Source organism: Neomelitea salexigens DSM 19753, assembly GCF_000422345.1.
GTDB classification, from domain to species: domain Bacteria; phylum Pseudomonadota; class Gammaproteobacteria; order Pseudomonadales; family Spongiibacteraceae; genus Spongiibacter; species Spongiibacter marinus_A.
This window is the reverse complement of the sequence record NZ_KE383819.1, coordinates 13,517-69,585: the sequence shown is the minus strand read 5'-3', so window position 1 is coordinate 69,585 and position 56,069 is coordinate 13,517. Positions and strand designations below refer to the sequence as shown.

The 56,069-nt window shown below is 55.9% G+C and carries 55 protein-coding genes (1 of these 55 cut by a window edge); 34 read left to right on the top strand and 21 right to left on the bottom strand.

Annotation, left to right across the window (positions count from 1 at the left end; all coding sequences use genetic code 11):
* The 3 genes from H573_RS0116015 to H573_RS18640 form a co-directional block, all read left to right on the top strand.
* Positions 1 to 543, top strand: partial view of a phosphoglycerate kinase gene (locus tag H573_RS0116015; protein ID WP_027875147.1) — the 3' end only. Its footprint begins 618 nt before the window's first position; 543 of the gene's 1,161 nt are visible here — the last part of the coding sequence; its start codon lies off the left edge, out of view; it ends in the stop codon at positions 541 to 543.
* A gap of 52 nt (positions 544 to 595) precedes the next feature.
* The gene (fba, locus tag H573_RS0116010; protein WP_027875146.1) at positions 596 to 1,660 is read left to right on the top strand and encodes a class II fructose-bisphosphate aldolase; all 1,065 of its coding nucleotides are present in this window, start codon (positions 596 to 598) and stop codon (positions 1,658 to 1,660) included.
* 129 nt (positions 1,661 to 1,789) lie between these two features.
* Positions 1,790 to 2,767, top strand: coding sequence for an alpha/beta hydrolase (locus tag H573_RS18640; protein ID WP_051171385.1), 978 nt, complete (start codon positions 1,790 to 1,792; stop codon positions 2,765 to 2,767).
* Positions 2,768 to 2,832: 65 nt separating this feature from the next.
* Here the strand turns inward: H573_RS18640 and H573_RS0116000 are convergent, their stop codons facing one another.
* From H573_RS0116000 to H573_RS0115990, 3 genes are all read right to left on the bottom strand, one after another.
* A complete protein-coding gene (locus tag H573_RS0116000; protein ID WP_027875145.1) occupies positions 2,833 to 3,414 on the bottom strand; it encodes a YceI family protein in 582 nt (193 codons plus the stop codon).
* A 41-nt stretch (positions 3,415 to 3,455) separates the two neighbouring features.
* Positions 3,456 to 4,031, bottom strand: a complete 576-nt coding sequence (locus H573_RS0115995; RefSeq protein ID WP_027875144.1) for a cytochrome b — start codon at positions 4,029 to 4,031, stop codon at positions 3,456 to 3,458.
* A gap of 102 nt (positions 4,032 to 4,133) precedes the next feature.
* Complete coding sequence (locus H573_RS0115990; RefSeq protein ID WP_027875143.1) at positions 4,134 to 5,012, bottom strand: LLM class flavin-dependent oxidoreductase; 879 nt, start codon at positions 5,010 to 5,012, stop codon at positions 4,134 to 4,136.
* 136 nt (positions 5,013 to 5,148) lie between these two features.
* Between H573_RS0115990 and H573_RS0115985 the strand changes: the two genes are divergently transcribed.
* Together H573_RS0115985 and H573_RS19625 are read left to right on the top strand one after the other, a co-directional pair.
* On the top strand, positions 5,149 to 6,135 hold the full coding sequence (locus H573_RS0115985; protein ID WP_027875142.1) for a zinc transporter ZntB: 987 nt from the start codon (positions 5,149 to 5,151) through the stop codon (positions 6,133 to 6,135).
* 170 nt (positions 6,136 to 6,305) lie between these two features.
* A complete protein-coding gene (locus H573_RS19625; RefSeq protein ID WP_027875141.1) occupies positions 6,306 to 6,683 on the top strand; it encodes a hypothetical protein in 378 nt (125 codons plus the stop codon).
* Between the two features lie 68 nt (positions 6,684 to 6,751).
* On the opposite strand, the gene H573_RS0115975 is transcribed toward H573_RS19625, so the two are convergent.
* Together H573_RS0115975 and H573_RS0115970 are read right to left on the bottom strand one after the other, a co-directional pair.
* Complete coding sequence (locus tag H573_RS0115975) at positions 6,752 to 7,420, bottom strand: fumarylacetoacetate hydrolase family protein (protein ID WP_027875140.1); 669 nt, start codon at positions 7,418 to 7,420, stop codon at positions 6,752 to 6,754.
* Between the two features lie 12 nt (positions 7,421 to 7,432).
* Positions 7,433 to 8,845: an FAD-binding oxidoreductase gene (locus H573_RS0115970; RefSeq protein ID WP_027875139.1), complete on the bottom strand. Its 1,413-nt coding sequence runs from the start codon at positions 8,843 to 8,845 to the stop codon at positions 7,433 to 7,435.
* Between the two features lie 89 nt (positions 8,846 to 8,934).
* Between H573_RS0115970 and serA the strand changes: the two genes are divergently transcribed.
* From serA to H573_RS0115950, 4 genes are all read left to right on the top strand, one after another.
* Positions 8,935 to 10,161: a phosphoglycerate dehydrogenase gene (gene serA / locus H573_RS0115965; RefSeq protein ID WP_027875138.1), complete on the top strand. Its 1,227-nt coding sequence runs from the start codon at positions 8,935 to 8,937 to the stop codon at positions 10,159 to 10,161.
* A 12-nt stretch (positions 10,162 to 10,173) separates the two neighbouring features.
* Entirely contained in the window at positions 10,174 to 10,542 is a 369-nt protein-coding gene (locus H573_RS0115960) for a hypothetical protein (protein WP_027875137.1), read from the top strand.
* Positions 10,543 to 10,648: 106 nt separating this feature from the next.
* On the top strand, positions 10,649 to 11,671 hold the full coding sequence (locus H573_RS0115955; RefSeq protein WP_027875136.1) for an LLM class F420-dependent oxidoreductase: 1,023 nt from the start codon (positions 10,649 to 10,651) through the stop codon (positions 11,669 to 11,671).
* 190 nt (positions 11,672 to 11,861) lie between these two features.
* Positions 11,862 to 14,447, top strand: a complete 2,586-nt coding sequence (locus H573_RS0115950; protein WP_234701888.1) for a TonB-dependent receptor — start codon at positions 11,862 to 11,864, stop codon at positions 14,445 to 14,447.
* 45 nt (positions 14,448 to 14,492) lie between these two features.
* Here H573_RS0115950 and H573_RS0115945 read toward each other — a convergent pair whose 3' ends face one another.
* Complete coding sequence (locus H573_RS0115945) at positions 14,493 to 15,467, bottom strand: class 1 fructose-bisphosphatase (protein ID WP_027875134.1); 975 nt, start codon at positions 15,465 to 15,467, stop codon at positions 14,493 to 14,495.
* Between the two features lie 139 nt (positions 15,468 to 15,606).
* Between H573_RS0115945 and H573_RS0115940 the strand changes: the two genes are divergently transcribed.
* Positions 15,607 to 15,867 (top strand): hypothetical protein, encoded by a 261-nt coding sequence (locus tag H573_RS0115940; protein WP_027875133.1) that lies wholly within the window; start codon positions 15,607 to 15,609, stop codon positions 15,865 to 15,867.
* Positions 15,868 to 15,870: 3 nt separating this feature from the next.
* Here the strand turns inward: H573_RS0115940 and H573_RS0115935 are convergent, their stop codons facing one another.
* Positions 15,871 to 16,263, bottom strand: coding sequence for a DUF1761 family protein (locus tag H573_RS0115935; RefSeq protein ID WP_027875132.1), 393 nt, complete (start codon positions 16,261 to 16,263; stop codon positions 15,871 to 15,873).
* A gap of 131 nt (positions 16,264 to 16,394) precedes the next feature.
* On the opposite strand from H573_RS0115935, the gene H573_RS0115930 reads away from it, so the two are divergent.
* From H573_RS0115930 to trmB, 7 genes are all read left to right on the top strand, one after another.
* The gene (locus H573_RS0115930; protein WP_027875131.1) at positions 16,395 to 17,150 is read left to right on the top strand and encodes a dienelactone hydrolase family protein; all 756 of its coding nucleotides are present in this window, start codon (positions 16,395 to 16,397) and stop codon (positions 17,148 to 17,150) included.
* Positions 17,151 to 17,158: 8 nt separating this feature from the next.
* The gene (locus H573_RS0115925) at positions 17,159 to 17,464 is read left to right on the top strand and encodes an SET domain-containing protein (protein ID WP_027875130.1); all 306 of its coding nucleotides are present in this window, start codon (positions 17,159 to 17,161) and stop codon (positions 17,462 to 17,464) included.
* A gap of 41 nt (positions 17,465 to 17,505) precedes the next feature.
* Positions 17,506 to 18,861: an ABC1 kinase family protein gene (locus H573_RS0115920; protein WP_027875129.1), complete on the top strand. Its 1,356-nt coding sequence runs from the start codon at positions 17,506 to 17,508 to the stop codon at positions 18,859 to 18,861.
* Positions 18,862 to 19,015: 154 nt separating this feature from the next.
* Positions 19,016 to 19,864, top strand: coding sequence for an RNA polymerase sigma factor RpoH (rpoH, locus tag H573_RS0115915; protein WP_027875128.1), 849 nt, complete (start codon positions 19,016 to 19,018; stop codon positions 19,862 to 19,864).
* A 150-nt stretch (positions 19,865 to 20,014) separates the two neighbouring features.
* On the top strand, positions 20,015 to 20,749 hold the full coding sequence (locus H573_RS18635) for a hypothetical protein (protein ID WP_154653935.1): 735 nt from the start codon (positions 20,015 to 20,017) through the stop codon (positions 20,747 to 20,749).
* Between the two features lie 72 nt (positions 20,750 to 20,821).
* On the top strand, positions 20,822 to 21,199 hold the full coding sequence (locus H573_RS0115905; protein ID WP_027875127.1) for a DUF423 domain-containing protein: 378 nt from the start codon (positions 20,822 to 20,824) through the stop codon (positions 21,197 to 21,199).
* Positions 21,196 to 21,891, top strand: coding sequence for a tRNA (guanosine(46)-N7)-methyltransferase TrmB (gene trmB, locus H573_RS0115900; RefSeq protein ID WP_027875126.1), 696 nt, complete (start codon positions 21,196 to 21,198; stop codon positions 21,889 to 21,891). Before H573_RS0115905 ends, trmB begins: the two co-directional genes overlap by 4 nt.
* 89 nt (positions 21,892 to 21,980) lie before the next feature.
* Here trmB and fghA read toward each other — a convergent pair whose 3' ends face one another.
* Both fghA and H573_RS0115890 read right to left on the bottom strand, forming a co-directional pair.
* On the bottom strand, positions 21,981 to 22,835 hold the full coding sequence (gene fghA / locus H573_RS0115895; protein WP_027875125.1) for an S-formylglutathione hydrolase: 855 nt from the start codon (positions 22,833 to 22,835) through the stop codon (positions 21,981 to 21,983).
* Between the two features lie 13 nt (positions 22,836 to 22,848).
* Positions 22,849 to 23,955, bottom strand: a complete 1,107-nt coding sequence (locus H573_RS0115890; RefSeq protein WP_027875124.1) for an S-(hydroxymethyl)glutathione dehydrogenase/class III alcohol dehydrogenase — start codon at positions 23,953 to 23,955, stop codon at positions 22,849 to 22,851.
* Between the two features lie 111 nt (positions 23,956 to 24,066).
* Here H573_RS0115890 and H573_RS0115885 point away from each other — a divergent pair, with 111 nt between their 5' ends.
* Positions 24,067 to 24,957, top strand: coding sequence for a LysR family transcriptional regulator (locus tag H573_RS0115885; RefSeq protein WP_027875123.1), 891 nt, complete (start codon positions 24,067 to 24,069; stop codon positions 24,955 to 24,957).
* On the opposite strand, the gene H573_RS18630 is transcribed toward H573_RS0115885, so the two are convergent.
* Positions 24,950 to 25,732, bottom strand: a complete 783-nt coding sequence (locus tag H573_RS18630) for an HPP family protein (protein WP_154653934.1) — start codon at positions 25,730 to 25,732, stop codon at positions 24,950 to 24,952. The genes H573_RS0115885 and H573_RS18630 overlap by 8 nt on opposite strands.
* A gap of 146 nt (positions 25,733 to 25,878) precedes the next feature.
* Here H573_RS18630 and H573_RS0115875 point away from each other — a divergent pair, with 146 nt between their 5' ends.
* Both H573_RS0115875 and nrtS read left to right on the top strand, forming a co-directional pair.
* A complete protein-coding gene (locus tag H573_RS0115875) occupies positions 25,879 to 26,724 on the top strand; it encodes a LysR family transcriptional regulator (protein ID WP_027875122.1) in 846 nt (281 codons plus the stop codon).
* 50 nt (positions 26,725 to 26,774) lie between these two features.
* Positions 26,775 to 26,990, top strand: coding sequence for a nitrate/nitrite transporter NrtS (gene nrtS / locus H573_RS0115870; RefSeq protein WP_027875121.1), 216 nt, complete (start codon positions 26,775 to 26,777; stop codon positions 26,988 to 26,990).
* 35 nt (positions 26,991 to 27,025) lie between these two features.
* On the opposite strand, the gene purK is transcribed toward nrtS, so the two are convergent.
* Together purK and purE are read right to left on the bottom strand one after the other, a co-directional pair.
* A complete protein-coding gene (purK, locus tag H573_RS0115865) occupies positions 27,026 to 28,093 on the bottom strand; it encodes a 5-(carboxyamino)imidazole ribonucleotide synthase (protein WP_027875120.1) in 1,068 nt (355 codons plus the stop codon).
* Entirely contained in the window at positions 28,093 to 28,584 is a 492-nt protein-coding gene (gene purE, locus H573_RS0115860) for a 5-(carboxyamino)imidazole ribonucleotide mutase (RefSeq protein ID WP_027875119.1), read from the bottom strand. Before purE ends, purK begins: the two co-directional genes overlap by 1 nt.
* Positions 28,585 to 28,870: 286 nt before the next feature.
* On the opposite strand from purE, the gene arsS reads away from it, so the two are divergent.
* Genes arsS through H573_RS0115845 form a run of 3 tightly spaced genes read left to right on the top strand, consistent with a single transcriptional unit; the run spans position 28,871 to position 31,956 of the window.
* Positions 28,871 to 29,830, top strand: a complete 960-nt coding sequence (arsS, locus tag H573_RS0115855; protein WP_027875118.1) for an arsenosugar biosynthesis radical SAM (seleno)protein ArsS — start codon at positions 28,871 to 28,873, stop codon at positions 29,828 to 29,830.
* Between the two features lie 12 nt (positions 29,831 to 29,842).
* Entirely contained in the window at positions 29,843 to 30,886 is a 1,044-nt protein-coding gene (locus H573_RS0115850; protein ID WP_027875117.1) for a methyltransferase domain-containing protein, read from the top strand.
* A gap of 32 nt (positions 30,887 to 30,918) precedes the next feature.
* A complete protein-coding gene (locus H573_RS0115845) occupies positions 30,919 to 31,956 on the top strand; it encodes an NADP(H)-dependent aldo-keto reductase (RefSeq protein ID WP_027875116.1) in 1,038 nt (345 codons plus the stop codon).
* A gap of 10 nt (positions 31,957 to 31,966) precedes the next feature.
* On the opposite strand, the gene H573_RS0115840 is transcribed toward H573_RS0115845, so the two are convergent.
* Positions 31,967 to 33,157 carry a class I SAM-dependent rRNA methyltransferase gene (locus H573_RS0115840; RefSeq protein ID WP_027875115.1) on the bottom strand — a complete coding sequence of 397 codons (1,191 nt, stop codon included), beginning with the start codon at positions 33,155 to 33,157 and terminating at the stop codon, positions 31,967 to 31,969.
* A gap of 234 nt (positions 33,158 to 33,391) precedes the next feature.
* Between H573_RS0115840 and H573_RS0115835 the strand changes: the two genes are divergently transcribed.
* Positions 33,392 to 34,639, top strand: a complete 1,248-nt coding sequence (locus H573_RS0115835; protein ID WP_027875114.1) for a cytochrome P450 — start codon at positions 33,392 to 33,394, stop codon at positions 34,637 to 34,639.
* 59 nt (positions 34,640 to 34,698) lie between these two features.
* Here H573_RS0115835 and H573_RS0115830 read toward each other — a convergent pair whose 3' ends face one another.
* Genes H573_RS0115830 through H573_RS0115820 form a run of 3 tightly spaced genes read right to left on the bottom strand, consistent with a single transcriptional unit; the run spans position 34,699 to position 37,256 of the window.
* Positions 34,699 to 36,159 carry an NAD-dependent succinate-semialdehyde dehydrogenase gene (locus H573_RS0115830; protein WP_027875113.1) on the bottom strand — a complete coding sequence of 487 codons (1,461 nt, stop codon included), beginning with the start codon at positions 36,157 to 36,159 and terminating at the stop codon, positions 34,699 to 34,701.
* Between the two features lie 12 nt (positions 36,160 to 36,171).
* Positions 36,172 to 36,810: a GNAT family N-acetyltransferase gene (locus tag H573_RS18625; protein ID WP_036257043.1), complete on the bottom strand. Its 639-nt coding sequence runs from the start codon at positions 36,808 to 36,810 to the stop codon at positions 36,172 to 36,174.
* Complete coding sequence (locus tag H573_RS0115820; RefSeq protein ID WP_027875112.1) at positions 36,807 to 37,256, bottom strand: acyl-CoA thioesterase; 450 nt, start codon at positions 37,254 to 37,256, stop codon at positions 36,807 to 36,809. Before H573_RS0115820 ends, H573_RS18625 begins: the two co-directional genes overlap by 4 nt.
* Before the next feature lie 444 nt (positions 37,257 to 37,700).
* Between H573_RS0115820 and H573_RS0115815 the strand changes: the two genes are divergently transcribed.
* Positions 37,701 to 38,546: a hypothetical protein gene (locus H573_RS0115815; protein WP_027875111.1), complete on the top strand. Its 846-nt coding sequence runs from the start codon at positions 37,701 to 37,703 to the stop codon at positions 38,544 to 38,546.
* Positions 38,547 to 38,635: 89 nt separating this feature from the next.
* On the opposite strand, the gene H573_RS18620 is transcribed toward H573_RS0115815, so the two are convergent.
* The 3 genes from H573_RS18620 to H573_RS0115800 all read right to left on the bottom strand — a co-directional run bounded on the left by H573_RS18620 (position 38,636) and on the right by H573_RS0115800 (position 40,343).
* Positions 38,636 to 39,364 carry a 4'-phosphopantetheinyl transferase family protein gene (locus H573_RS18620; protein WP_051171381.1) on the bottom strand — a complete coding sequence of 243 codons (729 nt, stop codon included), beginning with the start codon at positions 39,362 to 39,364 and terminating at the stop codon, positions 38,636 to 38,638.
* 71 nt (positions 39,365 to 39,435) lie between these two features.
* A complete protein-coding gene (locus tag H573_RS0115805; protein ID WP_027875110.1) occupies positions 39,436 to 40,122 on the bottom strand; it encodes a type 1 glutamine amidotransferase domain-containing protein in 687 nt (228 codons plus the stop codon).
* On the bottom strand, positions 40,119 to 40,343 hold the full coding sequence (locus H573_RS0115800; RefSeq protein ID WP_027875109.1) for a hypothetical protein: 225 nt from the start codon (positions 40,341 to 40,343) through the stop codon (positions 40,119 to 40,121). The genes H573_RS0115805 and H573_RS0115800 overlap by 4 nt, the downstream gene beginning before the upstream one ends.
* A gap of 174 nt (positions 40,344 to 40,517) precedes the next feature.
* On the opposite strand from H573_RS0115800, the gene H573_RS0115795 reads away from it, so the two are divergent.
* Positions 40,518 to 41,534, top strand: a complete 1,017-nt coding sequence (locus tag H573_RS0115795; RefSeq protein WP_036257060.1) for a DUF2804 domain-containing protein — start codon at positions 40,518 to 40,520, stop codon at positions 41,532 to 41,534.
* A gap of 170 nt (positions 41,535 to 41,704) precedes the next feature.
* A complete protein-coding gene (locus tag H573_RS19435) occupies positions 41,705 to 43,570 on the top strand; it encodes a S8 family serine peptidase (RefSeq protein WP_154653933.1) in 1,866 nt (621 codons plus the stop codon).
* Between the two features lie 41 nt (positions 43,571 to 43,611).
* Here H573_RS19435 and H573_RS0115785 read toward each other — a convergent pair whose 3' ends face one another.
* On the bottom strand, positions 43,612 to 44,673 hold the full coding sequence (locus H573_RS0115785; RefSeq protein ID WP_027875107.1) for an AraC family transcriptional regulator: 1,062 nt from the start codon (positions 44,671 to 44,673) through the stop codon (positions 43,612 to 43,614).
* A gap of 128 nt (positions 44,674 to 44,801) precedes the next feature.
* On the opposite strand from H573_RS0115785, the gene H573_RS18610 reads away from it, so the two are divergent.
* The 6 genes from H573_RS18610 (at position 44,802) to H573_RS0115755 (ending at position 53,255) form a co-directional block, all read left to right on the top strand.
* Entirely contained in the window at positions 44,802 to 45,632 is an 831-nt protein-coding gene (locus H573_RS18610; protein ID WP_084498120.1) for a metal-dependent hydrolase, read from the top strand.
* A 323-nt stretch (positions 45,633 to 45,955) separates the two neighbouring features.
* Entirely contained in the window at positions 45,956 to 46,681 is a 726-nt protein-coding gene (locus H573_RS0115775; RefSeq protein WP_051171379.1) for a c-type cytochrome, read from the top strand.
* 2 nt (positions 46,682 to 46,683) lie between these two features.
* Complete coding sequence (locus tag H573_RS0115770) at positions 46,684 to 47,841, top strand: cytochrome-c peroxidase (protein ID WP_036257042.1); 1,158 nt, start codon at positions 46,684 to 46,686, stop codon at positions 47,839 to 47,841.
* A gap of 41 nt (positions 47,842 to 47,882) precedes the next feature.
* Positions 47,883 to 49,280, top strand: a complete 1,398-nt coding sequence (locus tag H573_RS0115765; RefSeq protein ID WP_027875104.1) for a parallel beta-helix domain-containing protein — start codon at positions 47,883 to 47,885, stop codon at positions 49,278 to 49,280.
* A gap of 108 nt (positions 49,281 to 49,388) precedes the next feature.
* Positions 49,389 to 51,659, top strand: coding sequence for a TonB-dependent receptor (locus H573_RS0115760; RefSeq protein ID WP_027875103.1), 2,271 nt, complete (start codon positions 49,389 to 49,391; stop codon positions 51,657 to 51,659).
* A 93-nt stretch (positions 51,660 to 51,752) separates the two neighbouring features.
* On the top strand, positions 51,753 to 53,255 hold the full coding sequence (locus tag H573_RS0115755) for a purple acid phosphatase family protein (RefSeq protein ID WP_234701887.1): 1,503 nt from the start codon (positions 51,753 to 51,755) through the stop codon (positions 53,253 to 53,255).
* Here the strand turns inward: H573_RS0115755 and H573_RS0115750 are convergent.
* Entirely contained in the window at positions 53,252 to 53,797 is a 546-nt protein-coding gene (locus H573_RS0115750) for a peroxiredoxin family protein (RefSeq protein ID WP_084498118.1), read from the bottom strand. The genes H573_RS0115755 and H573_RS0115750 overlap by 4 nt on opposite strands.
* 265 nt (positions 53,798 to 54,062) lie before the next feature.
* Between H573_RS0115750 and H573_RS19600 the strand changes: the two genes are divergently transcribed.
* A partial coding sequence (locus H573_RS19600) for a PKD domain-containing protein (protein WP_027875100.1) occupies positions 54,063 to 56,069 on the top strand: 2,007 nt, incomplete at its 3' end.

Below are 56,069 nucleotides of genomic sequence, written 5' to 3'. Positions count from 1 at the left end.
AAAGTGGACCAGCTGATTGTTGGTGGCGGTATCGCCAACACTTTCCTGGCGGCGGCGGGTTACAACGTCGGTAAATCGCTTTGCGAAGACGACCTGATTCCACAGGCAAAAGCGCTAATGGAGAAGTGCGATATCCCGCTGCCCAGCGATGTAATGACCGGTAAGAAGTTCGACGAGAACGAGCCGGCAACATTGCGCCCAGTGGAAAATGTCGGCGACGACGACATGATTTTTGATGTTGGCCCGGTGACCGGCTCAGTGCTGGCGGCCATTCTGCGTCAGGCCGGTACCATTATTTGGAACGGCCCGGTGGGTGTATTTGAATTCGACCAGTTTGCCGATGGCACCGAAGACATTGCCAACGCGATCGCTGAGTCAGACGCCTTCTCAATAGCGGGTGGCGGCGATACGCTGGCGGCGGTAGATAAATTTGGTATTGCCGACAAGGTGTCCTACATTTCGACCGGGGGCGGCGCCTTCCTCGAATATGTTGAGGGCAAAGTATTACCGGCAGTTGCGGTACTGGAAGAGCGCGCCAAGTAAGCGCGCTCGCCGATCAATAATTCATATTTAAAAGACTGAAAAGGGAACTCACATGGCACTTATCAGCATGCGTCAAATGCTGGATCACGCCGCAGAATACGGCTATGGCGTACCGGCATTTAATGTCAATAACCTGGAGCAAACCCGCGCCATTATGGAAGCGGCGAGAGAAACCGACAGCCCAGTGATCATGCAAGCCTCGGCTGGGGCGCGAAAGTATGCTGGCGCGCCTTTCCTGCGTCATATGATTCTTGCGGCGATTGAAGAATTCCCGGAAATTCCCGTAGTGATGCATCAGGATCACGGCACCAGCCCCGCCGTTTGTCAGCGCTCGATTCAACTGGGCTTCAGCTCCGTAATGATGGACGGCTCGCTGCGTGAAGATGGCAAAACGCCCTCCGACTACGACTACAACGTCGATGTTACCCGCACCGTTGTTGACATGGCTCACGCCTGTGGTGTTTCCGTTGAGGGTGAGTTGGGTTGTCTGGGGTCGCTGGAAACCGGGCAAGCCGGTGAAGAGGATGGCGTCGGCGCAGAGGGCACCTTGTCTCACGAGCAGATGCTTACCGACCCCGAAGAAGCCGCTGACTTCGTTGCCAAAACGGGTGTGGATGCGCTGGCTATTGCCTGTGGTACCAGCCACGGTGCCTACAAATTTACGCGTCCGCCCACTGGCGATATTCTGGCGATCGACCGTATTAAAGCTATCCATGCGCGTATTCCCGACACGCATTTGGTCATGCACGGCAGCTCCAGCGTTCCCCAGGAGTGGCTGGCGATCATTAACGAGTTCGGCGGTGACATTCCCGAGACATACGGTGTGCCCGTTGAGCAGATCGTCGAGGGCATTAAATACGGTGTGCGCAAGGTCAATATCGATACCGATTTACGCCTGGCGTCCACGGGTGCGGTGCGTCGCTTTATGGCGCAAAACCCCAGCGAGTTTGATCCGCGCAAATACCTGAAAGAAACCATCAAGGAAATGAAGGCAATTTGTGTGGCGCGCTACGAAGCCTTCGGCACGGCCGGCAATGCCTCCAAAATTAAACCTGTTAGTTTGGAAGCGATGTTTGGCGAGTATGAGTCGGGTCGCTTGAACCCAAACATTAAATAATCGCGGAGCGCATGGCGCACTGGTGATTAAAAAGCCCGGTACTGCCGGGCTTTTTTTTGCCCTTTATTTTGTCCCAGCAGACGGGGCACACTAGGGCCCGCTAAAAAGGATAAATCTAAGGACCTTGCTATGCCGTGGCCCGATAATATCGACCAAGAAAACCTTCCTTCGCTCAGCCCCTTGTCGCTGCAATCGACCGTCAACAGCCAGCCCTGGCTGCCGGAATACTGTGCTTACTATGGTATTGACCTTGAAAAGGACTACGCGGGTTTGCGCCATTACATTGGCTATTTCGAGGCGGAGGGAGAACGCATTGCCACGCAGGTATTTAAGTTGCCCAACGCGCAGCGCACCGCGTTTGTTTATCACGGCTACTACGACCATGTTGGTCTGTTCAATAATGTGATCAATTACTGCCTGAAACACGGTTGCAGTGTGGTGGCCTTCGACCTGCCGGGCCATGGTTTGTCCAGTGGTGAGCGGGCATCGATAGACAGCTTTTTTCGCTACCGTTCTGTATTGCGCGCCGCCTTCGCGGCGGTGGCCCCTTTCGAGCTGCCACAGCGACGCTTTGCCATGGCCCAAAGTACGGGTTGCGCCATTGTCGGCTCGCATATTCTGGATGGCGGTAGCGATGACTTTGAGCAGGTGATTTTAATGGCGCCGCTGGTGCGCCCACGCGCGTTTTGGTGGGGCAAGCCCGCACACAGTATCTTAAAGTATTTCCTTCACAGTCTGCCGCGGCGCTTTGCCGACAATTCTGACGACCAGGCCTTTTTGGAGTTCTTGCGTGAGCGCGATCCGCTTCAGCCGCGCATATTGCCGGTAGCCTGGGTAGGAGCGTTGAAAAAGTGGTTGCCGTGGTTTCACGCTCAGCCCGCTTGTGACTGCCCGGTATTGATCCTGCAGGGCGACGCCGATGACACGGTGGATTGGCAATACAATTTGCCGGTGTTGCGTAAAAAATATCGTCGTCTACGAGAAGTAATGATCCCGGGGGCGCGCCACCATTTGGTGAAGGAGGGCGAGCAGTATCGCGCGCAAATTTGGCAGGCCTGCGACGAGTTTTTGTTTGCCGACAGTCGCGATAAAAAAACGGAGCCGTGAGGCTCCGAAAGAGGGTATTGAGATAAGTCGATAGTAAGACCGGGTGGAAATCTAAAAAGTTCCGCTTACATCATGGTTTGTGCAATGCCTTCAATATCCAGGGTCATTTGTACCGTGCGCGACGCGGGACCCAGATCAAAGTCGATGCCAAAATCCTTCAGGGCGAATTCAGTGGTGCCGGTGAAGCCTTGGCGGTAGCCGCCCCAGGGATCTTTGCCGCCGCCAATTTCTGTCACATCAATACTAATTTCACGAGTTACGCCGTGTAACGTCAGCTGGCCTTTCAGTTCGGCTTTCCCGTTACCCTTAGGGATAAATGCAGTGCTTTCAAAGCGGGCCTGAGGATACTTCTCGACGTGAAGGAAGTCCTTGCCGCGCAAGTGCTTGTCGCGTTCGGCATGGTTGCTGTTGACGCTGGCAGTATCAATGACAACGGTCACATCGGAGTCTTCGGGCTTTTTGGGGTCGTAGCTAAAGCGGCCTTCGAAGTCGTCAAAGCGACCGTGCAACCAGCTGTAGCCCAAGTGCTTGATCTTAAATTGAATGAAGGCGTGGGCGCCGGCGGTATCGATCTTGTATTCGGTGGCGTGAAGGTTGCCGCTGAGGCTAATGAGCAGGGCGGCGGTGAGTGAGAGTAAGGTTTTCATACATACATCCTCTGTTATTGAGTGGTGAGCCAGTGCTGAAACTACTTCGACCGCAAGTCCGGTGCTTGGTTGGCAAGACCGAGCATTTTTTTCAGGGTGTTGTCGCGGTTGTAAAAATGGTGCTTGAGGGCCGCCAGTGCGTGCACACCTGCCAGCAATACAATGGCCCAGGCAAGAATCTCGTGAATCTCGCCGGCGACGTCTTCTTGGTTGGGCAGGTCCTGTACGGTAGCTGGCACACTAAACCAATTAAACACCTCGATGGCACGCCCGTCGGCGGTTGAGATCAGATAGCCAGCAAGCATCATCACAACCAGCATGGCATACAGGCCATAGTGGGTGAGGTGTGCGCTCAAACGCTCCCAGCGCGGGCTATTCGGTGGGCCCTGAGGTGTGGGGTTGGTCGCGCGCCACAGCAGGCGAAAGACCAACAGCGCCAACAGGATAAGGCCGATGCTTTTATGAATATGGGGGGCGCGCTGGTACCAGGTGTCATAGTAGCCGAGGTCACGCATCCACAAGCCGAGCCCGAACATGGCGAAGATGGCCAGGGCCATGCCCCAATGTAAGGCGATGCTTACCCAGCCGTAGCGGGTGCTGGTGTTTCTAAGGGGCATAAGGCTCGCGTCTCCATACGATAACAATACGCCCAGTATAGATAGGGTGAGCTGATAAAAAAGCGGATTTATCTGCGTTAATTTATCAGCTATTTCGATACATTAACGACCGGCGAGCAAATTGGCGAGGCGGTCTACCTCGGCCAAGTCGGCGCTGGCGGGCACCAATTGAATTTCGTCGCAACCGAGTGCTTCAATGGCGTCGAGTCCGTCGAGTATGGCCTTCGGGTCGTGCATGCGCATGGTGGCGGCGACCTTTTCCGCTTCGGCGTCGCCGAAAATTTTCAGGTAGTCGAAAACATAGTCGCGCAGCGCCTGCTCACCATTGTCGGCCAGAGAGTACCAGAAGCCACCCATGCGATAGGGTTTGTCGGGGCGCTGGCTGTTTGCCCAGGCTTGGTCGGCAGCCTTGAAAAAATAATCGATCAGCCCGGCGTCGCCGTCCATGGCAAAGCCATACAGGCCATCGGCCCACTTGGAAACGCGGTCGATACTTTTGGGGCCCATCGCGCCGGCGAGAATAGGCGGCCCACCCGCTTGCACGGGCTCGGGGCCAATCTCGTCATAGTCCTCGATTTGCTCTCCCCGCCATACCCGTTTCATCAACGCGATTTGATCGTCCATGCGTTGGAAGCGGCCTTTCATACTCGCGCCGAGTGCTTGGTAGTCTTTTTCACGACCGCCCACGCCCACGGTGAGCGTGACGCGACCCTCTGAAAGAATATCCAGAGTGGCAATTTCTTTGGCGGCTTGAACCGCGCTGTGCATGGGCAGCACATACAGTGCCGGGATAATGCGCACGCGCTCGGTACTGGCCGCTGCGAAAGCCAGGATGTTGCGCATTTCCATACTGTAGCCTGTGATGCGCTCACCGCATGACAAGCTGTGGAAGGGGCCTTGGTCGATAATGCCGCACCAGTCTTTAAAGGTTTGACGGCTCAGGCCGCGTTTCATATAGGGAAGGCAGACGCCAATTTTCATTGCTGTTCTCTTATCGTGTTTTTTTACCATTCTAGGCGGATGAAGCACTTAGCGACTCACCCAGAAAGAGGATGCTGTGAATACGCTAGTCTGCGCCTCGATGGCGTGCGATGATCCGGAAAACGGTGGAGGCTTTATGAGCGAATCAATTATCTACGCCTTTATTTTCGATGGGCGAGGCGGCGCGCGGGCAATTACGCGAGAGGAAATTGACCTCTGGAAACCCGAGCAGGGCGTGCTCTGGGTGCACGTGGACTACAGCCACAGTGACACGCGCTCGTGGTTATCAGCCTTCGCGAGCCGTGACGATATTACGTCGCTGGATGATCTGGCGGTTGCCGCGTTGCTGGCAGAGGAAACGCGGCCCCGCGCGGCGGCCCACAATGGCGGTCTGTTGATGGCGCTGCGCGGCGTTAATATGAACCCCAATGCCGACCCCGAAGATATGGTGTCGGTGCGTATATTTGCCGACGCCAATCATATTATTAGCTCGCGAAAGCGGCGCTTGCTGTCGATGGACGATGTGGTTGGTCGGTTTGCGCGTGGTGAGGGCCCGTGTTCTAGCGCGGAGTTTGTGGCATTGCTATGTGAGCGTTTGGTTAGCCGTATGGCCGGGCCAATAGAGGAAGCTGAAGATAGCGTGGACCTGTTGGAGGAGTCACTGCTGACCACGCCGCGCGCACGACTCAGAAATCAACTCAGCGACTTGCGTCGCCAGGCAATATCACTGCGCCGTTACCTGGCGCCCCAGCGAGAGGCCCTGAACTGGATATTAAGTGAGCGTGTCGCCTGGTTTGATAATGATGCCCGGGCCACGGTGCGTGAATCCGGTGATCGCTTAGCGCAGTATATTGAAACGCTCGACAGTGTTCGTGAGCGCGCGGCCGTTACACAGGAAGAATTGGTTAATCAAATTTCCGAAGAATCGAACGCGCGTATGTATGTGCTGTCCATTGTTTCCGCGATCTTTTTGCCGCTCGGTTTTGCTACCGGCTTATTAGGAGTAAATGTTGGCGGGATTCCGGGGGCGGATAATCAGCAAGCCTTTATGCTATTCGTTGGCATGCTAATAGGCGTAGCGGTTTTGATGTTGGTGTATTTTCGGTATAAACGCTGGCTTTAATCATTATTAATGGGAATTCAACACAATAATCACGCTATTGTTGGTTAGGGCATCGATATTAGGTTTATTTATTGCGAGCGCTGATTGATAATTAAGTGAAGGTTTTTGTATGACACAACTAATATTTAGTTACGTGTTTTTTTCATTCAATGATTAGTTAAGGATATCTTATGGATATTGCAAAACTTCAGAAGCAGCTCGAAGCGGAGCATAAAGCGCTTGATCAAAAGTTCAAGTTTATTTCAGATCTGCAAGCACTGATGAAAAAGCACGGCCAAACTGCCGAAGGCCTGCTGGAAATTTTGAATGAAACTGAAGCTGCCGCACCTAAAAAGCGCGGCCGTAAACCCGCTGCTGCTAAAGCCGCTCCCGCCGCTAAAAAAGCGGCTGCTAAGAAGCCTCGCAAGAAGCAAGCCGCGCGTCCACTGCGTAAGTTTAAGCATCCAAAAACCGGTGAAATTGCAGAGACCCGTGCGCCACAGGTTGATAAAAAAATCCGTGGTTGGGCAACTGAGCTGAAGACTGACTGGCGCAAGCTGGAAGTTTAAGTCCGTCGCTTAAGCAGAATTAAGCCATTTTGCTTGATAAAAAAACCGCCTTAGGGCGGTTTTTTTGTTTAGGGCGTTTGCACTTCTGTTGTCACACTGAGCAAGTTGTCGAGCTGGCATCTAAGGGTGTCGCCATTTTGCAGTGGCCCCACGCCTGCGGGGGTTCCCGTCAGCACAATATCACCGGGCTGCAATGTGAAGCTCTGGCTAATGTCGGCAAGTAATGCATCGATGGGAAAGAGCATGTCGCTGCAGTGACCCGATTGCTGCAGTTCACCGTTGCGATGCAGCTCAAAACGCAACTCTTGCCAGTTGGGGATACTGGCCGCCGGAACAAATGCCGACAGCGGGCAGGCACCGTCGAACGCTTTGGCTCTCTCCCAGGGGTGACCTTTGGCTTTTAGTTCTGACTGAAGTTCTCGCAGAGTGAGGTCGAGCGCCAAGCCGTATCCCGCTATCGCGGCCAGGCAGTCTTCAGGTTTCGCTTGGCTTAACGTTGAGCCGATCAGCAGGGCGACCTCTAGTTCGTGGTGGCATTCACCCTTGTCCTGTGGAAGCGCTATTGGCGCCTCTAGGGCAGCCAGGGCGCTGGCGGGTTTGATGAAGAGCAGTGGCTGCTCGGGTACCGGGTTATTCAATTCCTTGGCATGAGCCGCGTAGTTGCGGCCCACGCAGACGATTTTTCCCAGCGGCATTTCCAGCGGGCGACCATCGATAAAACGGTGTTGCGAATACATGATAAAGCCCTTTTAGTCGAAAATTTTTCCAGGGTTCATCACACCGTTGGGGTCAAATACCTGCTTCACGTGACGCATCAGGGCAATTTCCTCGGGGCTGCGTGAGTATTGTAGGTAGTCTTTTTTCAGCAGGCCGACACCGTGTTCGGCCGATACGCTGCCACCGAAGCGTTGCACGATATCGAACACCGCCAGGCTGACCTTGCCACATTGCTCAAAGAATTCCCTTTTATCCAGGTTGTCTGGCTTGAGAATATTCAAGTGCAGATTTCCGTCGCCAATGTGTCCAAACCAAATGATCTCAAAATCCGGGTATTCGCTATTTACGACATTCTCGACTTCGCTGAGGAAGTTGGGGACTTTTGAAATGACCGTGGAAATATCGTTTTTATAGGGGGTCCAGCGCGAAATGGTTTCGGAGATATCCTCGCGCAGACGCCACAGGTTTTTTAGTTGCTCAAGGCTTTGGCTCATTACGCCATCGAGTACCCAGCCTTCCTCTACGCAGGCTTCGAATAAGGCCATTGCCTGCTCTTCGGTTTCGTCGTTGAGTTTTTCGAATTCTAGCAGGGCGTAGTACGGGCAGGTCGACTCGAAGGGGCGCGGCAGTTTGCTGTGCTCAACGACTTTTTGTAGGGCCTGCTCAGAGAAAAATTCGAAGGCCGTCAGGTCCATTTCTGATTGAAAACGGTTGAACAGATTCATGATGCCATCGAAGTTCTCAACACCCAGTACAAAGGCGGTGAGGTTTTTCGGTTGTCGGGTTAACTGCATCGTTGCTTCGCAGATCAGTCCTAGGGTGCCCTCGGCGCCGATAAACAGCTGGCGAAGGTCATAGCCAGCATTGTTTTTAAGCAGGCCGTTGTTCAATTCCAGTATTTCGCCAGCGCCGGTGACAACGGTCAGCCCGGCAACCCAGTCGCGGGTCATGCCCCAGCGAAGAACCTTGATACCGCCAGCGTTCGTGGAAATATTACCGCCAATCTGCGAGGAGCCTGCAGAGGCGAAGTCGACGGGGTAGTAGAGGCCCTGCTCTTCGGCGAAGTGCTGCAGCTGCTCGGTAATCACGCCAGCCTGACAGCGCACGGTGCGGTCGATGGCGTTAAAGTCACTGAGCTGGTTCATATAGTCGAAGGAGATAACCACTTCGCCGTTGGCAGCCACCGCGCCGCCGCTCAGGCCGGTGCGACCGCCACTTGGCACAACTGCTAGCTGTTCGGCGTTGGCCAGTTTAACAATGGCTTGAACGTGCTCGGTACTACGCGGAAAAACGACCGCCAGTGGCGCGGGCTCCCAGGCCTTGGTCCAGTCTCGGCCATGGCTGTGAAGGGTGTCGGCGTCGCAGCGAACTTTGTCTTCGCCAACAATGGCTTGAAGCTCAGCAATTACACGCTCTGGAGAGGAATGGAGATTGGCGGAAGACATGGCAAATTGCCTCGGAAATTGACTACAGGAAAAGCGTTTTATGATACCATATTGCGCTTTCATATTTCCCCTCCGAGAGCACATCCCCGATGGCAAAAACCTCCCTAGACAAGGCCAAGATTAAATTCCTTCTCTTAGAAGGTGTTCACCAGTCCGCCGTAGACGCACTCCACGCCGCTGGCTACAGCAACATCGACTATTATCAGAAGGCCCTGCCCGACGACGAGCTAAAGCAAAAGATCGCCGACGCCCACTTTGTCGGCATTCGCTCGCGTACCCAGCTGACGGCTGACGTGTTTGATTCGGCGAAGAAATTGATCGCGGTGGGTTGCTTCTGTATCGGCACAAATCAAGTAGACCTCAAAGCGGCAACCGAGCGCGGTATTGCGGTGTTCAATGCGCCGTTCTCCAACACACGCTCGGTCGCCGAGCTGGTGATCGCCGAAGCGATCCTGCTGTTGCGCGGCATTGCTGAAAAGAACGCCGCTGCCCACCGTGGCGAGTGGATGAAAAGTGCTGTCGGCTCTTATGAAATTCGCGGTAAGCGTCTGGGGATTATCGGCTACGGCTCCATCGGCATGCAGCTTTCGGTTATCGCGGAAGGCCTGGGCATGGAGGTGTGCTTTACCGATGTTGTGAACAAGCTGCCACTGGGCAATGCCGTTCAAGTGAGCTTGGGTGAATTGCTGGCGACCTCCGATATTGTCAGCCTTCACGTGCCGGAAACGGCGTCCACGCAGGATATGATCGGGGCCAATGAGCTGGCTCAGATGAAGAGCGGCGCGATCCTGATCAACGCTTCGCGCGGTACGGTTGTCGATATTGATGCCTTGTGTAACGCGCTGAGCGATGCCCGCTTGTCAGGCGCTGCAATCGATGTATTCCCCGAGGAGCCGCGCGGCAATAACGACGAGTTTGTCTCGCCGCTGCGTGAATTCGACAACGTTTTCCTCACGCCGCATATCGGTGGTTCAACGGTAGAGGCTCAGCAAAATATTGGTCTGGAAGTGGCCGATAAGCTGGTGAAATACTCTGACAATGGCACAACAACCTCGTCGGTTAACTTCCCTGAAGTGGCGCTGCCGGCCCACCCAGGCAAACACCGTATTCTGCACGTGCACCGCAACGTGCCGGGTATTCTTAGTGCCATTAACCAAATTTTCTCTGAGAACAATATCAATATCTCTGGTCAGTACCTGCAAACCAACGACCAAGTGGGTTACGTGGTCATGGATCTAGATAAGGACTCTGGGGCGCTGGCTCAAGAGAAGCTGTCGCAGATTCCCGACACTATCCGCTGCCGCTTGTTGTTCTAAGTCAGCGCAACGATGGCTGAGCTAGAGCGGCTAGAGGCGCTGCTGGATAAAACGGCCCTGGTGGCGCTGAGCTACTTTGATGTAGACGGCGCCGCATTGCAGCAGCGGGTGTTGTCGGGCAAGGTCGTGCGGGTAACGCCCAGCGACGGCATTACCCTGCGCCCGGCTCAGGGCGAGGAATTTACCCTGCCCTCGTCCATGTCGCCGTGGTTTATTGCGCCGCCAGGTCAATACCGCGATGGCGCTGGTCACGCTGTCGACAACCCGGATTATCTGGTTACATGGAATGTGTATCGCTGCCAGGATAAGGATAAGCCCGAGGGCGAGCACCAGTGGTGGGAGTGGGTTGCCAATACCCAGCCACCCACGGTGGGCAGCTGATCTTTTTCGCCACTGCCAAAATGCCAATTGAGCTGTTTTGCCATAGGTCTGCGCAAGCCACCTTTCTATACTGAGCGCTTATTCGCACAGCTAGAAGGACGCGGCCATGAAACTCGGCTTACATTTGGGCTACTTTCAAAAGCAACCCACAGATCGCTTTATCGAACTTGCACAGGCTGCGGAAAACCTCGGCTTTGACTCTGTGTACACGGCGGAAGCCTACGGTTCTGACTGTTTTACCCCCTTGGCGGCGATCGCTGCAATGACCTCTAAGATTCGACTGTGTACTGGCGTTATGCAGATTTCTGCGCGTACCCCGGTGTGCGCGGCGATGTCGGCGTTAACCCTCGACCATATTTCCAACGGTCGCCTGTGTTTGGGCGTGGGGGTATCGGGGCCGCAGGTTGTTGAGGGCTGGTATGGCCAGCAGTTTAAGCGCCCTTTGGAGCGCACGCGCGAGTGGTTGGATATCTTCCAGCAGGTCATCGCCCGTGAGGCTCCGGTGGAGTTCAGCGGCAAGCAGTACAACCTGCCCTATAACGGGCCGGATAGCCTGGGCCTGGGCAAACCCCTGAAGAGCATTACCCACCCGCTGCGCAATAAAATTCCGGTATTTCTCGGCGCCGAAGGGCCTAAAAATATCGCCCTCGCGGCAGAGCGTTTCGACGGCTGGATGCCGATATTTGTCTCGCCTTACCGTATGGATATCTTTGAAGAAAGTCTGGCAAATAAGCCTGAGGGCTTTGAAATTAATGCCATGGTGAATTGCATCATCAACGATAACCTCGAGGAAGCGATGTTCCCGGGCAAGATGACCATGGCACTTTATCTCGGCGGCATGGGCGCCCGCAAAGATAACTTCCATAAGAACTTGATGGGGCGCATGGGCTTTGGCGATGAAGCCGAAAAAGTGCAGGACCTGTGGTATGAGGGTAAGCACGAAGAGGCGATCAAAGCCGTGCCGGATGCCCTGGTGGATGAAATTTCCCTGGTGGGTCCGAAAGCGCGAATTAAGGAGCGCTTGCAGGACTGGAAGAAATCGCCGGTAACCAGCCTAATGATCGGCCACCGCGATCACTTTGAGACATCGATTGAAACCATGGAGTTTTTAGCTGAGGCGGTTCTCTAAGGCCGCCTGTTCAACCTATCCCCCGCCACCGGCCGGGTGGTGGGGCGCTTCTTGTCCACCCCTCCTTTACAGCCGCAAAGATCCATAACGAAAGCATTGTGTTTTAGTGTTGCTGTAGTTAGGCTACATATGTGCGCCGCATGTTATGGCGCGCCATAACAATAATGAATAATGACAGATGGTACTCACTATGCGTATGTTCTCCTGCCTCGGCCGGGGCCTGTTGCCCGGCTGCGTGTTGCTGCTAGGCGCGAGCCCGGCATTTGCTCAACAGGCGCCAGTTGCCGCCAAGGAAAAAATGGGCGGTACTATCGAAGAGGTCCTGGTAACCGCCCGTAAGCGCTCGGAAAACTTGCAGGAAACACCGGTTGCGGTCACCGCGATGAGCGGTGACGACTTGCGTGCCCAGGGCATTTTGAGCACCACCGAGTTGAGTAAATCGGTGCCCAGCTTGCAGATTAACGACAGCACATCGGCGCAGATCTTTATTCGCGGAATTGGTCAGCGGGCACCGATGGCGCGCTTTGACCCCTCGGTGAGTGTTTATCTGGACGGCATATTTATCCCGCGCCCGGATGGCCAGCTGCTGGATACCATCGACGTGGACAGCGTGCAGGTATTGCGTGGCCCTCAGGGCACGCTATTTGGCAAGAATAACACCGGTGGTGCCCTTGTTTTCACGCTGAGCAAACCTGAAGATGTTGCCAGTGGTTATGTGGAGGGCGGCCTGGGTAGCTACGGTGAGAATCGGCTGCGCGCGGCGGTAAATATGCCGGTCAGTGAGGACTTCCTGACTCGCCTATCGGTGAATAGCCACCGCCGTGACGGCTTTCTCGAGGACCGCAGTATCGGCGATACTCAGTCCATTGACCGGCTCTCGGCCATCTTTCAAACCCGCTGGCTTGCCAGCGATAGCCTGACACTGGATACCCTGACCTTCCTCGGTAAAATTCGCGAGCGCTATCCCACCTACCACTGCAAAATTGTCAATGATGATGCCTTGTTTGTTGATGGCCTCGGTCTGCTGTGGCCGGGCGACACCGACCCGAGCAACCCCCGAGCGTATCGCGACAACTGCGAAGCGAATGACCGGGATAAGCTGCCCGATTTGGTCACCAATCAGGGCGATCAACAGTATCAAGTTAAAGATCAAGATGTTGTGCTGCTCGGCGCCACGGCAGACTGGGAACTGAATGCCGATCACAGTATCAAGGGCATTTTTGGCTACCGCGACGCGGTGAAAGGTGGACCCCAAAGCAATGCGGATGAAGGCGGCCCGGCGCCATTTTTGCGTGGCATTGTGTTGGGTGACAGCGACCAGGAATCGCTGACCTTAGAATTGCAATTTAACGGCCGACTATTCGATGGCGCGGTAGACTACACGGCGGGCCTGTTCTGGCAAGATGAATATAAGAACGAGCGCTTTATGGTCGGCAGTCCACTGGTCGGTGCCGATTCCACGTCCTTGGCGCAGCTGCTGGCCGGGCAAGTACCCAATCCGGCATTGGTCCCCCCGGGTGGCACTAACCCTCCGGTGCTGGGCGCGCTGGTGCCGCTGGCAACGGTTCAGGATTTTGAAATATTCGGCGAGACAGCGGCGGCTTTTGCACAAGCAACTTGGCACATCACCGAGGACTGGGAGCTAACCGTCGGCGGCCGCTATACCGAAGAGAGTCGCGACTCCGAACTGGCTACACGCGAAGCCGACCTGGCCGCGGTGTCTACCGCCTTAACCTCGGCTGACCCGCGTTTTGTGCCGGTCGAGCCGTCGATGGGTATTCATACTTTCCTGGGCACGTGGTCTCAGGACCCGCTGAGTATTGCCCAGGATATTCTGCGAGAGGCCTACCCCGATATCATTGGTGCGCCGCTAGGCGCTGCCAAAAACTACGAAACCAGCAGTACCTTCAAGGAGTTCACGCCGATGGCATCAACCTCCTGGGTGCTGCCGGAGTCGCTACTGGAAAATACTCTGGTGGACTCCGCCATGGTCTATGCCACATGGAGCAATGGCTTTAAGTCGGGCTTTCACGAGCCCAGCGGGGTCGATGGCTTGGCGGTGGTTGAGCCAGAGTTGCTGGAAAATCGCGAAATCGGCTTCAAGATAGACGCACTGGAGCGGTCGCTGCGCTTCAATGTGGCGCTGTATTCCATGACCTTCGAGAATATGCAGCTGATTACCGTGAGCGTGGACTCGGCCAATTCGCTGATCGTCACCTCGCAAAATGCCGGGGAGTCGACGATAGAGGGCGGCGAAATGGAGCTGACCTGGCTGCCGACCATGAATACACTGATTACCTTGAGCTACAGCAATAACAACTACAGCTTTGTGGAGTTTGAAGACACGGCTCTGGCACCGTTGGCAGTGGCGGGCGATAGCGTTGCAATCGATCGCAGTGATGAAGAGTTTGCGGTGTCGCCGAGGAAAACGGCGGCACTGGGTGTTCAGTACACCTTGAATACCGAGGTGGGGTTATTCACGCCGCGCATTGACCTGAGCTACAAGGGCGAAGTGTACATGGGCTTGGATGACGCCTCTTGGGATGTTGCCAAGCGCAACCCGGGGCTGGTGTATGCCGACGACTATATGTTGGTCGACCTGCGCTTGAGCTGGAGCAATCGCGAGAACGACCTGAACATTGCCGCCTATGTGAAAAACGCCACCGACGAGCGCTACGATATTGGTGCCGTGGCAACGGGTGAATCGCTGGGTACCTATGCTCAGGCGCTGGGGGATCCCCGGTTTTACGGTGTGGAAGTCTTCAAGCGGTTTTAAGCGAATGCTGCCGCCTGCGCTGGGCGAGGCGGCGCCAGGGTTTAATTATTGCTGGTGGTAGTCCAGGCACAGTGTCACTTCATCCGCGGCGCCGAGGATCACGGGGACGCGCTGGTGGATGTGCTCAGGCTGAATGTCGAGAATATTCCCGTCGGGGGTGCACACTTTGCCACCGGCTTGCTCGACGAGTAGTCCCATTGGGTTCGCCTCGTACATCAGGCGCAGTTTGCCGGCCTGCTCGGGTTTGCGGGCGTCCCAGGGGTAGCAGAACAGACCGCCGCGACACAGTATGCGGTGCACATCGGCCACCATCGCCGCGACCCAGCGCATGTTGTAGTTCTTGCCTCTGGGGCCTTCGCTGCCCTGTAGCAGTTCACCAATATAGCGCTGCATAGCGGGGTGCCAGTGGCGCTGGTTGGACATATTAATGGCGAATTCTTTGCACTCCCTGGCAATGCTGACCTCGGCTTCAGTGAGCAGATACTCACCCGATTTCGGCTCGTAGGTAAACATCACCACGCCTTTGCCTACGGTCAATACCAGCATCACGGATGGCCCGTACAGCACATACCCCGCAGCCAATTGCTGGCGGCCCGGCTGCAAGAACTCGGCCTCGCTAACGGCGCCTTCGCCACGGCTGCCGAGCACGGAAAAAATGGTGCCGACCATGCTGTTTATATCGATATTTGACGAGCCGTCCAGTGGATCGAACGTGACCAAGAATTCGCCATCATTGTGGGCGGCGACGACCTCATCTTCCTCTTCAGAGGCAATGCCGCGCACGCTGGGCAATGCCGACAGTGCGGTTTTAATACGCTCGTTGGCGATCACGTCCAGCTTCTTTTGCTCTTCCCCTTGAACGTTCTCTGCGCCAGCGGCGCCGAGAATATCGTTCAACGCACCGCCGGACAGGTCGTCACGGATAGCGCGGCTGACCTCGGCAATCGACAAAATCAGTTGTGCCAGTGTCGCTGAAGGCGCGTGAGAGGAAAGGTAGTCAGAGAGGTTCTGGCGGGACATATCGGGAGCATCCGGTCGGTGTGGTGGCAAAGCAGCTATTATGCCAGTGGGGGTGCATCAGGAACAGTGTGTTGCACAGGCGGAATTGCTGTTCTAGCTTCAGGGAGAAAGGTCGCGTCGCAACAGGGAGGTTGTCGAGATGCGTGGATGGATCATTGTCGGACTAACGGTATCACTGCTGTCTTTGGAGGGGGCCAATGCAGCGGATTGGCCACAGTGTAAAAGTGCCAAGCGAGAGGCGGTGCGTTTGCAGCAGGCCTTGCGCGATGGCCGCAAGTTAAAGGGCTATAAAAGTGGCGCCGCTATGAAGCGGGCGCGGAAAAGCCGGGACAACTGGCTGCGTAAGAACTGCCGCTATCATTCCCGCCGATTGCGGGAGGTGGAGCGCAGCATGATGTGAGCGCTAATAAATGATGCTGTGCATCAAGTAGCTAAGAATGGTGGTCGCGCCCAAAAAGCTGCAATCGATAAGGGCGACCTTACGATTTTTGGCCTGCACCCGGCGCAATAGCCAGGCGACGCTAATATAGCTGCTTAGGCAAAGTATCATTGTGCCAGACGGAAGTAAGCCCTTGTGCAGTAACATGACCAGTACCCCGACCATCCAGCTCTGTAGCAAGCAGGCGCTAGCCATTGCCGGCAGCGACGATTCCGGGCCAGTCGCTTTGTCGCCGAGCCCCTGCTCTAAACGCCAGGCGTCGCCGAATACTCGCGGTGAATACCAGATGTAGCCGAGCAGTAAACTAAGGAGAAAGGCACTGGCTGCGGCGCCTGGGTGGAGGTCAAAAATCGACATGGGGCTTGGGTCCGTACCGCAAGAGTTATCATCACGACTGGGTGTTGATGTAGAGTGTAGTCTGTACTGTTGAGAATACGAACCACGATGTGGTTTTTCATTCAGGCTGTTAATCAGGGAGAGAAAAATTAATGCGACTCTTTTCGTTACTGTTCGCCGCCATTTTGGCCTTGTCGGGCGTGAGCCAATCACTGGCCGCCGAGAAAATTCAGCTGCCGGACGACCTTGGGACGGCGATGTTGTACAAGGCCAAGCGCAGTGACGCCCCCGCAGTCGTTGTTGTGCACGAGTGGTGGGGCTTAAATGATTACGCGCGCAAGCGCGCCAAGATGCTTGCTGAGGCGGGCTATACAGCCATTGCTGTCGACATGTACGGCCACGGCAAAACGGCGAGTCACCCAGAAAATGCCACAGCCTTTATGAACGCGGCACTCGCTGAGCCGGAAAAAATGAATGCCCGCTTTGACGCGGCAGTGGCCATTTTGAAGCGGCAAACCAAGGGCGACATCTATGCGATTGGCTACTGCTTTGGTGGAGCGGTGGTGTTGAATCAGGCGCGCCGCGGGCTGGATTTGGCTGGAGTGGCGAGTTTTCACGGTAGCTTGGGCACCGAAACCCCAGCGCAAGCGGGTGTGGTGAAAGCCAAGGTGTTGGTGGCCACCGGCGGCGCTGACCCAATGGTGCCCGCTGAGCAAGTCGGTGCTTTTGTTGAGGAAATGTCTTCTGCGGGGGTGGATTTGCAGCTGATGAGTTTCCCTGGCGTCCAGCATAGCTTTACCAACCCCGGTGCCACGGCCGTCGGTAAAAAATACGGTTTGCCACTGAGTTATGATGCCAAGGCCGACAGTCAGAGCTGGGCAGCCTTGATGCGCATGTTGGAAGACTAAGCACGGCGATGGCCGGTTCGCGTTTATACAAGGTGCGCAACAGCCCTGTGCATGGCAAGGGCTTGTTTGCTCGCAGGGCTATTGCCGCCGATACCGTGATTGGCTGGTGCGAAACGGCGCCAACAATAGAGCCGGGTTTGCACACCCTGAGCCTGGCCGATGGCCGCGATGTGGATGTTTGCTGCTCCTTGAAATACATCAATCACGGGCGGCCGGCCAATGTGATCTACTATGACGACTTTAGTGTGGTAGCGCTGCGAGATATCGCCCCAGGCGAAGAGTTGCTGCACGACTACGGGGATGACTGGCCCTAGGCCGCTCATCCGCCAATTTCCCCGCCTAATGCCATTTGTTTATGAGTGATAAAGAGAAGTCCCTGCACCGTATTAAAACCGGTGGCTTTTCGCGCCGCCTGGAGTTATCCAAAGTGGGACTGCGTTACGGCAGCCGAGCTTTGCGCCAGTCGCTGCGCGAGCGCTTTTCCAACGATGAGGAGGCCGCCCTCGCCCAGCGCCGCGAGAACATTGAATTCTTTATCGCAGAGCTGGGTAAATTGAAGGGCAGTGTGGTGAAAATTGGCCAGGTGATGGCCACCTATGCCGATTACTTAATGCCGCCAGAAGTTGCTGAAGCCCTGCATTCACTGGAAGACGACACGCCGCCAATGAGCTGGCGGGCGATTCGCAAGGTGTTGGAAAAAGAGCTGGGCGAAGAGCGCCTTGCTGAGCTGGATATCGACACCGAGCCGCTTGCCGCCGCCTCGCTAGGCCAAGTGCACAGGGCCGTATTGCGCAGCAGTGGTGAACAGCTGTGCGTGAAGGTGCAGTACCCCGGCGTGGATAAAACTATCGACGCCGACTTCCAGGCGTTGATGGGTCTGTTGAAACTGTCTCGGCTGCTGGATGCCACGCGTAACATTGATGACTGGTTTGGTGATATCCGCCAGCTCTTGCACAAAGAAGTCGATTACGAGCAGGAAAAACGCGATCTCGATTTCGCCCGCCAACGCCTGACTAGTGAAGCGCGCTATGTGGTGCCCGGCAGTTACGATCGCTATTGCACTCAGCGTGTGCTCACCATGAGCTATGAGAGTTCGCTGGGCGTGGCTGCTTGCGACGTCGAGGCATTGTCGCAGGCGCGCCGCAATGCGTTGGGCGAGGCGCTGCTTAGGCTATTTCTTACCGAGCTGTTTCGCTGGCAGCGCATGCAAACTGACCCCAATTTTGGCAATTACCGCGTGCGTATTAATGACGATGGCAACGACCAGTTAGTGCTACTGGATTTCGGCGCCATGCGACTGTTGCCGCCGGACTTCGCTGAGCGTTTTTGCGAGATGATGCGTGCCGCTTACCGTCGCGATCGCGAGGTGTTCCGTCAGTGCAGTATTGACCTGGGTTTCATGAAAGAGCACTTCCCGGACAGTGTGCTGGATAACTTCGTGGACATCGGTATGGATATCGGCGAGCCGCTGCGCTCAGCCTCCCTGGCCCCGGATGAGGCGCGCAGCGCCGACGGCCTTTACGACTGGCGGCGCAGCAACCTTCCTAAACGCATTGCCAAGCGGGCAGTGGCGGCCTCCATCAGCACTTATTTTGCGTTGCCCCCTAAGGACTTCCTTTACGTTATGCGTAAACTCATGGGTGTCTATGCCCTGATTGCGCAGTTGGATGCGCATTTTGACGGTGAACCCGTATTCCAAGAGTTTTTGTAGTGGTGTTTACTAACGCGTTGTAACGCTCGCGACCAGTGGCTTCGGGCGCTTGAGCGGTCTTTACTCTTGAACTTTTCGACTATTAGGCATCTAATAAGCAGTCGGTATTTTTGGGCCCCCGCGAGGGAGGCCGTAACCAGTGAGGAGGATGTGCATGAGCACCCATCTGCAGCCAGTACAGCAACTTGTGCCGGGTGGTGATCTCTCTGCATATATTCAAGCAGTAGGCAGTATCCCTGTGCTCAGTGTTGAGCGCGAGCGGGAACTGGCGGAAGAACTTCACTATCGTGGCAACCTTGAGGCGGCCCGCGAGTTAGTTATGTCGCACCTTCGTTTTGTGGTGCACATTGCTAAAAGCTACAGCGGCTATGGCCTGCCCCAGGCTGACCTGATTCAGGAAGGCAATGTCGGTCTGATGAAGGCGGTTAAGCGCTTTGACCCCAGCAAAGGGGTGCGTTTGGTGTCTTTTGCGGTGCACTGGATCAAGGCGGAAATTCACGAGTACGTATTGCGCAACTGGCGCATTGTGAAAGTGGCAACCACCAAGGCGCAGCGTAAGTTGTTTTTCAATCTGCGCAGTGCGAAGAAACAGCTGGCCTGGCTGAGTAATGACGAGGCCCACGCCGTGGCCAGTGATCTCGGCGTTGATGTCACTGAAGTGCGCCGTATGGAAGGGCGCCTGAGTTCGGTGGATGTCGGCTTCGATGCCAGCGACAGTGATGACGACAGCAGTTTCGTCGCGCCGGTGCATTACTTGGAAGACAACAGCCAAGACCCTGCGCGCCTGCTGGAAGCTGATAACTGGGAAGAGAGCAACCACCAGAGTTTAGCCCTGGCGCTGGACGAGCTAGACGAGCGTAGTCGGGATATCCTGCAAAGCCGCTGGTTGGTCGAAAGCAAAGCGACTCTGCACGAGTTGGCCGACCGCTACGGCGTTTCCGCTGAGCGCATTCGACAACTGGAAAAAGCGGCGATGAAAAAGCTTAAGGCCGCCATGGAGTAAGCCCGCCCCGGCTCTCCCAAGTAACACCTGAAAACGCCTCGCTAGTCGGGGCGTTTTTTTTTTGCGGGCTGCCACGCATAAATACGCATGTTTCCCCGCTGAGGGGCGCGCTACAAATGGCCGGGTATTGGTGTGGCGGGGCAAATAATAATGACACTCCCTTGGCTTGCAGCACGCGGCGGCAAGCGCTGCATGGTATTGTGCGGCGCGCTGTTACTGTGCCCGTGGCATGTCTACGGAAAAGGCTTTCTGGATTTTAACGTTTACCCCTACCTTGATGACGTAGAAAGCGATTCGGTTTTTACACTGAATATTGGCGCCCAGCTTTCACAGCGCTGGTCATACTTTGGCTTTGTCAATTTCTATAACCAGCCGGCTACAGCTGAGCTGTCTGAAACCAATAGCTATTACACCGAGCAAAATCTGCGTCGGCAGCTCGCGGCAGTACCGTCGCTGGATCTAAGTGTGCAGCATAATATGCGCACCGGCGAGGACAATGACCGATTGCGCTTTGGCCTGCGATGGCGCTTGAATGATAGTTCGTGGTTTCGCCAACGGTTTGCGCAACTCAATCTGACGTATTCGCTGACCCTGCACGCCCTGCAAATTGACGACCGCGGCGAATCGGTTTGGCAGTTGGAGCACAGCTGGCGCTGGAGTTCTCCCGCCTTGAGTGAGCGCCTATACCTCGCAGGGTTTATTGATCACACCTTTAATGAAGACCTACCTGAGGGCTTCCCGGCCAACCCGATGGTCGCCGAGCTACAACTCGGCTGGCGGGTGTGGCAGCAGTGGTATGCGGTGGCGGAATACCGTCTCAATCAATATCGCCGGCAAGATGTGAATAACCTGGCGCTCGGGGTTGAATACCGCGTGCCTTTCTAATTGCCTAATTGCGGGCAGCTTTGCCTATCGGCTTCCAGCCCTTACAATACGCGCTGTTTTCGTGGGGGCAGTATGGCGTCGATCACTTTTTTTCTGGCCGGGCTTTCCGGCTTTTTCGCTGTGGCCTTGGGCGCCTTTGGTGCCCATGGCTTAAAGGGTCGTTTATCGGCTGACATGTTGGCCGTGTATGAAACGGCCGTGCAGTATCACTTCTATCATACCTTTGCGTTATTGGCCGTCGCGTTATTGATGCAGCTGGGCGTACAACACGGTGCGCTGCGTGCGGCCACCTGGCTCTTTGGCATAGGTATTGTGCTGTTTAGTGGCAGCCTTTACGCCTTGTCGATTAGCGGTATTAAAGTGCTGGGGGCGATCACCCCGGTGGGCGGCTTGTGTTTTCTTGCGGCGTGGATTTGCCTGATGGTGGCTGCCCTAAGAGGTGTGCAATGAGTGAAGAGAACACCAAAATGCGCCGAATTCGCAGCTTTGTACTGCGTACCGGGCGGATGACTGAAGGCCAAAAGCGCTCCTACGATTTGCACTGGCCAAGCAAGGGGCTGGAGCTTGAAAAGGGCGCGATAGATTTAGATGAGGTGTTCGGCCGCCGCGCACCAACGGTGTTGGAAATCGGTTTCGGTATGGGCGACTCCCTGGCCACCATGGCCGCTGCCGCGCCAGAGAAAAACTTTATCGGTGTAGAAGTGCACAGCCCGGGTGTCGGACGCCTGATGCATTTAATCGATGAGTCCGGTATCGAGAATTTGCGCGCCTACTGTGACGATGCCGTTGAAGTGTTGGAGCGCTGTATCGCCGACGAGAGCTTAAGCCGCGTGCAGGTGTATTTTCCTGACCCCTGGCATAAAAAGCGCCACCATAAGCGCCGTCTAATTCAGCCAGAGTTTGTTCAGTTGTTGCGTAAAAAACTGCAGCCCGGTGGCGTGATTCACTTAGCGACTGACTGGGAAAACTACGCTGAGCACATGATGGAGGTCATGTCAGCCGCGCCCGGTTTTACCAACTGCGAGGGCGAAGGCCAATTTGCACCGCGCCCGGATTACCGTCCGGTGACAAAATTTGAGCGTCGCGGTGAACGCCTGGGTCACGGTGTGTGGGACTTACTGTTTGAGAAAACGGCGGACTGAGTCCGCCGCTGCTGCGCCGCTCATATAGAATAAGCAAACGTTCCCTCTCATTCCTCGAACGGCGAATTTTTCGCTGCAACAGGCGTCACTCAACGAGTGTGGGCAGGCCCGAGCTGCTCGCTGTGAAAGCGAATATGGTCTTCAATAAAGCTCGCGATAAAAAAGTAACTGTGGTCGTAGCCCTCTTGCATCCGCAGAGTCAGGTCAGCGCCGCCGGCTGTGGCTGCGGCCTGCAGCAAAGCGGGTTTGAGCTGACTCTCTAAAAAGTCATCGTCGCTGCCCTGATCAACCAGAATGCGCGGGGCGGTGGCGCCGTGCTCACGAATCAAAAAGCAGCTGTCCGCTTGCTGCCACTGTTTACGATCTTCCCCCAAGTACTGGCCGAGTGCCTTTTCTCCCCAAGGGCAGTTCATTGGCGAACTAATGGGCGCGAACGCCGACAAGCTGTGGAAGCGCTCGGGGTATTTTAAGCCGAGCGTCAACGCGCCGTGCCCGCCCATGGAGTGGCCGAATAGACCACATCGGCTGGCATCAACAGGTAAGTGTGCACTTACTAGTTCTGGCAGCTCGGTGCTGATATAGCTCTCCATTTGGTAGTGTTCAGCCCAGGGTTGCTGGCTGGCATTGACATAAAAGCCAGCCCCCAGGCCCAAGTCGTAGGCGCCGTCGGGGTCGTCAGCAACGCCCTCCCCACGCGGGCTGGTATCCGGCGCGACGATCGCTACCCCATAGCGTGCGGCAAATTGCTGCGCGCCCGCTTTTTGCACGAAGTTTTCGTCGCTGCAGGTGAGCCCAGAGAGCCAGTACAGTACCGGCACCTTGGCGCTTTTCGCCTGGGGGGGCAGAAAAACCGATACCTGCATTGAACAGTTCAGTGTCTGGCTTTGGTGGCGATAGCGAAGTTGTCGGCCGCCAAAACAGCGGTGCTCTGCAATTTGTTCCATCGTCTTCTCCCGGTTAATACAGTACGACGGAGCGAATACTTTCGCCCGCATGCATTAGGTCGAAGCCCTTGTTGATGTCCTCAAGCGGCATGGTGTGGGTGATCAGGTCGTCGATATTGATCTTGCCATCCATGTACCAGTCGACGATTTTCGGTACGTCGGTGCGGCCGCGTGCGCCACCAAAGGCGGAACCGCGCCAGACTCTACCCGTCACCAGTTGAAAGGGGCGCGTTGAAATTTCCTGGCCGGCGCCGGCCACGCCAATGACCACGGATTCCCCCCAACCCTTGTGACAGCACTCCAGTGCTTGGCGCATGGTGGTGACATTGCCTATGCACTCAAAACTGTAGTCGGCACCACCTTTGGTGAGCTCGACAATGGCTTCAACAATATCCGGCACCTCCTTGGGATTGAGGAAGTGGGTCATGCCGAATTTCTTCGCCAGCTCGACCTTACTGGGGTTAATGTCCACACCAACAATCATATTCGCGCCCGCCATGCGCGCACCCTGAATAACATTGAGGCCGATGCCTCCCAGGCCGAACACCACGACATTGCTACCTGGCTCTACTTTGGCATCGAAGACAACCGCGCCGACGCCCGTGGTGACGCCGCAGCCGATGTAGCAGACTTTATCAAAGGGCGCGTCTTCACGAATTTTCGCCACAGCAATTTCTGGCAGCACGGTAAAGTTGGAGAAGGTTGAGCAACCCATATAGTGCTTGAGTGGTGTGCCGTCCAGGGAGAAGCGGCTAGTGCCGTCTGGCATTAAGCCCTGCCCCTGGGTGGTGCGGATCGACTGACAGAGGTTGGTTTTGGGGTGGAGGCAGAAGTCGCAGTGGCGGCATTCCGGTGTATACAGGGGAATAACATGGTCGCCGGGTTTCACGCTGGTAACGCCCGCACCGACTTCCACCACAATGCCAGCGCCCTCGTGGCCGAGAATGGTGGGGAACTCTCCCTCCGGGTCATCGCCAGATAGAGTGAAGGCATCGGTATGGCAAATACCGGTAGCCTTTAATTCAATCATCACCTCACCGGCGCGCGGGCCCTCGAGGTCCACATCGAGTACTTCCAGAGGTTTTCCAGCGCCAAAGGCGACAGCAGCTTTTGTTTTCATGGGTGTCTCCCCGTATTGGTTAATGGCGCTAGTCTAAATTGATAACTGAAAAACGATAATCCACTATTTGGTAAACTTATTGTTTTCATGTGACAACAATAAGGGGTGGCCGTGAAACATTGGGAAGCGGTGGAGGTGTTTGTTGCTGTGGTGGAGCAGGGCAGTTTTTCGGCGGCCGCGCAGCATTTGGGGATGTCAAAATCCCATGCCAGCCGTCAGCTTAGCCGTCTGGAAAATCACCTCGGCGTACAACTGCTTACTCGCAGCACCCGGCGTTTGGTGTTGAGTGAAATCGGCGAGGCATACTTTCAGCGCTGCAAAAGTATTCTCGGGCAAATGCAAGAAACCGAGCAGGCCGTAATGCAGCAGCAGGCCAGCCCACAGGGCAATCTTCGGGTGACGGTGGCAGGGGCCTTTGGCGAGCGCTATGTGGCGCCAGCGGCGGCAGAATTTTTAAAGCGTTACCCCGCCGTGAATCTGCAGCTGGATTTTAATAACCGCAATATTGATTTGCTGGAAGAAGGTTACGATCTGGCAATTCGCGCAGGGGTGCTTAAGGATTCGTCGCTGATCGCCCGGCGAATCGCCGAAAGGCGCTTATTAATTTGTGGAAGCCGCGACTACTTCGACCACTACGGTGTGCCCAATAGCGTGGAGGATCTGCGGGAACACAGTTGTTTGGTGGGTTCATTGCCCACGTGGCGGTTTCGCGATTCCCGTGGCCAGCATGTCGAGCTCAAGGTCGAGGGGCGCTGGCGCAGCAACAATGGCCATGCGCTATTGGCGGCGGCGCGCCGCGGGCTGGGTTTGGTGCAGCTGCCCGAATTTTATGTTTACGAGGACCTGCAGGCAGGGCGCCTGCAAGCGGTGATGCAGAACTATCAACCCGCCGATACCGCCGTGTGGGCGGTGTATCCTCACAACCGTCATTTATCTGCCAAGGTCAGCGCCTTTGTCGACTTTTTGGCAGAGCAGTTTCGCCAGGTCGACTACCTCAGTTAGCGCGCTTTTGCTTGCGAGATCGCGGGTGTGGCTGAGCTTTCATGCGCGGGCGCAGGCGCAATATACGCGATTCGCGATGTTGCCAGTCGCGGCGGCGCTGCTCCGCAAAGGTATTGGCGCAAGTGTACAGGCGGCTTAAATCCTCTGGGCTGATATCCACAAAGGAGTCCAGCTCGCGCAGCGCCTTGGCGACGTCTTCTTCTTGCAAACTCGACGCTGCTGCGGCGCTGCGTCCGAGGGTGCTGGGGTAGCGGCGCGAGGGAAACAGGTTATTAAACAGCAGGCCTGCCAACACCAAGGTGCAGGCATTCAGCAGCACCGGATTAAGCAGTAGTGAATACGACAGCTGGTGAATCTCTGCTCCGCCCATTACGGCAAATAGCGCCGTGGCCACGCCGGGAGGGTGAAGGCAGCGCAGATAGTACATTGCCGCAATAGATAGCCCCGTTGCCGCGATCGCGGCGAATTCGTGAGTGGGTAGATAGCGCTGGCAGCTCACGCCGATAAAGGCCGAAATAACATGCCCACCCAATACTGGCCAGGGTTGAGACAGCGCGCCGTGGGGGATGGCAAAAATCAGGGCCGCACTGGCGCCTGTCGAGGCGAGCATCCACGCCAGCGAATTTCCGCCAGGCAGCTGACTGCTCAGCCAGCAGGCGAAGGCCATGCCGAGTGTGCTGCCGATAATCGATAGCCATTTCTCAGCATGGGAGGTGGTGTTGGCTTCCACGCCGAGTAAGCGGGCGAGAGGCTGATGAACTTGGTGGCTTGGCACGTGCGATGGGCCCTTTGACTGGCCGTGCCGTTGTGGCAGGGCACCAATTTAGGGCGTGCATTCTATCGAGCAACAATTATTATGTTTATGGAATATTAATCATATTAAAATTTCATAAAAGTGAATTTAAACAGGCGGCGCCGGTTGTGGATAGAACTCTGCTAAAGACCTTTATGGAGATCGTGAGCGCCGGGAGTTTGCTGGCGGCCGCTGAGCGCCTGCACATTAGTCAAACGGCGGTAACTGTGCGTTTGCAGCGCCTGGAGCAGCAGCTCGGCTGTGCCCTGTTTGTGAGAAACCGCAAAGGCGCGCGTTTAACCCCGGAAGGTGAGCGTTTTGCGCCCCATGCACAGCGCTTGCTCAGTGAGTGGCAGCTGGCATTTGACGCGGTAAAAGAACCCCTTGCCGAGCAAGCGAGATTGGCGGTGGGGGGCGAAACCAGCCTGTGGAATCCCTTGCTGAGTGGGTGGTTGCAGTGGGCCCAGCAACACTTGACCGGGGTGCAGTTTGAGGTCTGTGTCGAAAGTGCCGAGTCCTTGCTGGCCAAGTTAGATAGCGGTGAGCTCGATGCCGTGCTTGTGCACTTGCCGCGTTATCACAGCGGCTACGTTGTGGAGTTGCTGCTGGAAGAAAAGCTCCTCCTGGCTGAAACGCCATCGCGGTCAGGGCCATTTTATCTGGTTGATTGGGGGCCGGGCTTTCGCGAGCAGTTTGAGGCGAGTTTGCCGCGAGCAAAGCAACACCGCTGTAGGGTGAATCTCGGGCCGTTGGCCCTGCAGCTGATGTTGGCCAGCGGTGGCAGCGGCTATTTTCGCAGCCGTGTATTAGCGCCCTACTTTGACAGTGGCCAGCTGCGCCGCGTGGATGATGCCCCCGAGTTCAGCTACCCGGTGTATTTGCTCACTCGGCGCGGTGAGCGCTCTCTGGCCTTGAGCCAAATGCTGGAGGGCTTGCGGCAACAAGCTGCCGAAGAACAGCAGTGGCAGTTGTAACACCGCGCCTTGCGAGGCGTCATTGCGGGGAATCGTTGAAGGAGAGTGCAATGGGGTTCTGGCAGAGTGCAATGTCGCGGCCGGTCGTTTTCACCGCGCTGAAAGTGGCTGCCGTCGTGGGCACGATATTAAATGTGATCAATCAGGGTGAAGTGCTGTGGGCGGGTGTTGAACCGGATCTGCCGCGCTTATTGCTCAACTACCTTACGCCCTACTGCGTTGCCAGCTACAGCGGCGCGAAAACGCAGCTGCTGGCCCAGCAATAGGCTGGGCCAGGCGTGTGCTGCCAAAATAAGGCGCTTTATTTTAACTGGCCTTCTACCCAGTCAAAAACTGGGCCATAATTTTCCGGCAGCTGCTGTTTCAACGCCTCTAATGCCGTGCTCACCGCCGACAGCTGTGGATGATTGATATTAATATGGCCGAGTTTGCGTCCCGGGCGAACGTCTTTGCCATACCAGTAGCACTGAGTAGAAGGAATCGCCATCCAGCGGGTGTCGCGCTCAATGCCAATCAGGTTGATCATCACGCTATGACCGCGTACCTCGGGTGCCTTGATCGGCAGCCTGGCAACGGCGCGCAAATGCATTTCAAACTGGCTGACGCAGGCACCGGCCTGGGTCCAGTGGCCGCTGTTGTGCACGCGGGGCGCCAGCTCATTGACGATCAGTTCGTCGCCAACCCGGAAGCACTCCATTGCCATCACACCGACGTAGTTCATGGCGTCCATAATCTTGCCGAGCATGGCCTGTGCCTGGCCCTGCAAGTGATCCACGCGAGACAGCGGGGCAACAGACGCCATTAAAATACCGTTGCTGTGCAGGTTGAGTGTCAGTGGATAAAACACGTGCTTGCCATTGCTGTCGCGAGCACCGACCAGAGACAGCTCTTCCATGAATGGAATTTTCTGCTCGGCGATGGCGGTGCCTTGCCACGCCGCGGGCACGTCGTCGGCATTGTCACTGTGCAGCCAGTACTGACCCTTGCCATCGTAGCCGCCCGTGCGGCGCTTCAGTAATACATCCTTGCCCAGTGCCTGGTGCAGCTCGTCGGCGCTGGTGTCCTGCTCGACGGTGCGCCACGGGGCTGTGGCAACCTCGAGGCTGTCCAGCAGAGATTTTTGGTGGAAGCGGTCGGCAATGCGCCAGAAAACATCGGCGTTGACGAAATTCGGGTGCTCGCTCAAGTGGCGAGTCAGTGGTGTTTCCGGCCACTGTTCGCGTTCAACGGTGACAATATCGTTGTCGCCGATGTTTGGTAGCGCGGTCACGTCGGGGTCGAGGGGTTCAACGCGCAGCGCCAGCGGGTACGCGGCCTGTTGTAACATGGCGCCCAATTGACCGGCGCCCAATACCCAAACGGTTTGCATTAGGCCTCCCGGGGGTCTGGGTTGTCGAGAACTGTGTCGGTCTGCTTGCTGCGGAACTGTTCGAGTCGCTCAGCCAGCTCAGCATCGTGGGTGGCCAGAATCTGGCAGGCGAGCAAGCCGGCATTAAACGCACCCGCGGTGCCAATAGCCAGTGTGCCCACGGCAATCCCTTTGGGCATTTGCACGATGGATAACAGGCTGTCCATGCCATTCAGGGCGCGGCTCTGCACAGGCACACCCAATACCGGCAGGCGGGTTTTCGATGCCACCATACCAGGTAGATGGGCTGCGCCCCCAGCACCGGCGATTATCACCGAGTAACCGTTGTCGACGGCGGTTTCGGCGAAGCTCATCAGCTTGTCGGGGGTGCGGTGCGCGGAAACCACTTCCACGTGGTGCTCGACCCCTAGCTCGCTCATGATCTCGGTGGCTGGACGCATGGTGTCCCAGTCGCTTTTGGAGCCCATGATTAGGGCAACTTTTGCTGACATTGGCTTTTGCTCTCGTCGCGTAAAAACCGCGCATTATAAATCAATTTTCAGGCTCTGCGCGCGTCAATTGGTGGATTATTGAACGAATTCCTGTGATCGCAGCGCCGGCCCTCGGCAATTCCGCTGCTTTTTGCTGGCCGCTTGCTCCGTCACTGGCATTGGCGCGTAAGCTTGCACATGCTGCGGCGCATTTTTTGACGAATTTTGTAACAAAGGCCACGCTTGTGAAACTATGAGCAGAGGCTGCATGTGCTCAGCCGGCTTACCGTTGATAAACAGGATAATTATGCAAGAGACCCTGCCGCTGTTAGAGCTGACCGAATTCCCCGCCATACACCGCCATGCCATCGACACCTTGCAGGTGAACCTGGGATATAAGTGCAACCAGCGCTGCCTGCATTGCCATGTGAATGCGGGGCCGACGCGCACCGAGATGATGACCGAGGACAATATCGCTCTGGTGCTCGATGTGCTCCGCGCGCGCGATATTCAGGTGTTGGACCTCACCGGTGGCGCGCCAGAGCTTCACCCGCAGTTCCGCGAGCTGGTTGTTAAGGCGCGGGCACTCGGGGTAAAGGTGATTGATCGCTGCAACCTGACAATTTTGTTTGAGCCTGGGCAGGAAGGGCTGGCTGAATTTTTGGCGGCCAACGATGTAGAAGTGGTCGCGTCGCTGCCCTGTTATTCCATGGAAAATGTCGACGCCCAACGCGGCGACGGTGTGTTCGATAAGAGTATTGCCGGTCTTCAGGTTCTCAACCAGTTGGGTTACGGGCAGAGCGGCAGTGGGCGGGTTCTCAATTTGGTCTATAACCCCCAGGGGCCGACACTGCCGCCGAATCAACAGCGCTTGGAGGCCGATTATCGACGTGAACTCATGGCGCACTTTGGCATTGTTTTTAACTCGCTGTTTGCGCTGGCCAATATGCCCATTCAGCGCTTCGGCTCCACCCTGATTTCTAAAGGGCAATTTGATGATTACCTCGCACTGCTAAAAGGTAGCTACAGCGAGGCCAACTTGTCGTCGGTGATGTGCCGCAGTTTGGTCAGTGTTGACTGGCAGGGCTACCTGTACGACTGCGACTTTAACCAGCAACTGGGGCTCGGTTTGCCGAGTGCCGGTGATCAGCGCGCAGACTTAACGACGTTGCTCTCCAGGAATCTGCAAGGGCAGCCAATTCGCGTAGCGGGGCATTGCTATGGTTGTACAGCGGGGCAGGGCAGCAGTTGCGGTGGGGCATTGTAAGGAAATAACACGATGAACAGTCACGATATTGTTAAAGATTATTACGGCAAGCAGCTGCAGAGCTCCGACGATTTAAAGACCAGCGCCTGCTGCGATGCCAGTGCCATGCCCGAGTGGCTCAAGCCGCTGTTGGCGAAGCTTCATCCCGAGGTGTTGTCGCGCTATTACGGCTGTGGACTGGTGTGTCCCACGGAACTGCGGGGGCGGCGCGTGCTCGATCTGGGTTGCGGCAGCGGCCGCGATGTATACGCCCTGGCGCAAATGGTGGGGGCAGAGGGCGAGGTGGTCGGGGTAGACATGACCGACGAGCAGTTAGCCGTAGCGCGCGATACCCAGGCCTGGCACGCTGAACAATTCGGCTTTGATAATGTGCGCTTTATCCAGGGCTATATTGAGCGCTTGGATGAATTGGACCTGGAGCCCGCCAGCTTCGACGTGGTGGTGTCCAATTGCGTGATCAATTTATCACCCGATAAAGCCGCGGTGTTAGCCGGGGTTAAGCGGCTGTTGAAGCCCGGCGGCGAATTCTATTTTTCAGATGTTTACGCCAATCGGCGTGTTCCCGAGGCAATGCGTGATGATCCACTGCTCTACGGCGAGTGTTTGGGCGGCGCCCTGTACTGGAACGACTTTGTGCAACTCGCCAAGGGGCAGGGCTTTACCGACCCGCGCTTAGTCGAAGACCGCCCCCTGGAAATGACCGACCCGGCCGTTGCAGCAAAAACGGCTGGCGTCGAATTCTTCTCGGCAACCTATCGCCTGTTTAACCTCGATGATTTGGAAAGCGATTGTGAAGACTACGGCCAGGCGGTTCGCTACCGCGGCAGCATTAGTGAAAGGCCGGTGAACTTTGTCCTCGACAAGCACCATATTATTGAAGTGGGTCGGGTGTTTCCGGTGTGTGGCAATACCTGGCGAATGCTGGCCGATAGCCGTTTTGCCGAGCACTTTGATTTTCTGGGCGACTTCAGCCGCCACTACGGCATCTTTGAAGGCTGCGGCGTGTCGCTGCCCTTCAGTACGGCTGATGATGACGGCGCCTTGCCCTGTTGCTGAGTTAGTCGCGCAAAATACAAAAGGAGTGTGTGATGAAAATGCGTCCCCTGGGAAATTCCACTATCGAGGTCAGTGAGCTCTGCCTGGGCACAATGACCTGGGGCGAGCAGAACACCTGTGACGAGGCCTTTGAACAAATGGATTATGCGCGCTCGCGTGGGATCAATTTTTTCGACACCGCTGAAATGTATCCAGTGCCGCCCAGGGCGGAAACGCAGGGGCGGACGGAGGAGTACATCGGTCGCTGGCTGAGTGAGCGCGGAGGTCGCGACCAACTGGTGCTTGCCAGTAAAGCCACCGGCCCCGGCAACGCACATATTCGCGGCGGCCGCGGGCTGGATCGCGACGCCCTGCTCAAGGCCTTCGAAGGCAGCCTTCAGCGCCTGCAAACCGACTACCTCGATCTCTATCAGATTCACTGGCCAAATCGCGACACCAATTTTTTTGGCAAGTTGGGCTACCGCCACAGCAGCGATAACGCCGATGTCGAAGCGAATCAGCATGAATTGCTGAAAACTCTCAGTGAGTTGGTGGCCAGCGGTCAGGTAAAAACAGTGGGGCTCAGCAATGAAACTCCCTGGGGCGTATTGAATTTCCTGCGCCTGGCCGAGCGCTATGCCCTGCCGAGGGTGGTGAGTATTCAGAATCCCTACAACTTGTTGAATCGCAGTTTTGAAGTGGGGCTGGCCGAAATCGCCCTGCGTGAAAATGTGGGGCTGCTGGCGTATTCACCGCTGGCCTTCGGCATGCTCAGTGGCAAATACCGTCACGGGCAGCGGCCCGAGAATGCCCGCATTACGCTTTTCGAGCGCTTTCAGCGTTACAACAATCCTCAGGCTGCCGTGGCGACCGAGCGCTACGCGCTGTTAGCGGAGGAACACGGTATGGGCTTTGCGCAGATGGCTCTGGCATTCGTAACCCATCAGCCATTTGTCACCAGCAATATTATCGGCGCAACCTCAATGGCGCAGTTGAAAAGCAATATCGACAGCGCCGAGCTCGTGCTCAGCGATGCAGTAATGGAAGGTATCGAGGCCATTCACACCGCCCAGCCAAATCCCGCCCCCTAAAGAGAAAGGTCTAACTGCGGCAGATCCGGCTCAGCACGGCCTTCAGGTAGCGAGTCTCGGGGATTGCCGGGTGTACGGGGTGGTCGGCGCCCTGCATACCTTCGGCCAGTATCTGTGCATGGCGGTCGATATGGCGCGACGCGGCCCGCACAATATCCAGGAGTGACTCGCGAGGCATGTGCATCGAACAGGAGGCCGATAACAGATAGCCGCCGGGTTCGAGTAAGCGCATGGCCTGTTCGTTGATGCGCCGATACGCCTGAATGCCTTCTTTTTGGTCTTTCTTGCGTTTAATAAAGGCAGGTGGGTCGACGATGATGACATCGAAACGTTGGCCGTCTTCCCTAAGTTGTTTGAGCGCCGCAAAGGCATCGCCCTGAAGGGTGTTGAAGCGCTCGCCGATGCCATTAAGCGCTGCGTTCTCATGGGCTTTTTCCAGGGCCAGTTCGGAGGCGTCGTTACACCAGACCTCGCGAGCGCCAAAAACGCCGGCTTGCACGCCAAAACTGCCCACATAACTGAAGACGTCCAGCACGCGCTTATCCTTAACGATGTCGCGCAACCAAGCCCGGTTGGGGCGCTGATCGTAGAACCAGCCGGTCTTTTGGCCGCTGCTCAGCGGCGCCAGGAAACGCACGCCGTTCTCCGTTAACTCAACGTCTTCGGGCGACTCACCGTGGACGCAGACCACTTCGCTGGGCAGGCCCTCAAGTTTGCGCACCGAGGCATCGTTGCGCAGTAAAATTGACGCCGGTGACAGTAGTTTATCCAGCGCTTTCAGTACGGGCTCGCGCAGGGCTTCCATACCCGCGGTATTAAACTGTACCGAGAGGTGGTCGCCGAAACGGTCCACGACCAAGCCCGGCAACAAGTCACTTTCACCGTAGACAAGCCGGTAGCAGGGCGACGAAAAGAGTTGCTCACGCAGTGCCAGCGCCTGGGCGATACGCTGTTCAATCATTGCCTGGCCAAAGGGCTGCTGACCGCTGCTGAGCAGCCGCGCGCAGATCAGCGACTGCGGGTTTATATACGCTACACCCAGTGTTTTGCCCTGGGATGACTCGACAATCACTTGCTCGCCGGCCTCGAAACTCTTCAGGGGGCTGGCCTGTTTGTCGACCTCATTGCTATAGATCCACAGATGGCCGCCGCGCAGTCGACGTTCTTCATTTTTGGCAAGGCGCAGGGTAGGCAGGGTCATTGTGTTGTCTCGGTGGTGACGAAAGGCGGCATTATCGGGGATTGTGCTCGCTGGTGCCAGAAAAGCTGACTATCTTAATGTTGCCGATAAAGTTATTTGCCTGACCGTTTATGAACTCGAAATTTGGTTAATGACCTGTTACTTTTAGGGTTTATAGATGACCGCCTTCCCGGGTCGTCACGCGGTAAATAATCGAAATAGCCCTCGTGCCGGGCGTAATTGAGGAAAACAATTATGAGCCAGTGTCCCTTTACCAACCTGCTCAGTCTGGATACTTACGTAAACGGTATGCCCTATGAAGAGCTGGCGAAGATTCGCCAAGCCGGTTCAATGGTGTACATGGATGACCCCGAAAATGGCGTGCCGTACTGGGCCGTTGTAAAGCGTGATGCGCTGGATTTCGTCTCGCAAAACCCGGATTTATTCTCATCTAACATTGAAGGCCCCTTCCCGATGGAAGTGCCCGAAGGCGAGGAAGAGATCCAAGCGGTGATGCACGAAAACATCATTATCGCTATGGATCCACCCAAGCACATGAAGTATCGCAAAATTGTTCGCGATGCTTTCACGCCGCGGGCAGTGGCAAACATGGAAGAGTGGCTGCGCAAAGGTGCGCGCTCAATCATTGACCGTGTTGCCAAGAAAGGCGAGTGTGAGTTTGTTGAAGATGTGGCTGCCGAGCTGCCCTTGATGGCAATTCTGGAGCTGCTGGGCGTGCCCCAGGAAGACCGCAAGCAGTTCTTCGATTGGACTAACATCATGGCCTTCGCCGATGACCCCGACTTGGCGACCAGTCGCGATGAGGCCAACGCGGTCAGCTTTGAGGTTATTGCCTACGCTGCCGAACTGGCTGCCAAACAGCGCGAAAACCCCACCAGCCCCGTGGTTGAGGCCTTGCTGAATGGTGAAGTTGACGGCAAAAAAGTCGACGAGGAAATGTTCGCCTGGATGTTCATCCTGATTATGGTCGGTGGTAACGAGAGTACTCGTACCGCAACCGCTCACGGTATGCGTCTGCTGATCGAGCACCCCGAGCAGCTGCAACACCTGGTGGATCACCCTGAAGACATCCCCGATGCGGTCGAGGAAATGCTGCGCTATAACACCGCGTTCATCGCGATGCGCCGCACCGCCACTCAGGACATCGAATGGAATGGCCACAACATCAAAAAAGGCGACAAAGTTGTGCTGCACTACCATGCAGTCAACCACGACGAAGACGCCTACGGTGATGATGCCATGAAGTTCGATATTCACCGCGCTAAGCGCCTGCCGAATATGCGTCGCGAGATCCGTTCTTTTGGTATCGGCGAGCACTTCTGCCTGGGCATGAACCTGGCGCGTATGGAGCTGAATATTATTTTTGAAGAGCTGATCCCACGCCTGCGCAACCCCAAGTTTGCCGGCGATGTAACCTACATGCGCTCGTTCTTCATCAACACCATTAAAGCCATGCCGATTACTTTTGACCCAGAAGTCTAAGTGCAGCGGCCGTGTTAAGAGCCCCCTTTTGGGGGCTTTTTTTTGCCTGAAGATTGCCGCTAGTTGTCCAGGCCACCCAGACACAGGTATTTCAGCTCAACGTAGTCGTCGATGCCGTATTTCGACCCTTCGCGACCGATCCCCGATTCTTTCATACCGCCGAAAGGTGCTATTTCACTCGACGTGACTCCCTCGTTAATGCCGATAATGCCGTACTCAAGGGCCTCTGCCACCCGCCAGACGCGGTTTAAATTCTGTGTGTAAAAGTAGGCGGCGAGCCCGTAGTTAGTGTCATTGGCCAGCGCGATTGCCTGTTGTTCATCCTCGAAGCGGTACAAGGGGGCAACGGGGCCAAAAATTTCCTCCTCAAATACCCGCATAGCTGGCGTGGCATCGCGCAGCACAGTAGGTTCAAAAAAACGCTCGCCAATACTGGCGCGACGTCCGCCGGTAATGGCGGAGGCGCCTTTCGACAGCGCATCGTCGACCAGTGCGGTGACCTTTTCACAAGCCTGGAGAGTGATGAGGGGCCCCATTGTGGCATCGCTATCGCTGCCATCGCCGAGCCGGAATTTTTGGACTTCGGCGGCAAAGCGCGCGGCAAAGGCATCGTAGATACCACCCTGTACCAGGATGCGATTGCTACAGATACACGTTTGGCCTGCGTTGCGGTACTTAGACGCCAGGGCGCCGGCGACGGCGGCGTCTATATCGGCGTCGTCAAATACGATAAATGGCGCATTGCCGCCCAATTCCATGGACGTTTTTTTAACCGTTGCGGCGCACTGTTCCATCAGGATTTTGCCGACGCGGGTCGATCCGGTGAAGCTGACTTTGCGCACCAACGGGCTGCTTGTCATCACGCTGCCGATGTCGCTGGCCTGCGTGCCGCAGATCACATTAAATACGCCGGCGGGGAAGCCGGCCTCGTCGGCCAGTGCCGCTAAGGCAAGCGCACTGAGCGGCGTTTCATGGGCGGGTTTGATCACAATGCAGCAACCCGCCGCCAATGCCGGTGCGGCCTTGCGAGTGATCATGGCGTTGGGAAAATTCCACGGCGTAATCGCTGCAACCACACCAATAGCCTGTTTGATGACCAGTAGTCGCTTGTCGCGCGACGGCGCCGCGAGAATGTCGCCATCGATGCGCTTGGCCTCCTCAGAAAACCATTCAACATAGTTGGCACCATAGCCAATTTCGGCGTCTGCCTCGGCGAGTACTTTGCCTTGTTCGGCGGTGAGGATCGCCGCGAGATCGCTGCGATGTTGAATGATCAACTGATACCAGCGCTGCAGAATCTGCGCGCGGGCTTTGGGTGTTTCGCTTTGCCAGGCCGCTTGCGCGGCATCAGCTGCCGTGATGGCGGCGTCCATGTCGGCGGTGCCGCCATCGGCAACCTCTTTTAGTTTCTCGCCATTGGCGGGGTTCTCTACCGGGAAGCGTCGGCCGCTGGCGGCAGCCTGCCATTGGCCGTTAATGTAGTTGTCGTCGCGAAGCAGATCGGGGCGCTGCAACTGCATGCTTGCTCTCCTTTATTGCGTGGTGGCGTGAAGTTCACATTCCATATACCGCTGGCCCGGTACGTAGCCATAGGGGCTGCGCAGCCGGCCGCTGTATTCTCGTTGAACGCGAAACCCGAGTTGCTCATACAGGGCTTGGGCGCGGGGGTTTTCCACCGACACATTGAGGCCTGCGCGGCAGTAGCCTTGCTGCCTGGCGCGGGATAGTAGCTCGGCGATCATTTGCCGCCCAAAGCCCCGGCTTCGTTGTTCGGGGCAGACGGCAAGCTGATAGATAAAGGCGACACCTTTACCCGGCGGCTTGATAACCGACTCGGTGCGCAGGCCGCGCCAGGCTGTGCGCAGCGCAGCCAGCGGTGAATAGTGGGCGAAAATCAGGCGCATCGCGGCGACGGTGAAGCGATGGGTTTGTTCTGCGTAGCGCAGTGCGCCCACGGCGACGAGCTGGTCTTTGTCGATAAGAGCGAGGTGTTGATCGTGACTAAACTCGTTGCCTTTGGCGACGAAGGCGCGTTCTAAAAACGACGTGAGTTGCTCGCTTTGGCGGTCGCAGAACACGTAGCGGAACGCTTCCGGGCCGGAGCTGATGATAAGCGGTAGGGCTTTCTCCCTATCGCTGGGTCGGCATTGGCGAAATGCGGCGGTGGTCACGATAGCTCGGCCTCCCGTTGAATTTTTTCCAGGCCCTGCCGAAGCGCAGGGGCCATCGGCATGGGGCGTTCGCTTTGTCGATTAACAAACACATGGGTAAAGCGGCCGTGTGCGGCGGCGGTGGTTTCCCCCCGCCGGAAAATCGCTACGCCGTACTCTACTGAACTATTGCCCAGTTTGTTGACGCACAGCGCGCCCTCCAGCTCGTCTGGAAACGCCACCGCTGAGGTGTAGAAACACTCGCTGTGAACGATGTATCCGATTTGCTCGCCGCGGTGAATATCCAGTCCACAGGCCTCTATCAAATACCGGTTCGCGGTTGTGTCGAACCACGAATAGTAGTTCACGTTATTTGCGTGACCATAGACGTCGTTGTCCATCCAGCGTGTGGTGATTGGGGTAAACCAACGGTAGTGCGTGCGCTGGCTTAGCGGTGATGCGGTCATCGGCGTGTCCTTCGAGCTCGGTGCAGTAAGTACGTCTATAAAGCGCAAATTGAAAGCGTGGTAGCCGTCAATAAGGGCTTGCCCATGCAGTCTATGGCAAGGCGATCTCAATGTGTAATTTGGTCAGTAATAGCGCTCCCCGACGCGCTCAGTTACAGCGCAAAGTCGGGGCTGTGTTTCATTGGGATAGGCTTCAAGGTACAGGTAAACACTTGTTAAGATACGTGTATCTACGTATTACTCTTCGTAGTTGTGCATAGTAACGTAGCCCGCAATAACTCACTGATAGCAGAGTGTTTATTTATAACGCATTTAATATGTGGCGATGTTGTCAAATGTGAGCGAGTTCAAATTTTGCTGCAGAGCTTGCGCGTAGGATCGTGCCGTTGATGGCTACTCGAAACGGCACGTCTCGCAATAAATGATAAATACGGAGTCTTTACCATGTCTTTCCGCGGTTTAAGAAATGGCCTTGCCCTAAGTGTCTCGCTGGCGGCATCCAGCTTTAGCCATGCCCAGGCGGCACAAATTCCTGTTCTTGGTGGTCTGCTTACGAGCCTTGGCAGTCTGCCTATTATCGGCGCGCTGCCCCTCGATGCACTGACGAATCCCGCTGCGGGCCTGGATGGCCTGTCTGGCGCAGGCTTGCCAGGATTAGACGCGCTGCCGCTGCCAGGCTTGGAAGCACTCCCCGATGTACTGGGTAATATCGGTAGCGGCGGTCTCCCCGGTCTGGATTCACTGCCCCTCGTCGGCGTGTTGGGCATTGGTGGTATGGACGGCGCCGGAGCAGGTGCTGGTGATGTTCCGGGGCTGAGTGATCTGTTGGATGCACTGCCACTGCTGTCATCTGAAACACCGCAATTACCGGGTGTGGATGCCCTGCTGAGTATCTTGAATGGTTTGGGCACTGGCGGATTGCCCGGCGCTGACTTCCTGCCGTTGGCGCAGATCGCAGCAGTGGGTACCGGTGACCTGAGTATTCCCGGACTGGACGCAATTATCGACATTCCAGCACTCGCTGACTACGCGACGCTGGCAAAGGTGGAAATGGCCGTGGGTGCCGTTGAAGGCTTTATTACTGGTGTTGTTGCCGACCCGCAGTCGCTAACGACCATCGGTTCAGGCCTTGGCCCCGACACGCTGTTTGCGGTCGTCCCTCTGCTGGGTGCTTTAAAAGATGACCCCGCATCGCTGGCCACCTACTTCAGCGACGGCGGCACCATTTTAAGCGCCGAAATCGAATTGCTTCCCCCAATTCCAGTGGTCAGCCAGCCGCTGGCAATGTGATACCTCGCCCCGGGTTACGGGGCAAATGCTTCTCCAGCATCTACTTGGGCGCCCTAGGGTGCCCGTTTTTTTGCCTATTGGTTTGGCCGTTATCTCGATAGCGCGACTTCTGTATACACAAATTCCTGAGTGTACTCATAGCGCACGCTGACTGCACGGGGGCAGTCGGGTAGGGCAGAGAGTTCGTCGTCGATAGTGAATTCCAATGTCTGGGCGCAAGCCTCTACCGCGACCAGGCGAGCGCTGGCAAAACCAAAATAGCGCTTCACGATGGGGTAGAGCGCCTTATAGATGCTCTCCTTCGCCGAAAAACTCAGCGCGACCCCTACAGCAAAGGGCAGTGTGCTCGATGCCAATAACTGCACTTCGCTTGGTGACAAAATCCGCCGTTGCAGTTTCTGTGCTGCGGTTTCGCTCAGCGAGGGTTGAATATCGATACCCAGCGTTTGATACACACTGGCTCGGCCGATGGCGCAGCGAACCTGGCTGTCGCTGTGAGTGATGCTGCCGACGGTGCCGGTCGGCCAAAGTGGGCAGCGCTTTTCATCGGCTAAGACGGTGAAATGTTGATGTCCAAACTGACCCAGTGCCTGACTAGCCAGCCAGCGGCCGGCGAAGAACTCTGCCTGGCGCTTGGTAATTGAGTCGGCAATATGGTCGGGGCAATACAGTGACCACTGTTCAAATAACGAGTGTGTGAACGCCGCGCTATCAAATCCCGCGCTCAGGCGTATCAGGCCCTCAGAAGCAGCGCCGGTTTGCTGATAGCCGTGCAAAAAGGCGGGCGGGGGAGTGGCTGGTCGTGAGGGTTCACGCATGGCGAGCAGGTTCTTAGAATGTCGCCACTATTGTAGGCTGCCCGGCGCACGCTGTCGCGCCGGGCTAGTATCTAGCTTCCTTTAGCAAGGTGGGCTAGCAGGGCTTCGGCGAGGGCCGCCGACGAGGCGGGGTTTTGGCCGGTAAAGATCAGGCCGTCGCAAACGATATGGCTGGCCCAGTCCTCGGCTTTTTGATAAATCGCGCCGCGCTCGCCCAGCATATTCTCCAGAGAAAAGGGCACCACTTTGCTAAGCCCAACAGCCTCTTCTTCACTATTGCTAAACGCCGTTACGCGTTTGCCTTTGACCAAGGGTTCGCCATTCGCGGCGATACTGTGGCGAAAAACGGCGGGCGCGTGGCAGACCGCGGCGACGGGCTTCTCGGCGTGAATAAACTGTTCGATGAGCAGCACTGAATGCGGGTCTTCTGCCAGGTCCCAGAGTGGCCCGTGGCCGCCGGGGTAGAAGATTGCGTCGAAGTCGCGTTCACGCATATCGTTTAAGCGCTGCGTATGGGCGAGACGCTGCTGAGCGTCGGCGTCCTGATTAAAACGCGCTGTTGCCGGGGTTTGGGCATCGGCTGCGGCGCTTTTGGGGTCGAGTGGGGGCTGCCCACCGGCCGGTGAGGCCAGCGTAATATCGGCGCCCGCATCGTGAAAAACGTAGTAAGGGGCGGCAAACTCTTCCAGCCAGAAACCGGTTTTCTCGCCGCTGTCACCGAGTTGGTCATGAGAGGTGAGAACCATCAAAATCTTCATAGTGCTTCCTGTATTTTTTGCTGTGATTCGGCGCTTATTTGGACACGCATTTTGCTGACATTGCGCTCCTCTAGGAGGTCGATAAAGGCTTGATGCGCATTTTCCAAGCCCTCTACGCGGTGCTCGTGGAACTTGATTTTACCGTCGCTTAGCCACTGCTGCATCGTCGGGGCAAATGCTGGGTAGTGCTCATCGAAAATAATAACGCCGCGCACCGTCATGCTGGTCTCCTGCGGGCGTTCCCGATATTGCCGACAGGCCGACCATAGTGAGAAAGGCAGCGAGCGTCTAGTTGTGGGTAATGATGACCATGTCTCACCTGTTGACTTCAGGCGCTTTGGTCTACCATAGGCGCCGTTTAGAAGGGTATAGCCGTCAACGATGGAGAAGTGAAGGTGGGTGATTTAGCAGCGTTAATCAAGGCGAATGGGCAGCCGCATTTTGGCGTTTTTGAGCGACCCGTAGGCGATATCAATTACCGCGACTATGACCTGCGCAACGCAATGGATAAGCCGCGAGGCAAGTTGGCGCGCCACTTTGCGTTTAACCAATTTCAGTTTTTATCGCTGTGTTGTGACGAGTTGATAATTGGCGTGGCGATTGTCGACCTGAAGTGGGTGAGCAATGCCTTTGTCTATTGCTATGCGCCGGATAGCGGTGAGTACGATGAGTTCAGCTTTGTTCAGCCCCTCGGTCTGAAAACGGCCATTCACACCCAGCCCAATAACGGCGAGGCGCATTTTTGCTCGGGGAAAAATAGCGTAAAGATTGTCGCCGAGCCCGGCCAACGCCACCTCAGTGTATCGCTTGCCAGTGGTTTGCAGATCGACGCAATCATCGACGAAGACCAGGGGTATCAACCCTTATCTATTTGCACGCGAGCAGGCTATGCGGGCTGGGTGTATACCCAGAAGACCACGGCTAGGCCTGTGTTGGGTAGTGTGCGGTGGCAGGGGCGCGACTACGATCTTGCCGCGATGTCGGCGCTGGCGGGGGTGGATTGGAGTGCAGGTTATATGCGGCGCGAGACGTTCTGGAACTGGGGAAGCTTGTCAGCCCACCTCAGTGATGGCCGTCGCATCGGCTTTAATTTGGTCGCCGGCGTGAATGATACGGGCTATACCGAAAATGCACTTTGGCTGGATGACCAGATGGTGAAGCTCAGCACCGTTGTGTTCGACTTTGACCGTCAAGACGGTGAGGCCCCGTGGGGTATGCGATCGCAAGATGGCATCTTGGATCTGCGTTTTGAACCAGCGGGTCAGCGCAGTGAAAAGCGCAACGCGGTGGTGATCGCTTCAAACTTTACCCAGTTTTTTGGCCGATATTATGGCCGAATCAGCCTGCCTGGCGAGGAGTTGGAATTGTCGGGGCAGTGGGGTTTTGCAGAAGATCACTTCGCCCGCTGGTAGGACATTTGTTGATCGCTGTCACAAAACGAGGCAATTGAGTCGCGCCAGTTCTCCAATCAGCATCAGTTAACAGTTTGAGTAAGCGCGCTTTGTTTATAGTCGTCGCTGGCCCGAAGAAAGGGTCGGTTTTTTGTTGGGACATTATAAAAATTGATTGGGGATGCACTTCAATGATGAAAAACAGAGCGCTGATTATGAGCTCGATGCTGGCCTTTGGCTTGTCAGCATGTGGCGGCGGTAGTGGTGGTTCGGGCGATGGCGAGAACTTGCAGAGTGCCGCGCAGCAAGACGATGCTCAGCAGCTGGGCACCTTTGAAACCTCGGTCTCTGACGGACTGACCGCAGGTGAGCCGATAGACGGTCAATATATTGTGCTGCTGCAAAAAGCAGAAGACAGCTTGCTTGGGGCGCTGCCTCTGCCAGATCTGGTGGATGAGTTGCTGGCGACAGTGGGTGGCCAGCTATTGGGCGTTTATCAGAATGCGGTCAGCGGTTTCGTGGCCAAAATGAGCCCAGAGGCGGCAGCACTACTGGCCAAAAATCCACTGGTGAAACTCGTTGAGCAGGACCAAACGGTGTCTATCGCCGCCGTACAGAATAATGCAACCTGGGGGCTTGATCGCGTCGACCAGCCTTCACTGCCGCTCGATAATCAGTACACCTATAGTGTGGATGGCAGCGGTGTTCACGTTTATATCGTCGATACGGGTATCCGCAGCAGTCACAACGAATTCTCTGGTCGCATGGGTGTCGGTCGCAACTTCGCTTCGTCGGGCGGGCTGTTTGGCGGCACTGACCCGGAGGATACCGATGACTGTAACGGTCACGGTACCCATGTAGCGGGCACCGCTGCGGGTACCACCTACGGTGTGGCAAAAGGCGCCACAGTGTATCCGGTACGTGTACTGGGTTGTAATGGCTCGGGCACTAACTCCGGAGTTATTGCCGGTGTGGACTGGGTCGCGGCAAACCACCAAGCGCCAGCCGTTGCCAATATGAGTCTGGGTGGTGGCAACAGCACCGCTTTGGATGAAGCAGTAAAAGGCGCGATTAATACGGGCGTGACCTTTGTGGTGGCTGCTGGTAACGACAATACCGACGCTTGTAGCGGCTCACCTAACCGCGTCGCTGAGGCGGTTACTGTTGGTTCGACAACGTCTTCCGACTCGCGATCTTCGTTCTCAAACAAGGGAAGCTGTGTCGATATTTTTGCGCCGGGCTCGGCCATTACCTCAGCTTGGTACCAAGGCGATAACGACACTAATACCATCAGCGGTACGTCAATGGCCTCGCCACACGTGGCAGGGGCGGCGGCGCTGATTCTCGCGCAAAACCCTAGTGCGGCTCCGGCCACCGTTTTCAGTGCTCTGCTGCAAGATGGTGCCAGCAATAAATTGAGTGGCATTGGCAGTGGTTCACCCAACCTGCTGATGCAGATCGCGCAAGGTGAAGGTGTCGACTTCCCGCCAGTGGCGTCCTTTAGCTATAGCTGTAATGAACTCAGCTGTAGTTTTGATGCGTCGGCATCGTCTGACGATCAGGGCATTCAGCAGTACAGCTGGAACTTTGGCGATGGAAGCTCGGCCGCTGGCGCGAGTGTTAGCCATACTTACGCGGCCTACGGCGACGTTACCGTTACGCTGACCGTGAGCGACACTGCTGGCCAGCAGGATACAGATAGCCAGCTGCTGAGCCTGCAAGAGCCTGGCGCGGGCCCCTGTCCTGAGTGTGAGCAAACCAGTGGCACGCTCTCCGGCAGCAATGACAATGACTACAGCCCGAGCAGCGGCGGTTTCTCCAGCAATGGTGGCCAATTCTATGGTCTGCTAGAGGGCCCTGCGAATGCCGATTTCGACCTCATTCTGGAAAAATATAGCCGTGGCCTGTTTTTCAGCAGTTGGTCGAGCGTGGCCAGCGGTGAGACGGCGAGCTCAAACGAAGAAGTGACCTACAGCGGCACCAGTGGTACTTACCGCTGGCGTGTGAAGTCATACAGTGGCAGTGGGGATTACACGCTCTACACTGACAATCCCTAAGCGGGATATCCTTCAGCTAAGGCACCTTCGGGTGCCTTTTTTTATGTCTCGGATTTTTTCCTGAGTTGTTGGCGGTAGACGCTGGGCGGCAACCCTGTCCAAGTTTTAAAGGCTTTCGCAAAATTACTGGCATCGCTATAACCCAGCTGCTCGGCGATTAACTCAATGCTTACCGCTTGCTTGAGTAACTCGCGGGCGCGCTTTTGCCGGAACTGATCTTTTAACTGCTGATAGCTGCACTGCTCGGTTTTCAGTCGCCGCTGCAGGGTCGCGGTAGACATATTGAGCCTCGCGGCAACGTCGTCAATGGTCGGTAACTCGCCCTGGCTGCGCTGCAGCTGCGCGAGCACCCGCGACGATAGGCGTTGTGAAGAGAGACTGCGTCGCAAGTCATTTTCGCAGCGCGCTTCCGCCAGTTTTGCCAGGTCGGCGTCGCGGGTCGCAAGGGGCAGGTCGAGGATGCTGTTCGGCCACGACAGGCTGTAAACTGCAGCGCCAAAGCTGATTTTGGAGCCGCCGGGGAGCGCCGGTGGCGGGCAGTTTGGAGCCTCTCCCTGCATGGTGATATGGCTTGCCAGTTGCGCCGCGCCGCGTCCAAGTATTTGTCGGCACAAGGTGTCCAGGCAGGAAAGTAACGACAGGCAGACGTAGCGCATGGCGGGGTGTTGTGGCTCGAGTGGCCGGAGGCACAACATGGCACGGTCGCTGCGCTCGTTCATCTCAGGGTGCATTTGGCCCGACTCGAGGGCGACAAAGTTAATACGGGTAGACACATAGCGATACAGCTTGTCCGCGGCCTCGGACAAACTGCGGCTATGCTGGGCGGCGTAGCCCAGGTAACCGTGCTTGGAGAGCGTCATCCGGCGGCCGCCCTCCAGCGCCGACCACAGGTTGTTATCAATTTTCTGAAAATTACTCACAGCCTGTAGAAAAGACCGGTGGCCAATACTGACGTCTTGCAGAAGCAGCACCTCACTGCTCAGCCTACAGCCCTGTAGCAGTTCCCCAATGGCCATGCCGCGCTCAAAGGCTTGCTCGCTGAGCGTCACCAGGTAGTCACTGGAAATGGAATACTCACCGTCGCCGTGTTGTTCTGCGTCCATAACGTGTCCTGTGTCGTCAAAGCACCGGAGGCTGCGAGAAATTAACCTGCTAGCAGTAAAAGCACTATGCCATAGTTTCTGCCGGGTGGTTGATTGCGCGTAGCGCCGCGACAGATTGGAGAATAATAATGCAGGTTAATGATGGGATTACCGTTCGGCGGATGCACTTTCCAGTGCCCGCTTCCATGGACAAATATTGGTTTGGTGGCAATCCGCTGATTTCGACTTTTTTCTATGCGATGTCGGCGACCTTTCCCGACGGCGAGCGCTTTTTTATTGATACCGTACGTCACTACCAGCCCGAGGTTAGCGACCCGGCGCTGATGCAGCGTATCCGGGCCTTTATCGGCCAGGAAGCCCACCACGGCAAGGCGCATGAAGACTTCAACAGTGCTTTAGAGGCCCAGGGCTTTCCTATGGCAAAGGTGGCCGCACGGGCAAAGGCGCTGCTCGATACAGCGCGAAAACGCCTGTCGCCCCAGCGCCAACTCGCGATTACGGTGTCTTTGGAACATGTTACCGCAACGCTTGCTGAGCACGCTTTGCGTCATCCTGAGGTGCTGGGCGAGATGGACCCGACATTTCGAGACATGTTGGTATGGCACGCGGTTGAGGAGATCGAACACAAAGCGGTGGCCTTCGATGTCTTTCGTCGACACGTGGGCAGTGAGTTTTTGCGCAGGCGCGTGCTCTTACTGTCGCTGATGCTTTTTTTCTTCCGCATCAGCGTGTTTCAGCGCCAGTTACTGCGGGCGGATGGCAGGCGTGTGACGTGGCGTGAGCGCTGGCAAGCGCTGTGCTTTTTCTGGGGGCGGGGCGGGCTGATGAGGGAGGCAATGCCGCACTTTTTGAAGGCATTTCGTCGTGGCTTTCACCCTGATGATATTGACCAGCGTGCACTGATTAACGATTGGCAGTTGCGCTATCCCGATGTCGCTGCTCGCCAAGTGAGTCGCTAGTTTTCCTCTTAGAGGCATCTCTCATTTCAGTGACCTTTTCGATGCCTTTGCCCCTTTTTACTCGCGAAGGGGCCTTTTTATCTCAATGAAAAATAAGAGAATTTTTATAAACCTATACCGTGGGCATATTTTTTACGCGATTGTAATGTGTGTGGGGCTTAACAGGCATAGCGGAAGCGGGTATCGTCAATGTAATACACGTAAACTTTGCTGTGTGTATTGGCTGTGCTTTTTCATGGCACGGTCTATGCTCAATAAAAATAATAATACTGGCCCGCACCACTCGTCGCGGCCAGTTCTACATAGGATTACGGAGCGGCTCCATGAAAAGTGTGTCTGGTCATTTCAACTTGCATAACTTAAAGCGCTGTCGCCGCCTGGCGGTGGTGCTGTGCTCGCTTGCCGTCGTGGCGTGTAGTTCTGACCAGGGGCCATCGGCAGATAGTGAACAAGCCGCAGCGGCAGCCCAGCAACTACTGGCCGAGGGGACGGGGGCAGATGGCAAGGCGCTCTATCAGGCCTGCGTGGCCTGTCATGGCGATGAGGCACAGGGTAATCAGTCGCTGGGCGCGCCGTCGCTGCGCAACCAACAAAGCTGGTATTTGACGCGTCAGTTGCAGGCCTATCGCTCGGGGCTGCGCGGCAGCCATCCCGAAGACAGCTATGGCCAGCAAATGCAGGCAATCGCCAAGACTTTACCCGACAGTGAGGCGGTCGACGCGGTCGTGACGTACATCTCGGCGATGGGAAATCAGGCGGCGGCAGCGACGCTCAGCGGTGACCTAAAACGCGGCGCCGATTACTACAGCAACCTGTGTGGTGCCTGTCATGGCCCCGCGGCTGAAGGGATTGAATTGCTGCAAGCGCCTGCCTTGGCGGGGGTTGATGACTGGTATTTGGAGCGTCAATTTATTCATTTTCGAGACGGTATACGCGGTGCGGATGAGGCCGATAAATACGGCTACCAAATGGCGATGATGGCGGATTCCCTGCCAGACGAAGCCGTACTGCGCGATGTCCTGGCGTATATTCAGTCACTGGCCGACTAGCAATGAGTGCTTACACGCGGGCCTTGCTGCCTTGCCTCGTGCTGCTGTTTTTTTTGCCGGCTGTCCACGCTAAACAAACGTGGAAACTCAATGAATTTTGTCCGGCGGGTTTTACCTTGCGCGATGGCGGCTGCTATTTGTTGAGCTTGTATCGCGATTACCGGTCGCTGCAAAAAAGTGGTGTGGGCGGGCTGAAAACTGGCTTACCCACGCTGCGAGAAGGCTTTAGCCCCCAGCAAATTGACCTCGGCCGCTTGCTGTTCTTTGACCCAGTGCTGTCGGGTAATCACCAGTTGAGTTGCGCCTCCTGTCACGATCCGAGTAAAGGCTTTGCCGATGGACGTGGACTGAGCATTGGCGCCGAAGGCCAGCTTGCCAAGCGATCGGCGCCGAGTTTGTGGAATGTCGGTTTTCTTAAGCGCTTGTTCTGGGATGTCAGGGCAGATTCGCTGGAGGCGCAAATGCAGGGGCCCCTCTACGACCCGGTGGAGATGGCGAACAGCCCGGCACAATTGCTGGCCGACCTTCGCGCCTCGTCGCATTACCCGGGGCTATTTGCCGAAGCCTTTGGCGGTGACGCATCGATTCAGTTGGATCAGATATACACCGCGATTGCCGCTTTCGAGTCTTCTCTGGTGTCATTAAACAGTCGTTACGACCTCTATGCCCACGGGTATCACGACGTGCTCAACGCCCAGGAAATTGAAGGGATGAATATCTTCCGCTCGTTTGTGGCGCGCTGCGCGGAGTGTCATACCCCGCCGCTGTTTACTAATCAGCAGGTTGCGGTACTGGGGACGCCAGAGCCGGACGGGCGAGCACTTGACCCCGGCGTGCAGGGCGTGACCGGCGATGCTTCGCAGCGTGGCGGCTTTAAAGTGCCCTCTTTGCGCAACGTTGCGCTGACGGCGCCCTATATGCACTCGGGGCGTTTTGCCACGCTGCGCGATGCCACGGCGTTTTATAACGGCGGGCGGGGGCACGCCGTACCTGCGGGCGAGAAGCTCAGCCTGCACTGGCATATTTGGGAGCCGAATCTCACCGATGAGGAGTTGGATCGCCTCGTCGACTTTATGAAAACACTGACTGACGAAAGCTATATGCCGACACTGCCCGAGCGCGTGCCGTCAGGGTTGACGCCAGTACTGGGAAGCCATTGATAGCAATCAATGCCTGGGTAGAAAACCTAAGGAGCAGAACCATGAAAAAGCCCGTTGCCAAGTTGGCGCTATGGCTGTGTTTGTTAATCACTTCAGGTGCGGCCTTTGCCGCTGAGCTTGCCGTGAAAGATGGCCAATCTATTCAGGAGGCCGTGAACGCGGCTGCCCCTGGGGATGTGATTTTAATTCACCCCGGTACTTACAAAGAAAGCGTCTATATCGATAAGGACAATATCACCCTGCGCGGCGTGGTGGTTGAGGGGGAGTGGCCGGTACTCGACGGCGAGCACAAACGCAATGACGCGATTTTGTATTCCGGTAACGACGTTACCGTAGAGTGGCTGACCATTAAGCATTACAAAGGCAATGCCATTATGGGGCAGGCCGGTAATAACTACGTCATCCGCTATAACCGGGTTATTGATACTGGCGTTTACGGCATATTCCCTCAGTTCGGTAAAAACGGCCTGATTGAATACAACGTGCTCAGTGGTATCGAAGATGCGGCGATATATGTTGGCATGTGTGACAACGTTGTGGTTCGCCACAATGAAGTGTTTGACAACGTGGCGGGAATTGAAATTGAAAACACCCGGCATGCGATTGTTGAAAACAACTATGCCCACAACAATACGGCAGGTCTGCTGGTATTCATTACCCCTGGCTTACCGATTAAAACCGCCTACGATGTGATCCTGCGCGACAACTTTGTTGTGAATAACAATACCGAAAATTTTGGTGCGCCGGGCTCGATTGTTGCCAAGGTACCACGCGGTATCGGTGTGGTTATCATGGCGGCGGACGATGTGATCGTCGAGGGCAATATCATTTCTGGTAACACGACGGCGGGTATCGTAATTACCGATCTCGGCTTTGTTACCGATATTGCTTCAGACCCCGAATCTGAGCCGAACCCGGATCGCATCGCCATTCTCGATAACCTAATGTATGACAATGGCACTGACCCTGTTCCCGAAATTAAAGCGGCCATGCTCACGCAATTCACCCGCCGCGGCCCGGATATTTTTGCCAATAACGGCTCTGCCCAAGAGCCGGATAACTGCATCTTGCAAAAAGAACAGTACATCACCTTTGGCTTAAAGAAATGGAGCAAGTGCGAACGAACCAATACGCACGATATTGATACCTACCTGCTTGCTGATGGTGCACCACCACGAGAAATCGAAAATGATGAGGACCGTACTAAGCGGCTTTATCAAGGTATTTGTGCCGGGTGTCACGCCTACAATATGCGGATGATTGGGCCGCCCACACTGGCTATCCAAGCCCTGTACCACAAGAACCCAGAGGGCATTGCCAATTATATTGCTGACCCACACAAGATTCGTCCGGATTATCCGCCTATGCCAACTCAATCGCATCTATCGGAGGATTTAAGGCGCAAAGTGGCAGAATATATGCTAGAGATTGAGAAGTAAGAGATAAACGACCGAGGCTTGTGAGTTGTGACGGCGTCACCAGAACGCCGCTCTTCTTTTCGAATGCAAGCCGCCGCGCAGCATGGTGAGAAGCGAAGAGGGTAAAGCATGAAGGCAGGGCATCGAGCGCGAATAGGCGCAGCAATCGCCGCGACCGCCGTGGCAACAGGCGCGCAGGCGGCAAACAACCTCGCCCTGGAGGAAGTTGTGGTCACCGCGCAGAAGCGGGAGCAGAGTGCCATGACGGTGCCGGTAACCGTGGATACCTTCAGTACCCAGGATCTGGAAAATACCGGGGCCTTAACCATGACCGACATTCAAGCCTATATTCCCGGCTTGAAAGTGGGGACTAACATTCAGGATGCTGGCGGTGTTACCCAGTCCTCTTTTGTGATCCGCGGTATTGAAAGTTCTAACATCAGTACCGGTGGCGACCCCTCCGTCGCCACGTTCTTGGATGGTGTCTACCTTCCTCGCGCGGCGATAACGGTACCATTTTCAGATATGGACCGTGTCGAGGTTTTGAAAGGCCCGCAGGGCACGCTGTTTGGGCGTAATGCCGCAGCAGGTGTGGTCAGCTTCGTTTCCAACCTTCCCGACCTTGAGGCGCGCGAGGGATTTCTGTCCGCGAAGCTCGGGAATTACGGCCTCGTTCGCATTGAGGGCATGGGGAATGTGCCGCTGAGCGACAATCTGGCTTTGCGAGTCAATGTGCTGCACAACCAGCGCGATGCCGTGGTCGACAATAAGGGGCCATCGCGACCGGACCCGCGAGAGCAGGATAACCAATTCGCCAAAGTAGCACTGTTGTGGCAGGCCAGCGATCGGCTGCGTATGCAGCTATCCGCGGATTACGACAAGGTCGATAACGGCCCGCAGGCGATGATGGGGATTAGCGAGCAATACGCGGATTTTCCCGACCCAACGGATAGGAAAGTGAGTACCGATGCGCGCAAGCCCGGAGAGCGTCGCGATATGTATGGCGTGGTCGGCAAACTCTGGTTTGATGTGAACGATGCCAGTACCTTGAGTCTGATCGCTAGCCACCGCGAATTCGAAACCTATAACTTGCAAGATGAAGACGGTACTGCCGTTGAAGATGTTTATGTAGATACCAACAACATCGAAGACTCCGATATCAGCTATCTCGAGGCGCAGCTCAATATCGCGCTGGAAAATGTCGACATGGTTTTCGGTGTTAACTACAGCACTGAAGATACCTACCAGCTCACCGCGTTAACCTTTAGTTACGGCGCTGTCGTCGAGCTGGCCTCCGACATGTTGGGCCTGCCCGCCAACGTGCTCAACTCGTTAATCGGAGGGGTGATTGCCGGTAATTATGTTACCGAGACGATGACCAATATCGGTGGCTTTGAAAACTACGGCGTATACTCAGACGTTGATTTTACGGTAACGGACCGGCTGAATATTCTAGCCGGTTTGCGCTACAGCAAAGATGACAAGCAGTTCAGCTGGGATGCACCGCTTACCGATTTCCCGCTGTCGCAATTACAAGGGGAAAACTTTTTCTTCAACACCAATGGTGTTGAGCGTGCCAGCGAAAGCTGGGACAAAATTACCGGCCGCCTGGTTGCGAACTATCAGCTGGCCGAGGGAGCGATGGCCTTCGCCAGTTACTCTACGGGTTACAAGTCTGGTGGCTACGACTCGTTAAACCCCGGCTCTGGGGATGTTCCTCTGGAACCAGAGGTCGTTAACAACTATGAGCTGGGGATAAAAGGCGACTTTTTAGCCACGACGATTCGAACGCAGTTGGCGCTATTCCAAATGACCATCGACGACCGTCAGGAGGCTATTGAGTCGCAGAAGCCGGGCAGTGGCGCAGCGGTGCCGACGGTGATTAACACGGATGAAGATATCAGCGGCGTTGAGCTCACCTTAGATTGGTTGGCCACCGAGTCGCTCCGCTTTGGCGTGATTTACACCTACCGCGAGCAGGAGTCCAGCCGCGAGGCACACTACGATGCGCAGGGTAATTTTGTTACCGCCGACAATCGTTCCGCGACAACACCTCAGGAATACACGCTCACCCTAGATTGGTCGCCAGAGCTCGCTGCGGGTACCCTGCTGTTTCACCTCGACTATGTGTACGAGGAGAATACAGACCGCGAGAACGAGGACCACTTGGATGAGTTTAACCGGGTCCCCGGTTACGGCGATGATACTGAGCTGCTCAATGCCCGCGTGAGTTTTATCACCCCGTCAGGGGGCTATGAGTTTGCGGTGTGGGGCAAAAACTTATTGGAGAACGAGCGGGTTTCGCAGCCCGGTGGTTTAACCGGCGATGTACTGGGCACCTACCACGTGGGCATTGTTGATCCACTCACCTACGGGGTCGACTTTAAGGCCTTTTTCTAAATCGGCGTTTTCTGGCGACAGTTACTGGGCTGTCACCAGATTTTCATATTGACCACCTACACTTCCCGCGATCTTGATATCGGGGGAGCCGTTGTGTCTTCAAGCAGTTTAAGTCGTCGCCGTTTTTTGGCGGGCAGCATGGCAGGGTTGGCCCTAAGCGCGTGTGGGGGCTCCTCGGGCAGCTCATCAAGCAGCGGCCCTGTCGATTCGCCACTTCCCCCGGACCCGCAGCCTGAGCCGATACCCGATAGTGCCGAGCCGGGCCCCATCCCGCCAAGAGGTTTGCACCTCAGCTTTGTTGGCGACAGCCACACCTCGCGCACGGTAACGTGGTTTACCGATGGCCTTGAACCGCCGCAGTCTCGCTTGGAGTTTGGTGTAGTTGAAGAGAGCATGAGCGAGGCAGATATCGCCGAGCAGGTGTTCGAGCACTTCGTCGATGCGAGTGCCGACGAAACGCCGGGGGTGGAGAGCTTTACTCACCGCGCCACGGCGGCAGGGATTGATGCTGAAAAGCCTATGCGTTACCGCGTGGGGTCAGATGAGGGCGGTTGGTCTCCGGTGTATGTGGTTGCGCCGTCGCCGCGGGACGAGTGGAGCTTTATCCATTTTGGCGACCACGGTATTGGCGATCTACCCCAGCAACTGACGGCGGAAGTACTAAAAACACCCGCAGACCTCATTATGATTGCGGGGGATCTCAGCTACGCGAATGGCGACCAGCCAATCTGGGATACCTGGTTTGAGCAAATGGAGCCGCTGCTGGCTCACCGCATTACCATGACCGCGCCGGGCAATCACGAGCAAAAAGATTTTGGTGGCGAGGCTTTTAAAAACCGCTTTACTCACCCGCCCAAACCCTTGAGCTCGGTGATTGGTCAGGGGAGCCCCGGCAGCTCGTTCTATTCCTTCGACTACAACCGCGTACATTTTCTTGTGACAACGGCCGGGGCCTTGATCAACGACGGCACCCTCGTTGAAGAGATTATCAATATTGAGGTCGACCTGGCTCAGGCAGCACTGCGTCGAGCGCGTGGTGAGATCGACTTTATCGTTGTTATGCAGCACTACACAATCTGGACGGATCAGCTCGGTCGCAGCCCGGCTAACCCCACATTGGTGGCGCTAGAAGAGAACATTATGCTGCGCTATGGCGTCGACCTGTTAGCGGTGGGTCACGACCATGTGTATCAGCGCTCCAAGCCTATGGGGCTGGGGCTGCCTAACCCTCTTGGTTATGTGCAGGTACTGGTGGGAACGGGTGGCGCCTCTATTCGCCTGTTCGATGAAAATGGCCCGCAAATTTGGTCTGCGGCTGAATTTATCGGCGTTGGTTTTTGCCGCTATGCGGTTAGCCCCGGAAAGATTCGCGGCGAGTATTATGGCTCGCCGCCGCTGGACCTGAGCGATGGAGGACGGCAGTACATTACCGGCGACTTTTCACTGCAGGACAGCTTCGAGATAAGCGCCAAGCCGCAAATTGCTTGCCAATTGTGCGCCAAGCCGGCTCGCAGTAGTGACATCCTGCTCGCCGATTACGAGGCAATCTCCCGGCATACTCGCGAGCGAAATCGCCACGATTTAAGACACTGCTAGGCTTTGTCCTGGGTGGCACAAAAAGCTAGCAGATCATCGAAGGGCAGGTGGTCGCCCTCGTCTTTGCCATAGTGAGCAACGCGAACAATGCCGTCGCGGTCAATTAAAAAATTGGCTGGCATGGTTGTCATGCTGCCTTTGATTGTGGTCGGCACATAGCCTTTGCACATACCGCGTATCGCTGTGGGCAAGCGCGTCAACATACCTTTTATCACCCCGAGTATTGAGCGTTGCACCGAGTAGCGCTCGTAGTATTGGCCGGTTTCATCGGCGAGTATCGGGAAGGGGGCGTGATGGTCTGCCGCGTGCTCCTGAAGGTTGTCCAGCGGTGAGTCAAACACCGCGACCACCGTAAAATCGTTAGTAAATTCATCGAAACGCTTTACCAGTTCATGAACCCGCATATTGCAAAAAGGGCAGCTGGCAAAGCGAAAGAACGACAGCATATACGGTCGGCCTGCTAAGCTGGCTGTGTCGAACTCCTTACCATTTATGGCGGTCAGACGTAGAGGTAGGGCGCGGTCGCCGGCTAGAATTGTCATACAGTCTCCAACGTTAAGGTTATACTTATCGACCTGTGTGACGCACAAGTCCCCACTTTGTTACACCCGCCGCACGATTGTGCGATTGGCTCACAGAAATTACCTTTCCTCTTTGGTGCTACGGCACGATTCTTGACCTGCTGTGCAACTTAACGTAAAAGTTTAGAAAAATAATAATGAAATGTCAGACCTCGCCTTGATTGCGCAGGTAGACATTTTGAATGTTTCAATAAGAAACAGGCCTTCCGGCCCAACCGGGGTTCATATGTCATTATCAAAGTTTGCCATTGCGGTATTGTCCGTTGGTCTTGCTGCCTGCGGAGGTTCCTCTTCCTCAAGCTCTAATTCTGGTGGCGGGACAACATCACCCAAACCTATCGAACAGGGTCGGCTGATAGATAGCCCGGTTAAGGGTGCGGGCTTCGTTAGCAGCTCGTCGATCAGCGGTCTCACCAATGTGAATGGGGTATTTTCCTACCGCCAGGGCGATGCCGTTTCTTTCCGGCTTGGGGGGCTTTCGCTAGGGAGTGCGCAAGGGGCCGCCATCATTACCTTGCTGGATCTTGTTGACGGTGCTCGGGCAGCGGCGAACAGTGGCAGCAGCACTGATGAGGTAATGGATGACTTTCCGGCGGTCGTAAACCTGGCGCGCCTGCTCCAGTCTTTGGACGTGGATGGCGATAGTGGCAACGGTATACAAATTCCGTCAGAGGCAGCCCAAAAAGTTGGTGCTTACGTCAATAGCATCGACTTCACTGACCCGGATATGTTTTCCGACAGCGATAAACCGGCAGTGAAATTTATCTGCGAAGTAAAAGCGGCGAGAGGAATACCCGCCTGCAGTGAAAGTAATATTGTCGACGAGGACGCGGCTCGAAGCGAAGTAAAAGACACCGAAGAGCAGCGACGCACCGGCAATATCAATGAGCTGCCGATCGTCAGTGCTGGTGCTGACCTGATCGTTGCTGAAGCTGGCAGCGTCACCCTACAGGGAAGCGCACAAGATAACGACGGTAATGTTACGGGCACGCTCTGGCAACAGACTGACCGCAACGGTGTTGCGATTAATGGCGGCATCGAAATCGATAATCCCGGGTCCTTAACGCCCAGCTTCACCGCTCCGGAAGTCGATCAAGACAGAATCTTTTATTTTTCATTAACGGCGACAGACAACGACGGCGATCGAGCCAGCGATACCGTTGCTGTGTTGGTGCGCGACAGTAGTGGTGGTGGAAATGCACGGCCTGTCGCCAATGCCGGTGTCGACCAAAACGTTGAGTCAGGCGAAGTTGTTGTACTCGACGGCAGTAATAGTGAAGACCTAGATGGTCAAATAACAAGTTATAGCTGGTCGCAAATCGACGAGGATGGAAACACGGTTAGTAATGGTGTTGCCCTGCAAAATGGCGATACCGCTGAGGCCAGCTTCACGGCGCCCACCGTTGAGGTAATTACTCAGCTGCGTTTTCGCCTAACGGTTTCGGATAACGAATCGGCGACCGATTTTGATGACATCACGATCAACGTAAGCCCTGAGGATACTGAGCCAGAGAATGTGTCTCCTGTTGCCAATGCAGGCGATGACCAGAATGCGATATCCGGCGAGAGTGTCACTCTCGACGCCAGCGCTTCAAGTGACGCCGATGGCGACGAGCTTAGCTATTCTTGGGAGCAGACTGACGATACGGATATCCAACTCACCGGTGCCGATACAAAGGTCGCCAGTTTCACGGCACCAGACGTTAGCGAGTCAAGAACCCTGACATTCAAAGTAACCGTGAGTGATGGCGCACTCAGTGCGGACGACCATGTCAGCGTCTTTGTTGCTCCCGCGCCTGCGGTTTGTGATCCAGCGGATCCCGGTACCTACCAGCAGTGTTTTGCAATTTGTACTGACGGCGACCCCGATACAGCGTGCCCGTTGCCGTACGAGGATTTCTCCCCGAATCCGGAGCAATTTGAGGAGGTCTTTAGCCAGCTGCAGGCCTGTGCCGACCAAGACCCTGAAACACAGTGCCTCTTGCCCTTGGAGGGTGAGCCGGAATTGCCATCGCAGATAGAGGAGGTTTTGGGCGAGCTCTGTGACGACGCGTCGAATCCACAACAGTGCTTAACCGACGGTCAGGATGCGATCTGTAGCGCGTTTGACCCGAATAGTGAGACGCCATTCTGTGGCGGTGGCGACCCAGGTACTCCCCCAGAACTGCCGGTCGACCCCACTGACTTATTGGGCGAGCTTTGCGACGATACCTCGAATCCGCAGCAGTGCTTG

What these genes read in the sequence shown, in the direction of transcription:
- H573_RS0115960 (WP_027875137.1), top strand. Translation starts at nt 10,174, where the DNA reads ATGGCTGAGCTAGAGCGGCTAGAGGCGCTGCTGGATAAAACGGCCCTG.
- H573_RS0115830 (WP_027875113.1), bottom strand. Translation starts at nt 36,159, where the DNA reads ATGCAGTTGCAGCGCCCCGATCTGCTTCGCGACGACAACTACATTAAC.
- H573_RS0115950 (WP_234701888.1), top strand. Translation starts at nt 11,862, where the DNA reads ATGCGTATGTTCTCCTGCCTCGGCCGGGGCCTGTTGCCCGGCTGCGTG.
- purE (WP_027875119.1), bottom strand. Translation starts at nt 28,584, where the DNA reads ATGTCAGCAAAAGTTGCCCTAATCATGGGCTCCAAAAGCGACTGGGAC.
- H573_RS0115985 (WP_027875142.1), top strand. Translation starts at nt 5,149, where the DNA reads ATGAGCGAATCAATTATCTACGCCTTTATTTTCGATGGGCGAGGCGGC.
- H573_RS0115935 (WP_027875132.1), bottom strand. Translation starts at nt 16,263, where the DNA reads ATGTCGATTTTTGACCTCCACCCAGGCGCCGCAGCCAGTGCCTTTCTC.
- purK (WP_027875120.1), bottom strand. Translation starts at nt 28,093, where the DNA reads ATGCAAACCGTTTGGGTATTGGGCGCCGGTCAATTGGGCGCCATGTTA.
- H573_RS0115815 (WP_027875111.1), top strand. Translation starts at nt 37,701, where the DNA reads ATGTCTTTCCGCGGTTTAAGAAATGGCCTTGCCCTAAGTGTCTCGCTG.
- H573_RS0115995 (WP_027875144.1), bottom strand. Translation starts at nt 4,031, where the DNA reads ATGCCCCTTAGAAACACCAGCACCCGCTACGGCTGGGTAAGCATCGCC.
- H573_RS0116000 (WP_027875145.1), bottom strand. Translation starts at nt 3,414, where the DNA reads ATGAAAACCTTACTCTCACTCACCGCCGCCCTGCTCATTAGCCTCAGC.
- H573_RS0115850 (WP_027875117.1), top strand. Translation starts at nt 29,843, where the DNA reads ATGAACAGTCACGATATTGTTAAAGATTATTACGGCAAGCAGCTGCAG.
- H573_RS0115925 (WP_027875130.1), top strand. Translation starts at nt 17,159, where the DNA reads ATGGCCGGTTCGCGTTTATACAAGGTGCGCAACAGCCCTGTGCATGGC.
- H573_RS0115955 (WP_027875136.1), top strand. Translation starts at nt 10,649, where the DNA reads ATGAAACTCGGCTTACATTTGGGCTACTTTCAAAAGCAACCCACAGAT.
- H573_RS18610 (WP_084498120.1), top strand. Translation starts at nt 44,802, where the DNA reads ATGCAGGTTAATGATGGGATTACCGTTCGGCGGATGCACTTTCCAGTG.
- H573_RS0115920 (WP_027875129.1), top strand. Translation starts at nt 17,506, where the DNA reads ATGAGTGATAAAGAGAAGTCCCTGCACCGTATTAAAACCGGTGGCTTT.
- H573_RS0115930 (WP_027875131.1), top strand. Translation starts at nt 16,395, where the DNA reads ATGCGACTCTTTTCGTTACTGTTCGCCGCCATTTTGGCCTTGTCGGGC.
- fghA (WP_027875125.1), bottom strand. Translation starts at nt 22,835, where the DNA reads ATGGAACAAATTGCAGAGCACCGCTGTTTTGGCGGCCGACAACTTCGC.
- rpoH (WP_027875128.1), top strand. Translation starts at nt 19,016, where the DNA reads ATGAGCACCCATCTGCAGCCAGTACAGCAACTTGTGCCGGGTGGTGAT.
- H573_RS0115760 (WP_027875103.1), top strand. Translation starts at nt 49,389, where the DNA reads ATGAAGGCAGGGCATCGAGCGCGAATAGGCGCAGCAATCGCCGCGACC.
- H573_RS0115840 (WP_027875115.1), bottom strand. Translation starts at nt 33,157, where the DNA reads ATGACCCTGCCTACCCTGCGCCTTGCCAAAAATGAAGAACGTCGACTG.
- H573_RS0115805 (WP_027875110.1), bottom strand. Translation starts at nt 40,122, where the DNA reads ATGAAGATTTTGATGGTTCTCACCTCTCATGACCAACTCGGTGACAGC.
- H573_RS0115845 (WP_027875116.1), top strand. Translation starts at nt 30,919, where the DNA reads ATGAAAATGCGTCCCCTGGGAAATTCCACTATCGAGGTCAGTGAGCTC.
- H573_RS0115770 (WP_036257042.1), top strand. Translation starts at nt 46,684, where the DNA reads ATGAGTGCTTACACGCGGGCCTTGCTGCCTTGCCTCGTGCTGCTGTTT.
- arsS (WP_027875118.1), top strand. Translation starts at nt 28,871, where the DNA reads ATGCAAGAGACCCTGCCGCTGTTAGAGCTGACCGAATTCCCCGCCATA.
- H573_RS0115945 (WP_027875134.1), bottom strand. Translation starts at nt 15,467, where the DNA reads ATGTCCCGCCAGAACCTCTCTGACTACCTTTCCTCTCACGCGCCTTCA.
- nrtS (WP_027875121.1), top strand. Translation starts at nt 26,775, where the DNA reads ATGGGGTTCTGGCAGAGTGCAATGTCGCGGCCGGTCGTTTTCACCGCG.
- trmB (WP_027875126.1), top strand. Translation starts at nt 21,196, where the DNA reads ATGAGTGAAGAGAACACCAAAATGCGCCGAATTCGCAGCTTTGTACTG.
- H573_RS0115820 (WP_027875112.1), bottom strand. Translation starts at nt 37,256, where the DNA reads ATGACCGCATCACCGCTAAGCCAGCGCACGCACTACCGTTGGTTTACC.
- H573_RS0115835 (WP_027875114.1), top strand. Translation starts at nt 33,392, where the DNA reads ATGAGCCAGTGTCCCTTTACCAACCTGCTCAGTCTGGATACTTACGTA.
- H573_RS18635 (WP_154653935.1), top strand. Translation starts at nt 20,015, where the DNA reads ATGACACTCCCTTGGCTTGCAGCACGCGGCGGCAAGCGCTGCATGGTA.
- H573_RS0115800 (WP_027875109.1), bottom strand. Translation starts at nt 40,343, where the DNA reads ATGACGGTGCGCGGCGTTATTATTTTCGATGAGCACTACCCAGCATTT.
- H573_RS19625 (WP_027875141.1), top strand. Translation starts at nt 6,306, where the DNA reads ATGGATATTGCAAAACTTCAGAAGCAGCTCGAAGCGGAGCATAAAGCG.
- H573_RS0115775 (WP_051171379.1), top strand. Translation starts at nt 45,956, where the DNA reads ATGAAAAGTGTGTCTGGTCATTTCAACTTGCATAACTTAAAGCGCTGT.
- H573_RS0115940 (WP_027875133.1), top strand. Translation starts at nt 15,607, where the DNA reads ATGCGTGGATGGATCATTGTCGGACTAACGGTATCACTGCTGTCTTTG.
- H573_RS0115890 (WP_027875124.1), bottom strand. Translation starts at nt 23,955, where the DNA reads ATGAAAACAAAAGCTGCTGTCGCCTTTGGCGCTGGAAAACCTCTGGAA.
- fba (WP_027875146.1), top strand. Translation starts at nt 596, where the DNA reads ATGGCACTTATCAGCATGCGTCAAATGCTGGATCACGCCGCAGAATAC.
- H573_RS0115905 (WP_027875127.1), top strand. Translation starts at nt 20,822, where the DNA reads ATGGCGTCGATCACTTTTTTTCTGGCCGGGCTTTCCGGCTTTTTCGCT.
- serA (WP_027875138.1), top strand. Translation starts at nt 8,935, where the DNA reads ATGGCAAAAACCTCCCTAGACAAGGCCAAGATTAAATTCCTTCTCTTA.
- H573_RS18620 (WP_051171381.1), bottom strand. Translation starts at nt 39,364, where the DNA reads ATGCGTGAACCCTCACGACCAGCCACTCCCCCGCCCGCCTTTTTGCAC.
- H573_RS0115765 (WP_027875104.1), top strand. Translation starts at nt 47,883, where the DNA reads ATGAAAAAGCCCGTTGCCAAGTTGGCGCTATGGCTGTGTTTGTTAATC.
- H573_RS19435 (WP_154653933.1), top strand. Translation starts at nt 41,705, where the DNA reads ATGATGAAAAACAGAGCGCTGATTATGAGCTCGATGCTGGCCTTTGGC.
- H573_RS0115990 (WP_027875143.1), bottom strand. Translation starts at nt 5,012, where the DNA reads ATGAAAATTGGCGTCTGCCTTCCCTATATGAAACGCGGCCTGAGCCGT.
- H573_RS18640 (WP_051171385.1), top strand. Translation starts at nt 1,790, where the DNA reads ATGCCGTGGCCCGATAATATCGACCAAGAAAACCTTCCTTCGCTCAGC.
- H573_RS0115975 (WP_027875140.1), bottom strand. Translation starts at nt 7,420, where the DNA reads ATGTATTCGCAACACCGTTTTATCGATGGTCGCCCGCTGGAAATGCCG.
- H573_RS0115750 (WP_084498118.1), bottom strand. Translation starts at nt 53,797, where the DNA reads ATGACAATTCTAGCCGGCGACCGCGCCCTACCTCTACGTCTGACCGCC.
- H573_RS0115970 (WP_027875139.1), bottom strand. Translation starts at nt 8,845, where the DNA reads ATGTCTTCCGCCAATCTCCATTCCTCTCCAGAGCGTGTAATTGCTGAG.
- H573_RS0115785 (WP_027875107.1), bottom strand. Translation starts at nt 44,673, where the DNA reads ATGGACGCAGAACAACACGGCGACGGTGAGTATTCCATTTCCAGTGAC.